Annotated in this window: 51 protein-coding genes and 2 pseudogenes (2 of these 53 cut by a window edge); 26 read left to right on the forward strand and 27 right to left on the reverse strand. The window is 65.4% G+C overall.

Annotated elements, in window-relative coordinates; translation table 11 throughout:
* Positions 1-310 carry the final stretch of a Zn-dependent alcohol dehydrogenase gene (locus G6038_RS05580; protein WP_206024321.1) on the forward strand. The gene continues 752 nt to the left of window position 1, outside the view, so only the last 310 of its 1,062 coding nucleotides appear in the window; its start codon lies off the left edge, out of view; its stop codon occupies positions 308-310.
* 345 nt (positions 311-655) lie between these two features.
* Here G6038_RS05580 and G6038_RS05585 read toward each other — a convergent pair whose 3' ends face one another.
* From G6038_RS05585 to G6038_RS05600, 4 genes are all read right to left on the reverse strand, one after another.
* The gene (locus G6038_RS05585) at positions 656-1,108 is read right to left on the reverse strand and encodes a hypothetical protein (RefSeq protein WP_165036400.1); all 453 of its coding nucleotides are present in this window, start codon (positions 1,106-1,108) and stop codon (positions 656-658) included.
* A 469-nt stretch (positions 1,109-1,577) separates the two neighbouring features.
* Positions 1,578-2,702 (reverse strand): 12-oxophytodienoate reductase, encoded by a 1,125-nt coding sequence (locus G6038_RS05590; RefSeq protein WP_165036402.1) that lies wholly within the window; start codon positions 2,700-2,702, stop codon positions 1,578-1,580.
* Between the two features lie 147 nt (positions 2,703-2,849).
* Positions 2,850-3,614 (reverse strand): NAD(P)-binding domain-containing protein, encoded by a 765-nt coding sequence (locus tag G6038_RS05595; protein WP_165036403.1) that lies wholly within the window; start codon positions 3,612-3,614, stop codon positions 2,850-2,852.
* 184 nt (positions 3,615-3,798) lie between these two features.
* Positions 3,799-5,265 carry an aldehyde dehydrogenase gene (locus G6038_RS05600; protein WP_165036404.1) on the reverse strand — a complete coding sequence of 489 codons (1,467 nt, stop codon included), beginning with the start codon at positions 5,263-5,265 and terminating at the stop codon, positions 3,799-3,801.
* A 360-nt stretch (positions 5,266-5,625) separates the two neighbouring features.
* Here G6038_RS05600 and G6038_RS05605 point away from each other — a divergent pair.
* Positions 5,626-6,266: pseudogene (locus G6038_RS05605) on the forward strand (protein kinase); the annotation flags it as partial.
* Between the two features lie 57 nt (positions 6,267-6,323).
* Positions 6,324-6,521 (forward strand): helix-turn-helix transcriptional regulator, encoded by a 198-nt coding sequence (locus G6038_RS31150; protein ID WP_346772752.1) that lies wholly within the window; start codon positions 6,324-6,326, stop codon positions 6,519-6,521.
* Between the two features lie 130 nt (positions 6,522-6,651).
* Here G6038_RS31150 and G6038_RS05610 read toward each other — a convergent pair whose 3' ends face one another.
* Genes G6038_RS05610 through G6038_RS05630 form a run of 5 tightly spaced genes read right to left on the reverse strand, consistent with a single transcriptional unit; the run spans position 6,652 to position 11,286 of the window.
* On the reverse strand, positions 6,652-8,058 hold the full coding sequence (locus G6038_RS05610) for an MmgE/PrpD family protein (RefSeq protein WP_165036405.1): 1,407 nt from the start codon (positions 8,056-8,058) through the stop codon (positions 6,652-6,654).
* Between the two features lie 58 nt (positions 8,059-8,116).
* The gene (locus G6038_RS05615) at positions 8,117-8,617 is read right to left on the reverse strand and encodes a MaoC family dehydratase (RefSeq protein WP_165036407.1); all 501 of its coding nucleotides are present in this window, start codon (positions 8,615-8,617) and stop codon (positions 8,117-8,119) included.
* Positions 8,610-9,851 carry a CoA transferase gene (locus tag G6038_RS05620; RefSeq protein ID WP_165036409.1) on the reverse strand — a complete coding sequence of 414 codons (1,242 nt, stop codon included), beginning with the start codon at positions 9,849-9,851 and terminating at the stop codon, positions 8,610-8,612. The genes G6038_RS05615 and G6038_RS05620 overlap by 8 nt, the downstream gene beginning before the upstream one ends.
* The gene (locus G6038_RS05625; protein ID WP_165036411.1) at positions 9,848-10,771 is read right to left on the reverse strand and encodes a CoA ester lyase; all 924 of its coding nucleotides are present in this window, start codon (positions 10,769-10,771) and stop codon (positions 9,848-9,850) included. The genes G6038_RS05620 and G6038_RS05625 overlap by 4 nt, the downstream gene beginning before the upstream one ends.
* A gap of 8 nt (positions 10,772-10,779) precedes the next feature.
* Positions 10,780-11,286: a MaoC family dehydratase gene (locus tag G6038_RS05630; protein WP_346772750.1), complete on the reverse strand. Its 507-nt coding sequence runs from the start codon at positions 11,284-11,286 to the stop codon at positions 10,780-10,782.
* Between the two features lie 336 nt (positions 11,287-11,622).
* Between G6038_RS05630 and G6038_RS05635 the strand changes: the two genes are divergently transcribed.
* From G6038_RS05635 to G6038_RS05655, 5 genes are read left to right on the forward strand one after another with little or no spacing between them, the layout of a single operon-like run.
* Positions 11,623-12,819: a thiolase family protein gene (locus G6038_RS05635; RefSeq protein WP_165036415.1), complete on the forward strand. Its 1,197-nt coding sequence runs from the start codon at positions 11,623-11,625 to the stop codon at positions 12,817-12,819.
* A gap of 1 nt (position 12,820) precedes the next feature.
* Complete coding sequence (locus tag G6038_RS05640; protein ID WP_165036417.1) at positions 12,821-13,327, forward strand: zinc ribbon domain-containing protein; 507 nt, start codon at positions 12,821-12,823, stop codon at positions 13,325-13,327.
* Positions 13,327-15,420, forward strand: a complete 2,094-nt coding sequence (locus tag G6038_RS05645) for a hydantoinase/oxoprolinase family protein (protein ID WP_165036419.1) — start codon at positions 13,327-13,329, stop codon at positions 15,418-15,420. Before G6038_RS05640 ends, G6038_RS05645 begins: the two co-directional genes overlap by 1 nt.
* Complete coding sequence (locus G6038_RS05650) at positions 15,410-17,494, forward strand: hydantoinase B/oxoprolinase family protein (RefSeq protein WP_165036421.1); 2,085 nt, start codon at positions 15,410-15,412, stop codon at positions 17,492-17,494. Before G6038_RS05645 ends, G6038_RS05650 begins: the two co-directional genes overlap by 11 nt.
* Position 17,495: 1 nt before the next feature.
* Positions 17,496-18,239 carry an SDR family oxidoreductase gene (locus G6038_RS05655; protein WP_165036423.1) on the forward strand — a complete coding sequence of 248 codons (744 nt, stop codon included), beginning with the start codon at positions 17,496-17,498 and terminating at the stop codon, positions 18,237-18,239.
* A 205-nt stretch (positions 18,240-18,444) separates the two neighbouring features.
* Here G6038_RS05655 and G6038_RS05660 read toward each other — a convergent pair whose 3' ends face one another.
* Both G6038_RS05660 and G6038_RS05665 read right to left on the reverse strand, forming a co-directional pair.
* On the reverse strand, positions 18,445-19,467 hold the full coding sequence (locus G6038_RS05660) for an acyl-CoA dehydrogenase family protein (RefSeq protein ID WP_165036425.1): 1,023 nt from the start codon (positions 19,465-19,467) through the stop codon (positions 18,445-18,447).
* Positions 19,468-19,473: 6 nt separating this feature from the next.
* The gene (locus G6038_RS05665) at positions 19,474-20,691 is read right to left on the reverse strand and encodes an acyl-CoA dehydrogenase family protein (protein ID WP_165036427.1); all 1,218 of its coding nucleotides are present in this window, start codon (positions 20,689-20,691) and stop codon (positions 19,474-19,476) included.
* Between the two features lie 253 nt (positions 20,692-20,944).
* On the opposite strand from G6038_RS05665, the gene G6038_RS05670 reads away from it, so the two are divergent.
* The 11 genes from G6038_RS05670 to G6038_RS05720 all read left to right on the forward strand — a co-directional run bounded on the left by G6038_RS05670 (position 20,945) and on the right by G6038_RS05720 (position 31,863).
* A complete protein-coding gene (locus G6038_RS05670; RefSeq protein ID WP_346772751.1) occupies positions 20,945-22,348 on the forward strand; it encodes an aldehyde dehydrogenase family protein in 1,404 nt (467 codons plus the stop codon).
* Positions 22,345-23,502 carry an acyl-CoA dehydrogenase family protein gene (locus tag G6038_RS05675; RefSeq protein ID WP_100055294.1) on the forward strand — a complete coding sequence of 386 codons (1,158 nt, stop codon included), beginning with the start codon at positions 22,345-22,347 and terminating at the stop codon, positions 23,500-23,502. Before G6038_RS05670 ends, G6038_RS05675 begins: the two co-directional genes overlap by 4 nt.
* Positions 23,499-24,302, forward strand: a complete 804-nt coding sequence (locus G6038_RS05680; protein ID WP_165036431.1) for an amidohydrolase family protein — start codon at positions 23,499-23,501, stop codon at positions 24,300-24,302. The genes G6038_RS05675 and G6038_RS05680 overlap by 4 nt, the downstream gene beginning before the upstream one ends.
* A 127-nt stretch (positions 24,303-24,429) precedes the next feature.
* The gene (locus tag G6038_RS05685; protein ID WP_165036538.1) at positions 24,430-25,215 is read left to right on the forward strand and encodes a crotonase/enoyl-CoA hydratase family protein; all 786 of its coding nucleotides are present in this window, start codon (positions 24,430-24,432) and stop codon (positions 25,213-25,215) included.
* A 37-nt stretch (positions 25,216-25,252) separates the two neighbouring features.
* Positions 25,253-26,008, forward strand: a complete 756-nt coding sequence (locus G6038_RS05690; RefSeq protein ID WP_165036433.1) for an SDR family oxidoreductase — start codon at positions 25,253-25,255, stop codon at positions 26,006-26,008.
* 105 nt (positions 26,009-26,113) lie between these two features.
* A complete protein-coding gene (locus G6038_RS05695) occupies positions 26,114-27,244 on the forward strand; it encodes an acetyl-CoA C-acyltransferase (protein WP_165036435.1) in 1,131 nt (376 codons plus the stop codon).
* A gap of 31 nt (positions 27,245-27,275) precedes the next feature.
* Complete coding sequence (locus G6038_RS05700; protein ID WP_165036540.1) at positions 27,276-28,040, forward strand: SDR family NAD(P)-dependent oxidoreductase; 765 nt, start codon at positions 27,276-27,278, stop codon at positions 28,038-28,040.
* Between the two features lie 8 nt (positions 28,041-28,048).
* Complete coding sequence (locus G6038_RS05705) at positions 28,049-28,831, forward strand: enoyl-CoA hydratase-related protein (RefSeq protein ID WP_165036436.1); 783 nt, start codon at positions 28,049-28,051, stop codon at positions 28,829-28,831.
* Between the two features lie 5 nt (positions 28,832-28,836).
* A complete protein-coding gene (locus tag G6038_RS05710) occupies positions 28,837-29,628 on the forward strand; it encodes an enoyl-CoA hydratase-related protein (protein WP_165036438.1) in 792 nt (263 codons plus the stop codon).
* 31 nt (positions 29,629-29,659) lie between these two features.
* On the forward strand, positions 29,660-30,811 hold the full coding sequence (locus G6038_RS05715; protein ID WP_165036440.1) for an acyl-CoA dehydrogenase family protein: 1,152 nt from the start codon (positions 29,660-29,662) through the stop codon (positions 30,809-30,811).
* Positions 30,808-31,863 carry an acyl-CoA dehydrogenase family protein gene (locus tag G6038_RS05720; RefSeq protein ID WP_165036443.1) on the forward strand — a complete coding sequence of 352 codons (1,056 nt, stop codon included), beginning with the start codon at positions 30,808-30,810 and terminating at the stop codon, positions 31,861-31,863. Before G6038_RS05715 ends, G6038_RS05720 begins: the two co-directional genes overlap by 4 nt.
* A gap of 136 nt (positions 31,864-31,999) precedes the next feature.
* Here the strand turns inward: G6038_RS05720 and G6038_RS05725 are convergent, their stop codons facing one another.
* From G6038_RS05725 to G6038_RS05735, 3 genes are all read right to left on the reverse strand, one after another.
* Complete coding sequence (locus G6038_RS05725; protein ID WP_165036445.1) at positions 32,000-33,112, reverse strand: CaiB/BaiF CoA-transferase family protein; 1,113 nt, start codon at positions 33,110-33,112, stop codon at positions 32,000-32,002.
* A 76-nt stretch (positions 33,113-33,188) separates the two neighbouring features.
* The gene (locus G6038_RS05730) at positions 33,189-33,857 is read right to left on the reverse strand and encodes a TetR/AcrR family transcriptional regulator (protein WP_165036447.1); all 669 of its coding nucleotides are present in this window, start codon (positions 33,855-33,857) and stop codon (positions 33,189-33,191) included.
* A 92-nt stretch (positions 33,858-33,949) separates the two neighbouring features.
* Positions 33,950-35,161 (reverse strand): acyl-CoA dehydrogenase family protein, encoded by a 1,212-nt coding sequence (locus G6038_RS05735; protein WP_342660133.1) that lies wholly within the window; start codon positions 35,159-35,161, stop codon positions 33,950-33,952.
* A 363-nt stretch (positions 35,162-35,524) separates the two neighbouring features.
* Here G6038_RS05735 and G6038_RS05740 point away from each other — a divergent pair, with 363 nt between their 5' ends.
* On the forward strand, positions 35,525-36,910 hold the full coding sequence (locus tag G6038_RS05740) for an MFS transporter (RefSeq protein WP_165036449.1): 1,386 nt from the start codon (positions 35,525-35,527) through the stop codon (positions 36,908-36,910).
* Positions 36,911-37,451: 541 nt separating this feature from the next.
* Positions 37,452-38,099 carry a TetR/AcrR family transcriptional regulator gene (locus tag G6038_RS05745; protein ID WP_165036451.1) on the forward strand — a complete coding sequence of 216 codons (648 nt, stop codon included), beginning with the start codon at positions 37,452-37,454 and terminating at the stop codon, positions 38,097-38,099.
* A 226-nt stretch (positions 38,100-38,325) separates the two neighbouring features.
* Here G6038_RS05745 and G6038_RS05750 read toward each other — a convergent pair whose 3' ends face one another.
* The 5 genes from G6038_RS05750 to G6038_RS05770 all read right to left on the reverse strand — a co-directional run bounded on the left by G6038_RS05750 (position 38,326) and on the right by G6038_RS05770 (position 43,689).
* A complete protein-coding gene (locus G6038_RS05750) occupies positions 38,326-38,883 on the reverse strand; it encodes a nuclear transport factor 2 family protein (protein WP_165036453.1) in 558 nt (185 codons plus the stop codon).
* Between the two features lie 75 nt (positions 38,884-38,958).
* On the reverse strand, positions 38,959-39,762 hold the full coding sequence (locus G6038_RS05755; protein ID WP_165036455.1) for an ABC transporter ATP-binding protein: 804 nt from the start codon (positions 39,760-39,762) through the stop codon (positions 38,959-38,961).
* Entirely contained in the window at positions 39,755-41,587 is a 1,833-nt protein-coding gene (locus tag G6038_RS05760; RefSeq protein ID WP_165036457.1) for a branched-chain amino acid ABC transporter ATP-binding protein/permease, read from the reverse strand. Before G6038_RS05760 ends, G6038_RS05755 begins: the two co-directional genes overlap by 8 nt.
* Positions 41,584-42,450 (reverse strand): branched-chain amino acid ABC transporter permease, encoded by an 867-nt coding sequence (locus G6038_RS05765; RefSeq protein WP_165036459.1) that lies wholly within the window; start codon positions 42,448-42,450, stop codon positions 41,584-41,586. The genes G6038_RS05760 and G6038_RS05765 overlap by 4 nt, the downstream gene beginning before the upstream one ends.
* A gap of 15 nt (positions 42,451-42,465) precedes the next feature.
* Positions 42,466-43,689 (reverse strand): ABC transporter substrate-binding protein, encoded by a 1,224-nt coding sequence (locus G6038_RS05770; protein WP_165036461.1) that lies wholly within the window; start codon positions 43,687-43,689, stop codon positions 42,466-42,468.
* A 369-nt stretch (positions 43,690-44,058) separates the two neighbouring features.
* Between G6038_RS05770 and G6038_RS05775 the strand changes: the two genes are divergently transcribed.
* From G6038_RS05775 to G6038_RS31800, 3 genes and pseudogenes are all read left to right on the forward strand, one after another.
* A complete protein-coding gene (locus G6038_RS05775) occupies positions 44,059-44,952 on the forward strand; it encodes a CoA ester lyase (protein WP_165036463.1) in 894 nt (297 codons plus the stop codon).
* Between the two features lie 167 nt (positions 44,953-45,119).
* Positions 45,120-45,335: pseudogene (locus G6038_RS31795) on the forward strand (PucR family transcriptional regulator); the annotation flags it as partial.
* Positions 45,336-45,416: 81 nt separating this feature from the next.
* The gene (locus tag G6038_RS31800) at positions 45,417-45,713 is read left to right on the forward strand and encodes a helix-turn-helix domain-containing protein (RefSeq protein WP_276613814.1); all 297 of its coding nucleotides are present in this window, start codon (positions 45,417-45,419) and stop codon (positions 45,711-45,713) included.
* A gap of 56 nt (positions 45,714-45,769) precedes the next feature.
* On the opposite strand, the gene G6038_RS05785 is transcribed toward G6038_RS31800, so the two are convergent.
* A complete protein-coding gene (locus tag G6038_RS05785; RefSeq protein WP_165036465.1) occupies positions 45,770-46,051 on the reverse strand; it encodes a type II toxin-antitoxin system RelE/ParE family toxin in 282 nt (93 codons plus the stop codon).
* Positions 46,048-46,332 (reverse strand): type II toxin-antitoxin system Phd/YefM family antitoxin, encoded by a 285-nt coding sequence (locus G6038_RS05790; RefSeq protein WP_206024322.1) that lies wholly within the window; start codon positions 46,330-46,332, stop codon positions 46,048-46,050. The genes G6038_RS05785 and G6038_RS05790 overlap by 4 nt, the downstream gene beginning before the upstream one ends.
* Before the next feature lie 408 nt (positions 46,333-46,740).
* Here G6038_RS05790 and G6038_RS05795 point away from each other — a divergent pair, with 408 nt between their 5' ends.
* On the forward strand, positions 46,741-47,895 hold the full coding sequence (locus tag G6038_RS05795; protein WP_165036467.1) for a hypothetical protein: 1,155 nt from the start codon (positions 46,741-46,743) through the stop codon (positions 47,893-47,895).
* An 84-nt stretch (positions 47,896-47,979) separates the two neighbouring features.
* Here G6038_RS05795 and G6038_RS05800 read toward each other — a convergent pair whose 3' ends face one another.
* The 4 genes from G6038_RS05800 to gabT are packed head-to-tail and all read right to left on the reverse strand — an operon-like array spanning position 47,980 to position 53,172.
* Positions 47,980-49,095: a CoA transferase gene (locus tag G6038_RS05800; RefSeq protein WP_165036469.1), complete on the reverse strand. Its 1,116-nt coding sequence runs from the start codon at positions 49,093-49,095 to the stop codon at positions 47,980-47,982.
* Positions 49,092-50,558, reverse strand: a complete 1,467-nt coding sequence (locus tag G6038_RS05805; protein WP_165036471.1) for an aldehyde dehydrogenase family protein — start codon at positions 50,556-50,558, stop codon at positions 49,092-49,094. The genes G6038_RS05800 and G6038_RS05805 overlap by 4 nt, the downstream gene beginning before the upstream one ends.
* A 32-nt stretch (positions 50,559-50,590) precedes the next feature.
* Positions 50,591-51,784 (reverse strand): acyl-CoA dehydrogenase family protein, encoded by a 1,194-nt coding sequence (locus G6038_RS05810; RefSeq protein ID WP_119700227.1) that lies wholly within the window; start codon positions 51,782-51,784, stop codon positions 50,591-50,593.
* A gap of 29 nt (positions 51,785-51,813) precedes the next feature.
* Positions 51,814-53,172: a 4-aminobutyrate--2-oxoglutarate transaminase gene (gene gabT / locus G6038_RS05815; protein ID WP_165036473.1), complete on the reverse strand. Its 1,359-nt coding sequence runs from the start codon at positions 53,170-53,172 to the stop codon at positions 51,814-51,816.
* Between the two features lie 177 nt (positions 53,173-53,349).
* Between gabT and G6038_RS05820 the strand changes: the two genes are divergently transcribed.
* A complete protein-coding gene (locus G6038_RS05820; protein ID WP_165036475.1) occupies positions 53,350-56,478 on the forward strand; it encodes an NAD-glutamate dehydrogenase domain-containing protein in 3,129 nt (1,042 codons plus the stop codon).
* A 5-nt stretch (positions 56,479-56,483) separates the two neighbouring features.
* On the opposite strand, the gene G6038_RS05825 is transcribed toward G6038_RS05820, so the two are convergent.
* Together G6038_RS05825 and groL are read right to left on the reverse strand one after the other, a co-directional pair.
* Positions 56,484-56,810, reverse strand: coding sequence for a putative quinol monooxygenase (locus G6038_RS05825; protein WP_165036476.1), 327 nt, complete (start codon positions 56,808-56,810; stop codon positions 56,484-56,486).
* A 106-nt stretch (positions 56,811-56,916) separates the two neighbouring features.
* On the reverse strand, positions 56,917-57,671 hold the final stretch of the coding sequence (gene groL, locus G6038_RS05830; RefSeq protein WP_050036196.1) for a chaperonin GroEL. Its footprint extends 895 nt past the window's final position; 755 of the gene's 1,650 nt are visible here — the last part of the coding sequence; the start codon falls outside the window, past its right edge; its stop codon occupies positions 56,917-56,919.

Raw genomic sequence — 57,671 nt, forward strand, 5'->3', positions numbered from 1 at the left:
GATCCTCGGCCAGTCCGGCACGGTCTACCTGGTCGGCGGCATGTCTCCCGGAGCCGAAGTGACGCTGCATCCGTCTCCCGGTGACAGCTTGCTGCTTCCCTTCCAGCAAGGCATCAGAGGTACCTGGCTGGGCTCGTCGAACTTCTACCACGACATTCCTATGTACGTCGATCTTTACTTGCAGGGACGGCTCAACCTCGATGACCTTGTCTCGCAGACCATCTCCCTCGACGAAATTGACAAGGCTTACGAGGAACTCGAGCGGGGCGGAATCGCGCGTAGTGTGATCACATTCCCGGCCTCGTCCTGACCTCAATGGTGCGCGGACCGCGTGTCGGCCTGGGTATCGCGGAAGGACCTCCAGACCGGCGACATTCGCCGCTCGGATCGACCCTGCCGCGAGCCCACGGTCGGTGCGGCCACTTCAGATCGAGCTGTTGCCACGACGGCCGTTCGTGGCGAGTACAGCCGGCCGCAGTCCGTCCCGATCGGTGAGCGCAGCTGGGCACCCGGATGCAGACGTTCCTATCTGATGGTCAGCCGCACCCTCGACGGTCGGCCGGACAGATCGAGAAGATCTGTGATCTCGGTGGCCCAGGTGCCATTGCTGACCTGGCCGTCGCCGACGTAGGCCGCGGTCGACGCCTGGCCCGGGTCAGGTCGATCGCCTCGCGAGGGTGTCGATCCACCCACCCCCCGGATACCAGAGTCTGCCTTTGGTTAGGTAGTCGAGCAGAGCTTGGCGGTGGCAGGTGCCGTCGATACGCTCGACGATTTCCTTCTCGACCCGATACGAGGGACCGGACGGCAGAGGGATGAGCGCATCGGCAATGACGGTGACGTGATCGGCGGCGGTCTTCGAGCCGACGTTGCCAGGTGCAGCAGCCTCGAGACGCGTTCGCTGGTACGACCTGTCCGTGGTCGCCGCATGCGCACAGTGGGTGACATCCGTAGCCGAGTTCGAATCTTCGAGCGGTGGACTCCGTGTCGGGGTGGTGGTCAAGACGGCGTTGATGTCGAGGATCAACGGGTGTTGCTCGTCGATGGCGTATTCGGACGCGTCTGCCTCGGCGACGCTCCATGCGCGGGCCCGGCCGATCGCGGACAACGCCTGCTCGGTGGGGTACGGCGAGCGTGGTAACCAGGCGGGAGACGGTCGGGTCCCAGGCGACCTGTCCGAGGAGTTCTTCGGTGGGGGGAGTTTGTTGATCTCGGCGAGGCAGTCCCCGCTGATCGCGCGAGTGGCCGCCGGGTCGAGAAGGTTCTTGCCGGATCGTGGCGGGTCGGCGATTTCGGGTATGTGGCGGGTCCTGTGGACAACACTGCGGCCCGCCGGGTGTTCTCGCGCGGTGTGAGCAGCAGAATGGTGTCGACGTGCGACAGATCCCGGCTCCGCTGCCGTGAGAGCGCAAGCCTCATCCCTGTCGCCCGGTAGCGGGCGAATGCCGGTGCAGATGCTGACCGCCGCGTTGTCGGGCGGCAAGACCCGGTCCGATGCCATCATCGTTGCGCTGATCGCAAAAGTCTCCCGGCCGTCGGAGATCGTGACTCCGACGGCCAGGAGGCTTGGCGGATTCCTACTTCTTGAAATGGACGATTTCGTCGGTCTTGCCGGTGCGAGTCTTGTTCACCCACTCGGGATCAGCGAGTAGCGGGCGACCGAGTGCAAGGAGGTCGAACTCGTTGCGTTCAAATTTTTCCACCACCAAGCGCAGCTTTTCGTCTCGGCCCTGTTCGTCGGCGGGGTCATCCCCGACGAATGGATGGTCTACTGCTACCGACCCCACCATGATCGCTGGCAGACCCGTGAGCTTCTTGGCCCAACCGGACAGTCCCAGGTGCTGGTCGGAACTTGCCGACGGGAAAGCGGGTAACCAGTGCCGACGTGTCGACAGGTGGAACATGTCGACGCCGGCATCAGCAAGCGGGCACAGTATCTGTTCGAGTTCCGCGGGAGTCGACGCCACCGCTGCGTCGTACTGTCCCACTTTCCATTGCGAGAATCGATAAATGATCGGGAAGTCGGGACCAAGTGCTTCACGCACGGCAGAAACTGTTTCCACGGGGAACCTGACGCGGTTCCGGAGCGTGGCACCGTATTTGTCGTCGCGTCGATTCGTTCGTTCCCATATGAAGGTATCGAGGATCATTCCGTGTCCACCGTGGATTTCGATTCCGTCGAATCCGAGGTCCGACGCCAGCTTCGCTGACTCGACGTACGCGTCTTTGATCGCGTCCATTTCGGCGAGGGTGAGGGCTCGTCCGATGGGCTCACCGTTGACTCCGATACCGGAGGGGCCGACGGTGGGAACATCCGGTTCGAACTCCGGTTTGTCACCGCGCATGACACCCATATGCATCAGTTGACTGACGATCGCGGTATCTTCACCATGAACAGCTTCCACGACCGAACGCCACCCCGCTGCGCTGTCCTTGCCGTACATGTGCGGCATACTCGCGCTGCTGCCGGCGGCGGGGGCTCTCACCAGTGTTCCTTCGGTGATGATCATTCCGACCCCACCGGCTGCCCGTTTACGGTAATACTCCACATTGTCGACAGTCGGAATGCCCCCCGGGGAGTTTTCTCTCGTCATGGGAGCCATCACGAAGCGATTGCGCAGCTTCAGCGATGACACCGAGAAGTCGTTGTACAGAGGCTCCAGTGCGGGGCTGTGTACCAGGTGGGTGTTCTGCTCGCCCATGGGGTTCTCGAATCCATTCTTGTCGTTGAACTTCGATACATGTGGGATCGCCTGCAACTCCAGGAGACCGCTCGAATTCTAGTTTGTCAGTTGATACACCTGGAGACGCGACGTCCGGACTAGATTACCTTCATCGAATTCGCGCGATCATCCGCAGAGTTCGTCGTCGTCAGGCGCCAAATTATATATTCGCCGACCGAGAGAAAGAATATCTTCGTCGGTGTATCGATCTCGCGCTGCGAATACCCTCTCGGCAAGCAGATCGCGCTTCTTCGTTGCTGTTGTTCGGTTCGCTCTCTGCAATGCGAGTTCGACGTCTTTGGCGGATAGGTCGGTGCAGTAGGCGGGATTACCAGGCTCCTGTCGCCACGACTCGTCGAGTGAGCCGGCGTCGATCGCATCGAAACCGGTTGCCTCCACCAGTTCCATGGCGGTTTCCCTACTTGTGACGTCGTCGCCCGACACTGGTAAGGCAATTCGGGCGACTGCCCCTTTCGGTAGACCCTTGGTAGTGAGACTGCCTGCAAGGATGCTGTTCCACGCTTTGACTACCGGATGGCCGAGTTGCGTGCTGACCCAGTGGCTTTCAGTCTCGCTATCAGCGAGCCCCTCAGGGTTGCCATCGCGGAAGGGGAAATAGTTGGAGGTATCGATCACCACCACAGAATCGTCGATTTCGGTGAAGTGGTTCTTCAGGCGCGGTATGGCGTTGAAGGGGATGGAAACGATGACAACTTGCGATCGACGAACGACCTCACCCGCGGCTGCGGCCACTGCCCCGGCCGCAGCCGCGGTCTCTTCGGTCGTCTCCGGCCCGCGCGAATTCGCGATGAGGACCTTGTGACCGGTGGCGCTCAGTTTGCGTGCCAGAGTCGCCCCGATTTTGCCGGCTCCTACAATGCCGATCTGCATGCTGCTCCATTCTCAGTATTGTGGACGCACGCCTGAAATATGTAGCGCCCGTTAGGCTCGGTGATCGGTGCTCTGTCTCTGCGGGTGGTTCGCGGATGCGGGGCACGGGTTGCTTTTCCGGGCGCTGGGCCTGGAAGGACTCAGTCCCGTTCGGGAGTGGACCGCCGCTCACACGTCCTTGTGCTCATTTGGCCGGCGGTAGGTTTACCTGCTTCGTCTCGAGGAACTCGTGGATGCCTTCGATGCCGCCCTCGCGGCCGACTCCGGACATTTTGTACCCCCCGAAGGGTGCTGTGATGTTGGGACCGAACGAGTTGATCGCTACGGCACCGCTCTCCAGTCGGGGTGCGAGTGCGAGCGCCTTGTCGGTGTCGAGCGTGAATATGCCGTTGCTGAGCCCGAATTCGGTGTCGTTGACGGCGGCGATACCGGCCTCGAGATCGTCGTACGCTTCGACCGTGATGACCGGCCCAAATACCTCTTCACGGTTGATCTGCATGTCGGGGGTCGTTCCGGTCAACAGGGTCGGTTCGTACCAATAGCCTCGCTCGAACCTGGTGCCGGACGGTCTCTTGCCGCCGGTCAGGACGGTCGCGCCGTCATTCTTCGCGGTCGTGACGAACTCTTCGACTCGATCCCGTTGTGCGCGAGAGACAAGAGGGCCGACTCCGGTGCTTGGATCCGTTGGATCGCCGACGACCAAGTTGCGGAATGCGGTCGTCAGGGCAGCCATCCACTCTTCGCGCTTGGATTCCGGGACCAGAATGCGACTTTGGGTCGTACAAACCTGCCCGGCCTGCATAGTGCATCCGTACGCCAACATTGGTGCGAACTCCGCGGGATCGGCATCCTCGAGCACGAGCGCCGCCGACTTTCCTCCGAGTTCGAGAGTTACACGAGTCATGTGCTCGATGGCTGTCGCCATCACTTTCTGGCCCGCCCCGGTGCTTCCAGTGAACGATATGTTCTTGATGCCGGGTAGGGAGATGAGGAACTGGCCCAGTTCGCGACCCCCGGGAAGGAAGGAAACCGATCCGGCCGGCAGGCCGGCTTCGGCGATCGCTTCGGCAAGGATGAAAGATACCAACGGAGTCTCCGGAGACACCTTCACCACAACGGGACATCCTGCCATCAGCGCCGGAGCGATTTTCACCGCTGCCAAGACCAACGGAGCATTCCAGGGAACGATGGCTGCAACAGGGCCGACGGCCTCCCGACTGACGTAAACCGAGCCGGTAAGCGTGTCTCGGCGCGTCGGGCCTAGGTCGAGCTGTTCGGCAAGAAGCGCTGTATCGCGGAAGATCGCCGCTGCAGTTGCCGCGGTGAAGCCGGCGAAGGAGGACACGCCGCCCTGGTCGAGCGTGTAAATTGCTTCGAAGTCCGATGCTCGACGTTCGATTGCGTCGGCGATTGTGTTGAGAGTTTTCGCCCGTTCGCTGAGCTCGGTGGCTCGCCAGTGGCCTGCTTTATGCAGCTCGACTGCAGCGGCGACAGCACGCTCCACATCGTCCTCCCGCGCCAGTGGCACGCGACCGATTGATTCTTGAGTAGCTGGATTTTCTACTTCCAACCACTCGCGATCGGTGCTCACACTCCATTCGCCCGCAATGTAGAGCGCGTCACGGAAAGTAAGGCTATTGGTAGGGTTCACTCCGACTCCTGCGGACTAGAGCTGACGTTGCCTGCCGCAGCGAAGGCACGTCGCGTTGGGGCGCGGTTGTCTCCTCGCTCACCGCTGGCATGTGAGCTCGGCGACGCTTGTAACCGGGGTCGTTGCGTGGGTTGTCTAGGTGAGACTCCGGGCGGAGCTGTTGCCCCAGTCACAATAACTACATTGTTAGATGACCAGCAATGAATGTCAAGGCGTCGGATGGTGGTCTTCGGTTCGGGACAACCGGTGCACCGCGCGTACGTGCCAGGGATTGCCGTGAGTCGAAGCGTCCGCCGAAGGTGGCGGCCCGGCTACACGGTCGGCTTTGGGGTCCCACCCCGGGCCTCGTAACCGTCGTAGCAGGTCGTCACCCAGTTTCTGCGAATCACCACGCACACGATGCCCGACCTACGTGAGCACGGGATCCCCGAGGATGTGTCCGACACGATCGCCCGCGCGATGTCCCGCAAGCTCGGTCAGTGCGCGGCGACTGCCGCGGAATTCGGCGAACAGCTGCGAGCCCTGCAACGCGGACACGGCGTTCCGGTCGACGACATGGTGCTTCGTGCGGAACCTGGAGGGCAGAGGAGCGGGGAGCTGACGTCGCGTGGTGGGCGATTGTCGCCGCCGTCGTCCCCACTGGGTGCGGCGAGCAGTCTTCCCTGGACCTGACCAGCTTCGTCGGCCGCCACCACGAGCTCACCGAGGCGAGGGACATGCTGGCCACGTCGCGGCTGGTGACCTTGACCGGGACCGGCGGTGTAGGCAAGACGCGGCTGGCGGTGCGGGTCGCGGAGGCGGTGCAGCGCGACTACGCCGACGGGGTGCGTCTGGTCGAGCTCGGTGAGTTGCGCGACGAGGCGTCACTGGTCGACGCGGTCATTGCCGCAATGGGAGTGCGGGATCATGCGGCGAGGCCGGCACGTGAGGTGCTGACCGGGTTTCTCGCCCCGCGGCAGGTGCTGGTGGTCCTCGACAACTGCGAGCACGTGGTGGATGCGGCCGTCGCCTACGCCCTCCACGAGGAACCGCCGGCCACCTCCCTGCGCGACACCGATGTGCCGGCGTGCCTGACCAAGAGGGAACGCCAGGTCGCCGACCTCATCGGTGAGGGCCTGACCAACCAGGCCATCGCCCGTGGTTTGGTGATTTCACCTCGCACGGTACGAAGCCATGTGGAGCACATCCTGGCCAAACTCGGATTCACGTCCCGGGCGCAGGTCGCGACCTGGGTCGTGGAGCGGGCGCACACCTAGAAGGCAAGAATTGACCACCTTCACGCTGTGTCCGGCTGCCCTCAACGTGCGACTGAGCGGCGTACCGAGACTGTCGGCGCCGACGAGGCCGATTTTCGCTCCAGGCCCTCTGTCTGCGACGGTAACTCATTCATACGACGGGATTCTGATGATGATCAAGGGCCTGCATGGACAGAGCGCTGAACAAGGATTCGAGGCATTCAGCCGAGGAGAGCCCGGCGACCTCCCTGACGATGCGGTCAGCAGCATCCGTACCCATCACGGGGTCAACGAGCGAGTGGAACTTGGTCACGAGGGTGTCCCAGCGCCGCGCAAAGTGACTCGCGGGCGTAGGCCGATTGACGTCTACTTCCGCGACGTGCTCGGATCCATCGTCCAGAGTTACCCGCACGATGGAGGAGCGACTATCGCTGTCGGTGCGAGCGTCGACCTGCACCCGGTTGCGAAGAGCAACGGCCTGCGGGTCCATCAGCGACGCCGGCGAGAAGGCACGTTCGCTCAGGTCGCCCGTCGCGAATGCCATGGCCGTGGTGAACCGCAGGCTGAACTTTCCCTCGAGCGGCGTGGAGGGCTCGGCAATATTGCACACCTGAAGGTGCCCCGCGGGGACGAGTACGTTGACCGATTCGATGTGCTCTGGCTCCACCCCGGACTCGCGTAGAGACAGCGCGCCCTCGATTGCTGAGTGCGTCAAGTAGCACGCGGCGTGATACTTGAACAGGACCTCGGTGATGGCGAGTTCGGTCCAGGTCCAAACCTTCGAGGTGCCGTCGGCATCGGACTGTGTGTCGCGGAAGCCTTGGGTCGTGCCCAGGACGTCGGTGTGTGCAGTGACTCCGCGCGCAGCCAAAGTGGCAGCCCTCAGACCATTTTCGGCAGCTGCACCGACCTGTAGCGGCTTCGTCATTGTCCCGAACATCGACTTGAGGCCGGCCGCGCGTGACCCGGCGATGCCGAACGCGTGCGCCCACTGAGCTTCGTCGAGCCGTAGCGCGTGTGCGACGGCTGCCGCCGCGCCGAAGGTGCCGACTGTAGCCGTCGCGTGGAAGCCGCGTGCATAGTGCGACGGCTTCATCAGCTGGCCGATCAAGGCTTCGGTCTCGAAACCGGCTACGAACGCCGCGATGAAGTCTTTTCCCTTGATCGGAGTGCCCTCGGTGGCGGCCATGAGTGCCGGAAGCAGGGGAGCCGAGGGGTGGCCGTCCATCCGTGAAACGACATCATCGAAGTCGATGGCATGTGCTGCGGTGCCGTTGACCAACGCCGCCTGGGGGCGGGAGACCTGTTCGCCGGTGCCCCACAGCGAGGCGTGCGAGTTTCCGCCCTCGGCGAGCACATCGGTTCGCACGTGCGTGGTCACCGGTTCGTGGACGCCTGCGATCGCAACTCCGAGCGTGTCGAGTATGCAGTGCTTGGCACCGGTAACGACGTTCTGGGGGAGATTATCGAGGTGCCGGACCCGGGAAATGACCTCGCTGGTGAGCGTCTGCCGGGTCGATCCGATCGTAGCGGGCTGGTCGCTGCCGGGTCCGCTCATCATAAGCCTCTTGCCATCGTGGAGATCTTCTCTGTGCTCGGCTGATGGAATTTCAGCATCAACGTGTCACTCGTGAACTGCGCCGGCGGATGAGCGTCGACCGTTCGCCCTCGAAAACGATACGGCCGTCCTGCTTGCGGCCCCAATGCCGGAAGACCACGGTCCCGGGTGATACCTCGTCGTCACCGGGCGTGACCGAGACGACCTCGGTAAAAGCCTCGATGGTGTCGCCGTGGTGTACGGGTGCGCGAAAGCGTAACCGCGACCATCCGAGCTCGGCGGAGGCGTGCTCGGCGGTGTCCTGTGAAGCCAGGCCGTAGACCAGCGATGCGGTGGCAAGACCGAACACGAGGCGCTCGTCGCCCAGAGGAGAGCCTTTCAAGAAGTGGTCGTTGAAATGCGCCTGGGCTGTATTCATCACCTGCTTTGCCGGCCCACTGCCTTCGACCTCGCCTACGGTGGCTGCTCGCGAGTGTCGCATCTTCTGCCCAGGGTGGAAATCTTCGAACCAACCCCACGATCCGAGTAGCACGTCGTGGTTGTCATGGTGATCAGCCATCGGCGCTGTTCCCCTTTGCATTCGGTGAATCCGAGACAGAATCGTGGACCGTGGACCACTCGACGAGGACGGTGTCCGCGTCATCTTCGCCAAGTTTGGGGCCGCGTCCACGGACCCGGGCCGGGGTGGAGCTGAATTTGATCGGTGAGCCGGCGATGGTCACCGGTGCATCGGACCCGGGTTGTTCAACCTCGACAAGCATGTCGCGCAGACGGACGTGTTCGTCGTTGAAGATGTCGGCGGCGTCGTTCACAGGTCCGATCGGCACGCGGCCACCGAGTGAGTCGACAACGGCCGCCGTTGTTTGGTTGGCAAGCCAGGCGCCGAGTATTTTGCGAACCTCGACGATATTGGCCAGGCGTGCAGCGTTGTTGACGAATCGTGGGTCGTCGCTGAGGTCGGGGCGGTTCATGGTCTCGGCCAGAATGCGCCAGTGGTGGTCGCTCGGTGCAGCAACGGCGATCCACCCGTCGAGCGTTTGCATGATGTCGAACGGTGCCAGCAACGGATGACCGTTACCCATGGGGCGCGGGACAATTCCGAGGTACGAGTGCTGATACACGATGCGTTCGCACAGGGCGAGCACCGCGTCATACATTGCGACGTCGACGAATTGGCCCTCGCCGGTGTGTTCGGCGTGCCGAACGGCGGCGACCACACCCAAGGCGAGCAGTGTGCCGGGGAAGATGTCGCCGATGCCGGGTCCCGACTTCAGTGGGGTGCCGTCGAGCGGGCCGGTGATCCCGGCGAAACCGCCCATGGCCTGGGCGACGATGTCGAAAGCAGGCCACGTTTCGTAGGGGCTTTTGCCGGATCGGGCGTCGCCGAAGCCGCGAAGGGCGGCGTAGACCAGCCGGGGGTTTTCCTCGGCGAGGGATTCGTAGCCCAGACCCATGCGTTCCATGACGCCGGCGGAGAAGTTTTCCACGACGACGTCGGCCACGCGGACCAGTTCGCGGAATTTGGTGGATCCTTCGTTGCTTTTCAGATCCAGGACGATGCTGCGTTTGCCGCGGTTGACAGATTGGAAGTATCCGCCGAGTGCTTGGTCGGGGTCGTCACCGACGCGGTAGGGTCCGATGCTTCGGGTCCTGTCGCCGTTAGCAGGTTCTACCTTGATGACGTCGGCCCCGAGGTCGGTCAGCAGCATGGTGGTGAAGGGTCCGGCGAGCATGGCCGTGAGGTCGAGTACCTTGATACCGCTCAGGGGGCCATCGAGGGCGGTGGTTGTCATGCGACACCGCACTGGCGTGCGCGTTCCAGGACACCGTCGAAGATGCGTGCGGTGGCGGCATCGATCATCATGCCTTCGAACGCTGCGGCGCCGAGTCCGGCTTCCTCGGCCTCCTGCACTGCACGAACGGCCGCGGTGGCACGTTCGATTTCGACATCGGTCGGCGCGAATACCTTGTTCGCGATGGCGATCTGACTGGGGTGGATAGCCCACTTGCCCACGCTGCCCAGGGTTGCCGCCCAGGATGCCTCACGCTCGTAGCCGTCCGGGTTGGAGATCGCGCCGAAAGGTCCGTCGATGGCGTCGAGTCCATTGGCGCGCGCCGCGCCGATCATACGGTTGCGCGCGTAATGCCACACGTCTCCGGGGTATCCATAATTGCCTTCTGACGCGGCACCGATGTGCCCCAATCGAATTCCCTGGCTGGCCGAGAGGTCGCCGACGCCGAGGATCAATGCCTCCAGGCGTGGGGAGCAGGACGCGATGTCCTCGACGCAGGACAGGGCTTGGGTCTCTTCGATGAGCACTTCGAGTTTGATGCGGCCGACCTCGAGGTCGAGACTCGTCTCGAGTTGTGTCAGGAGATCGTCGACGAACCACACGTCGCGGGGACCGAACACCTTGGGGACGATCACGACGTCGAGATTGTGGCCTGCTTCGGACACGATCTCGATCAGGTCGCCGTGGCACCACTGGGTGCTGACGGGATTGATGCGGCACGCGCGGGTCTTGACCCCCCAGTCGAGGTTGTTCAGGCCCTCGATGATGTTGCGTCGGGCAGCGACCTTCTGTGACGCGACGACGGAGTCTTCGAGGTCGAGGAAGACCAGGTCCGCTTCGCTGGCTGCAGCTTTGGCGATCATCTTGGGGCTGTGACCCGGGGTCGAGAGCTCGCTACGTCGGAGTCGGTTGGTGGGCATGATTTTCCTTACGTAGTGCGTTGGCGATCGCGTGCGGCGACCAGATTGGTTCGGACGAATTCGACGACTGTTTCGCTGTGCTGGTTGGTTGCAGTGGTGTGCCAGGTGACGATGCCGACGCCGGGTTTGCTGGCCGAGGGACGCATCTCCAGGACTCGTGAGGTGGCCACGATGGTGTCGCCTGGGTAGGCCGGACGCACGAAGACGCAGTCGTCGATGCCGAGGAAGGGGCCACCACTTTCGCTCAGGTCTTCGACGGATAGCCCCACGGCGGTGCACAGCACCAGCATGGGGTTGAGCACGGTGTCCGGGTGGCCCTGCGAGCGAGCGTATTCGACGTTCAGATGCAGCGGCAGCCAGGCGCAGGTCGCGGTGGAAAATGACACATTGTCAGCTTCCGTCAGTGTCCGGCCCCAGTGGTGGGTCATCGTTTGGCCGAGCTCGAAGTCCTCGTATTTGTTGCCTTTCGGGACGAGAGGGAAGGAGTCGAGGTCGGGTTCACCGACCTCGCGCACGCCCTGTGATGTTCGTGGTCCGGCAGAGGCATCAGGTGCAGCTTCGTGCGGAGCTGGGGCCCGGACGGGGTTCGAGTTCATGTGTTACATGATGACGGCAATTCAAAGTTTGTCAACGAACAAGTTTTTTGCCAGTGGCGAAGGTGCAGCTCAAGTGGATTTTCTGGGCGTGTTAGCGGAGGGTTCCAGGCCTGCGGCTGCGTTCGGGGGCCAAATAATAGTTGGTTGATCACTTATTATACTGCTATGGTCCAGATCACCTTGGCGTAATGACGAGCGCCGCGAGGGGTGGATTGCGGGAGCGGCAACGGTCCTGCCAGAGAGGAGCTCCACGTCGTGAAACTGAATGCCTGTGTAGTGGGCTTGGGCACGAGTGACGTTATCGGCGCCCCAGGGCGCAGTCCCCTGCGGCTGCAATTCGAGTCGTTCCGCGCCGCTTTGCGTGATGCCAACCTGGACAAGAGCGACGTCAACGGGATGGTGACTGCATGGGGCGCCCCGAGGGGGGTGGACTATGACGAGTTCGCCGTCGCGGCCGGCCTCGATCTGAAATGGGTCACCCAACTGTGGACCCACGGTCGCTGGACAGCGACAACCGTGCAGCAGGCAGCCATGGCGGTCACTATGGGTCTGGCCGACATCGTCGCGGTCATCAACAGCTCCGTATCCGCCACGGGGTACGCCCGCGAGCTGGCTCCCATGAGCTCTCCACTCGGCGGAATGGACGAGGCGTTGCGCGACGGGGGAGGCCCCTATGCAAACTGGACTCTGCACGGTTCGCCGGGCGCCGGAGCCGGAGCCGCGCTTGCTACGCAGCAATATATGGACCGCTATGGTGCCACCGCAGAAGATCTTGCCGTGATCCCGGTGACCCTGCGTCAGTTCGCCCACCAGAATCCGATGGCGGTGCTGCGCGACGAGAAGCTCACCGTCGAGCAATACCTGGATCAGCCCGAGTTGCTCGGACCCCTTCGGGAAGCAGACATCTGCCAGATGGTGGACAGCTCGACCTGCCTGCTCGTGACGACCGAAGAACGCGCTGCCGACCTGGGCAGGCCGATCGTACGCATCGCAGGGATGCAGGGTATCCCGTCCACCCGTGACAGCTATACCTTCTTCTCTCGTCCGGGAATGGGAGCGGGAGTGAGCCCGAGCTACGACTACGTGGCTCCGAAGACGTTCCCCGTTCTCGACATGGCCGGCATCACCCGGGATGACCTGGACGGCTTCTATACCTACGACCCCTTCTCGCATCAGATCTGGATGGCGCTGGAGCGGTGGGGGTTTTGCGCTGCCGGCGAAGCCGCCGCCTACTGCCGCGAGAAGGGCATCGGCCTGGACTCCCCCCTTCCGATGAACACCTCTGGCGGAAGCCTGGCCGAAGGTCACCTGTACGGCTACGGGCACATGCTCGAAATGGTCCGGCAGCTGCGGGGAGAAGCAGGGACACGTCAGATCGCGGGCGCGAAATCGTTGCAGTGGGGCACCCCATGGGGTGACTCCCTGGTCTTTACGAACGAGAAGGTGAATTGACATGACACCGAACGACAGGGGCGATTCTGCGGTCAGGTTGCAGAGAATCGACGCTGCACCGGGCCCGGGACAGCACGTGCACCCGGACGTCGCCGGCTTCTGGGAGTCGCTGAATGACGGATATCTGTCACTGCAACGGTGTGGTAACTGCCAGACCATCCGGTTTCCCCTCTCGACCAACTGCCCACACTGTCTGAGCGACGAGTACAAGTGGGAACCCATCGACCCGCACGGCACGGTGAACGTTGCAATCCGTGTTCACGAGGCCGTGACGAATCTTCCTGCCAGTGGTGCCAGTCTGCCCAAACCTTGGTACAGCATGGCGCCCTATCTGACAGGTGCAGTCGACATGGACGCCGGGGTCCGACTTCCCGGCCGGATCCTGTGCACCTGCAATCAAGGATCGACGCCGGGCACACCGGTGCGAGCGATATTGCTCGACACCATGGACGGGGCCACGGTCTACGGATTTGCGCACGGTTGTATTGAAAGCGACAAGGAGATTTGATGAGTGTCAACGAGATGTCGACGTCGGCATCACAGGGATTCTCGATCGGCATCGACGTTGGCGGGACGTTCACGGACCTCGCCTGCGGCGACGGTGTGTCGTTGTGGCGCGCCAAATCCCCGACGGACCCGCAGAATTTCGGTCGTGGAGTGCTGGGCGCGTGCCGACTCGTGGCCGAGCAGATCGGCATGGATCTGGGCACCTTCCTCAACAAGGTCGATCGGTTCGGGTTGGGAACCACGGCGGTGACCAATGCGCTCGTGGAGAAGCAGGGCGTCAAGGCCGGGCTTCTCACCACCGCGGGATTCGAGGACACCATCGCCATGGCACGGTCCCGCCGTGTCTCGAGTGAGGGTTACCTGATCCCGCCGTGGAGCCCCATCGAACGTTCGGGTGTCGTCGGCATTCGGGAGCGCGTGGATCGCAACGGAAAGGTGCTGCAGCACGTCGATCTCGACGAGGTTCGTGCAGCCGTCGACGAGCTCATCGAAAAGCATCGGATCGAAGCGCTCGCGGTGTCGTTCCTGTGGTCGTTCAAGAACTCGGAGAACGAGGCCTCGGTGGTCGAGTTCCTGCGTGAGGAATTTCCCGGCATCCCGGTCTTCAGCGGCGTCGAACTGCACCCGAGTATCCGTGAGTACGAGCGAACTCTGGTCGCTGCGGTCAACGCTGTCATGTGCAAGGCTCTCGACGGAATCGAGGCGCTCGCCCAGGAACTGGCCGACAGTGGTCTGCGTGTTCCGCTCCTTCTGTTGCAGACCAGTGGTGGGACCGTCACTCTCGCCGAGGCACGCCGCTCCCCCGTCATCCTGGTTGCCTCCGGACCTGCGGCCGGGGTCATGGCAGCGGCGGAAGTATGTGCCGACGAAGGCATCACCGACGCCATCTGCGGCGATATGGGGGGAACGAGCTTCGACCTTGCGGTCATCGCCGGGGCGCTTCCGCAGCGTTCCGAGCGCGGAGAGCTGCACGGGATGATTCTTGCTCAACCCAGAATCGACACCTTGTCGATCGGCTCGGGGGGAGGGTCCATTGCGTGGGTCGACGGACGCGGATTGCTGCGGGTCGGACCACGCTCTGCGCGGGCATGGCCGGGGCCGGCCTGCTACGGCAACGGTGGACAGGACGCCACCATCACAGACGCACTCGTGGTGCTCGGGTACATCGATCCGAGCAGCTTCGTCGGTGGCACGATGACCCTCGATCGCGACGCTGCCCTGAAAGTATGTGGGGCACTCGGTGAATCTCTCGGTCTGTCTGCAGAGGCGACGGCGTGGGGCATCCGTGAGATCGCGCTCGCGGAGATGACCAAGGCGACTCGTCTGCATGCGGGTGCAAGTGGTCTCGACCCGCGTACCCTCACGCTCATCTCCTACGGCGGCAGCGGGGGACTCTTCACGGCCAGCATCGCCGCGGCAACGAACATTCCTCGGGTGATCGTGCCTCCGGCGGCCTCGGTCCTCTCGGCATTCGGCGCTGCGTCCGCTGATGTGCGACGGCAACGGATCAAGTCGGCGGACGTGCTGCTCGACCGGGCGGATGCGGAGGAGATCGGCGCCGAACTCGACAAACTCGGCCGTGCTGTCGCCAAGGATGTCGGTGACGATGGTGTCCCCGAGCAGGATTGCGTCGTGACCTACGACGTCGGCATTCGCTTCTTCCGGCAGACCTCCGAAGTATCGGTTCCGCTCGAAACCCCAGTGTTCGACCGGGACGCCGTCCGCGCGGCATTCCTCGAGAAGTACGCCGCGCGTTACGGAGCCGGTGCAATCGGCAGGAACGCCCAACTGGAGGTGACGTTCCTGCGGGCCGTCGCTACCGGACGACTGCCGCGAGCAACATTCCCGGTGGACGGTACGAAGCGAACCGGTGGATCCGTGGAGCCGACTTCCTACCGCACGGTCTTCCTCGACCGTGACGGCAGTGAGCAGGTTCCCTGCTACCGAACCCCGGACCTGATCCCCGGAGACCGCATCGACGGGCCGGCCCTTGCCGACGATGTCGACACCACTGTCTTCGTACCTCGCGGCGCCACTCTCGTGGTCGGTGAGCGACGCTCTCTTCGATTGGACGTGAATTCCGATGCAGCTTGACAACATTGCGGTTGAGGTCCTGCGCCACCAGCTCGAGGCGTTCTGCGGCGAAGGCGCCGCGACGATCAAACGCACCGCAGTGAGCCCACTGGTGGTCGAAGGGGGTGACTATTCGTGTACCCTGCTCGACGCCCGCGGACGGCTGGTGACCGGTGGTGGCCACATCGCGTACCACTTCTATGCGGCCACCAACGCCATCGCCGGTGTGTTCACCGAACACGGCGACAATATCCAGGACGGGGATGTCTTCCTGGCCAACGACCCTCACCGTGGCGGCGGACTCCACGCCCAGGACGTGTTCATCATGAAGCCGGTGTTCGCAGAAGAGCGACTGGTTGCCTGGATGGCGAACTCGTCGCACCTGGTGGACGTCGGCGGCATGGTTCCCGGCTCGTTCGCGCCGAACGCCACCGATTGCTTCCAGGAAGCCATTCGGCTTCCCGCGGTCAAGGTCACCGCAGCGGGCGTGGAACAACGAGACACCTGGAACATCCTTCTCAACAATGTCCGCATGCCCCATCTCGTGGAGATGGACATTCGGGGACTGATGGCCGGCGTCGATGTGGGAGCCGCGAAGGTGAAGGAGTTGGCCGAGCGTATCGGTGCCGACGCCCTCCAGAACGGCTTCGACGAGCTCAACCGCCGTACCGAAGAGGCCGTACGACGGGAGATCGCGCTCATCGAAGACGGCGTCTACCGGTCGACCAGTTGGACGGAGTGGAACGAGGAGAAGTTCCGTATCCCCTGCACCACCACTGTCGACGGTGAGTCCATCCGATTCGATTTCACCGGCACAGCGCCTCAGACCACACACTTCTTCAACTCGAAGGAGTACATCATCAAGGGCAAGATCGGCGTCGAACTCCAGCGCCTGATCGGACAGGAACTTCCGCTCAACCAGGGGTACTACGACGCGATCAGCGTCCACTGCCCCGTGGGCAGCATGCTCAACTGCACCCATCCGGCGCCGGTGGGGGCCGCGCACCTCGCGGCGTCGCACGACGCCAGTGAGGCGGCGATGCGTACCTTCCATCAGGCCGTCGCCGCATCACCGGACAGCCCGAGCCGACCGTATTTGTCCAGTTCGCAGACGATGTCGGCGAATGCCGTCGTCACGTTCTCCGGCAAGGGACTCACGGGCGCCACCGATTCGTGGATCATGATCGACGGCACTGCCGTCGGGTCGCCGGCGGGCAACGACCGGGACGGTACCGACTTCAACTTCTATCTGGTGGGTAAGCAGGCTGCCATCCAGACCAACGATGTCGAGGTCACCGAGTCCTGGTATCCGCTGCGGTTCGAGTACCGGCGTCGCTCCTGTGATGCATCCGGTGCCGGCCGATACCGCGGCGGCCGGGGCGTGGATTTCGCATTCACTGTCGACGGTTCTCCGGACCTGACCGGGGCCAGCATCGGTGGGCACGGACTGATCCCCATGCCGGGCAGTGCCGGTGGGTCGCCCGGCCGCCCCGCCTCGATCGAACTGATCGATCCGGAGTCCGGCGCCACCCCCATCGGGACGCTCACGCAGGGATTCCACTTGCCGGAAGGACACAGCTACGCCGTCAAGGCCGCCGGCGGCGGTGGTTGGGGAGATCCCCTGGACCGTGACGTTTCCGCTGTCCTGGCGGATGTCGAGGCCGGACTGATCACCGCACGACAAGCGAGCGACGTCTACGGCGTCGATGTCTCGGACGGCACCACCACCCACCGTGCCGAGATCCTCCGACAGCGCCTGGCCGCAGCCCTCCCTCCCGTGACCGCGCCGTCCCAACGATGTGTCGACGGGCTCGAGGCGTATCCGGCCCTGCCGATCGCGCCGGGCGTCGAGCAGCGTGGCGGTTTCGCTGTCAGCATTCGGTCGGGTGCGATCCTCGCCCAGGCTCCGACGCACTGGAGCGATGGATGTCCGGTCCTGGTGGAGACGGTGAACGAAGGCGTCGAGACACGGAAGTACCTCGATCCCGAGACCGGGCACATCCTCCACACCGAGGTCGCGACGACCGAGGAGCCGAGGAGCTTCGAATCCAGCCCGGCGCGCTGGCTCGAGTGGGCCGACGGACAGGAGAGCTGAGATGGACAAGAGGGTCATCGTCGTCGGTGGCGCCAGTGGGGTGGGCGCGGCATGCGTGCGCTCCCTGGCACAGGCCGGCGCGTCGGTGGTCTCACTCGACCGAGCGGAGGAGATGGGCCGTGAGGTAGCCGAGCGGGCCGGCCAGCGCTTCCTGCTGTGCGACGTCACCGACCGCGACCAGGTCTTCGGTGCCGTCGAGCAGGCGGCCACCGATCTGGGCGGCCTCGATGCGTTGGTGCACGTGGCAGGAATTCTGGTGCAGGGCCCGGCCGAGGACGTCACGGACGACGACTGGGCGCGCGCTATGGACGTCAACGGGCGTGGCCCGATGCTGACGAACCAGGCGGCCCTGCCGTATCTCAAGCAGGGGGAGCGAAGCAGCATCACGAATTTCGCCTCGTCGGCGGCCTTGACCGCCTATCCGAACGGTGCGGTCTACGCGGCGTCGAAGGGCGCGGTGACGGCATGGACCCGAACCATCGCGGTCGAGTGGGCCAAGTTCGGCGTCCGTGCGAACGTGGTTCACCCGTCCGCCTCGACGTCGATGCTCGAGCAGCATCTCAGCAAGATGACGGATGAAGAGAAGGCTGCGTACGCCGAGATGATGCGACAGAAGGTGCCGCTGGGTGGAGAGTTCGGAGACCCGGATCGCGACATCGCACCGGTCATCACGTTCCTGGTCGGCGACGGCGCACGGTTCATGACCGGACAGAACATCGCCGTGAACGGCGGTTATTACATCTGACGGTCGAGTCGGCAGAGGCAAGGGCGGTGGCACCCGGGTGCCACCGCCCTTGTTCGTTCGAGACCGCGTGCTCGATGGGCGGGTGTGGCGCGTGCTTGCATGGAAAAGGGACCTGACCCGGTCCGTAGAACAATGTCTCGGACCGGGACAGGTCCCGATGTCGATCCGGCTCGTGCCGTTCGGCGATTCCGATCGTGCCCGTCGATCAGACGGGTACGATTTCGGCCATTTCGCTTGCAGAGTGCGTGGCCGCGAGGCTGCGCAGGGCTACCTCGGCGAAATGCTCGCTCTCGTCTCCCAGCAGCAGACGGTCGACCTTGGCCCGCCGCCAGTACAGGTGTGCGTCGTGTTCCCAGGTGAATCCGACGGCCCCGAGTACATGGATGAGCGTCTCGCATGCAGTCTGGAATGTGCCGGCGGAGTATGCCTTCGCCGCCGAAGCCGCGATCGGAAGTTGGTCCGGCGCGTTGTCGGCTGCCCAGGCGGCCCACCACACGAGGGAGCGCAGTTGATCGACGGCGACCCAATCATCCACCAGCCGATGCTTGACCGCCTGGAATCCGCCGATCCCCCGGCCGAAGGCCTTGCGCACCTTGGCATGCTCGATGCCTAGTTCGACGACGCGTTCGGCGCCGCCGAGACCCTCGGCGGCGAGAACGACGCAGGCCACCTGCTTGGCTCTTTCCCAACGGCTGCGGGCGCCCTGGTGAACGGTCTCGAACGACGTCAGTTCGACGTAGCCGAGTCCACGCGTGGCGTCGATGTGCTCACCGGGGGTCACTCGTCCTTCTCCCAGGACGAGATCCTCTCCGTGGAGGGCGAGGAAATGGGTGGCTCCGATGACATCCATGGAGGGAGCCTGACGGCTGGGGGAGCCGTCGAGAACTGCGACGGACATGGTGCCCGCGCTGATGGCGCGCAGACGTTCGGTGTCCCCTTCGAGGAGGACAGCGGCCCGCGCGGCGGAGGCGAGAGACGGGCCGGCCAGTTGACGGCCTGCCTGCTCGGCAACCAACGCAAGGTCGAGCAGCGCCGCGCCGATGCCTCCGGCTTCTTCGGGAATCGTCAGTGACGAAAATCCCAATTCTGCCAGCAACTTCCGGCCCGGTGCGATCTCGCAGCTCCCGTCGAGAAGTGCCCGTGCGCGCTCCGGTCCGGCGTGCTCGGTGAAGAACTCGCGCGAGTGTTCGGCGAAGCTTCGCTGTTCTTCGCTGATATCGAAATCCATCGTTCGTTACCTACTCTCGGCTTGCTTGCTCGGTGTGGCGGGACTGCGGTCCGGTGCGAGTCCCAGTACGCGTTCACCGAGAATGTTTCGGAGAATCTCGTCGGCGCCGCCGGCAAGGGCGATGCCCGGGGTGGAGGCCTGAGACGTAGCCCAGCGCCAGTCGCCTTCACTCGAGCGTGCCAGCACGGCTTCGTCGCCGAGCAACCGCTGGCCGAGATCGGCGGTCGCATGGGCTACACGGACGGCGGTCAGCTTCCCGGCGCTGGCTTCGGGCCCCGGCCGACCACCCTTTTCCAGGCTCGTCTGGAGTCGGTAGCCGGTGTAGCGTGCAGCCAGGGATTCCACCAGCACCCTGCCCAGTGACTGGACGGCCAGAACGCGGCGATCCTCGTCGAGGTGGGGGAGCCGTTCCGCCGCGTGTGCCACGAGGGCATCGCTCCGGATTCCGATCTCGCCGCCGCCTCCGCCCACGGCCATCCGCTCGTTCATCAGGGTGGTGAGCGCGACGCGCCATCCGTCGTCGACGTCGCCGAGACGCTCGGAGTCGTCGATCACGACGTCGTCCAGGAACACCTCGTTGAAGCTCTGGTGACCGTTCATCTGTCGTAGCGGGCGGACGGTGACCCCGGGCGCGTGCATGTCGAGGACGAACATGGTCAGCCCCCGGTGTCTGGGCGCGTCCGGGTTGGTGCGGCAGAGCAGGATGCCGTAGCGGGAATGCTGGGCGAGCGTGGTCCATACCTTCTGTCCCTGGATGTGCCAGCCGTCGTCCTGAAGCACCGCTTTCGTTCGCAGTGCTGCCAGATCGCTACCGCTTCCTGGTTCGCTGAAGAGCTGGCACCACAGATCGTCGGCCCGCAGCAGCCGGCGAATATAGCGTTGCTTCTGGTCCTCGCTGCCGTGGCGCAACACCGTGGGGCCACACATACCCAGCCCGACGTGTCCGATCGGGCCGGCGATCCGCGCGCGATGCAACTCCTCGTTGACCACGGCCTGCTGCGCGTTCGTACCGCCTCCGCCGCCGTATTCCGACGGCCATGTCAGACCGATGAGGCCGCCGTCGAACAGGACGGCCTGCGTTCGCCGAAGCGCCTCGACCCTGTCTGTGCCGGGCTCCTCGAGGTATGCGCCGTCGCCGTGGGCGAGTTCGTGGTCGTGTTCGGTGAGGAATGTGCGTACCGAAGCGCGTAAGCGGGCTTGGTCAGGGGTGTCGTCGAAGTCCATGAAGTGTCTCTCTGATGCGTAGCGCAGCCGACGAGAGCGGCTCACGCGCGGTACGGCAATCGTGACCCGAGGGGTGGGTGTCGGGCCTCGCCGGGATGTGCAGGGGAATGAATTCGGTTGACTGTAAACAGTCATAGCGCACTCGGGCGGCGAAGTGAAGAACAATCTTTGTTGGTTGACAAATTAAAACTTTCCGTCATGCTGAGTGCATGAGCAGCGGACGGTCGGCGTCGACCGAGCAGGAGGTGATCTCGTGAAGAAGTACGGCCACTGGATCGGCGGTGCCGAACGCATCCCCGAGAGCGACGAACGGATCTCGTCGACGTCACCGTGGACGGGTTCGACCGTCGCCGAGATCACGGCCGGGGACCGGTCCGACGTCGAGGCGGCCGTCGAATCGGCCACGGCGGCGTTCGAAGCCTGGAAGACCCTCAAGTCGAGTGTGCGCGGACGATTCATGGCCGCCGTCGCCGACGGTCTGCGCGCCGAGCGAGACCTGCTTGCCCAACTCGAAGGCGAGGAGGCCGGCAAGCCGGCTGCGCAAGCACTACGGGAGATCGAGGCAGCCGCCAGCTATTTCGATTTCTATGCCGGGCTGGCCAACATCCCCTCGGGCGAAGTGATCGACCTCGGCCCGGACAGGCACGGATACTCCACCTACGAGCCCTACGGCGTCATCGGCGTCATCACCCCGTGGAATGCGCCGCTCAATCAGGCCGCCCGGGCAGTGGCGCCCGCTCTGTTGGCCGGTAATGTGGCGGTGGTCAAACCCTCGGAGTTCACCTCTGCGACCACACTCGAGCTCGCGCGTATCGCAACGACGGTAGGTCTTCCGGACGGCGTGCTCAACGTCGTGACAGGTACCGGCCAGGGAGCCGGACAGCCACTGGTCGAGCATCCTGACGTGCGCAAGGTGGCCTTCACGGGTTCACTGCGGGCGGGTCGCGAGATCGGGCGTATCGCCGCAGACCGCGTACTGCCCCTGACCCTCGAACTGGGTGGCAAGTCCGCCAACATCGTCTTCGCCGACGCGAACCTGCCGGAAGCTGCGGCAGGTGCGGTGCGTGCCTTCACGGCGAACGCCGGCCAGATCTGCAGTGCGGGGACCCGACTGCTCGTGGCCGAGGAAATCCACGACGAATTCGTCACGCTGCTGCTCGAGGAAGTGAGAAAGGTACAGCCGGGGAAGTCCTACGGCCACATGACCACGCAGGACCAGTTCGAGAAGGTGCAGTCGTACTTCGAGGTCGCCCGCAAGGACGGTGCGACCCTTGCGGCCGGTGGCTCTCCGGCGGGTGACGGGTGGCTCGTCGAGCCGACCGTCTACACCGACGTAACGAACACCATGACGATTGCGCGCGAGGAAGTCTTCGGACCGGTACTCGCGGTTCTTCGGTTCGGTTCGGAGGACGAAGCCGTTGCGATCGCGAACGATTCCGACTTCGGACTCGCCGCGGGTGTCTGGACCGGTGATGTCGGGCGGGCCCACCGCGTTGCATCTCGCCTCGAAGCCGGCCAAGTCTATGTCAACGACTGGATGGCGGGTTTGGTCGAGGGTCCGTTCGGCGGCGTCAAGAACAGCGGATACGGAAGAGAGAAGGGTATGGAGGCATTGCGCCACTACACGCAGACCAGGTTCGTGGTGGTGAAGCTGTGAGCACACAGTTCCATCCCCTCGAGGCGGACTATCTCGCCCTGCAGAAGCGCGCCCGCGCCCTCGCCGACGACGCTCTCCCGCACGCCGACCGCGCCGACGAGAGTGACTCGGTCGATCCCGAGATTCTCCGGCTTCTGAAGGAGAGCGGCCTCGCGGCCGTGCAAGTGCCGGCTGCATACGGGGGACATTTCGACAACCCCGACTCACTCGCCGTGACGATCGTGCGTGAACAGCTCGCCGCGTCCTCGAGTCACCTGGATTCGCTCTTCGCGATGCAAGGTATCGGAAGTTATGCGATCTCCGTGGGCGGCTCCGACGAGATGAAGGAACGTTGGCTCCCTCGCGTTGCCGATATGGACGCCATTGCCGCTCTGGCACTGACCGAACCCGAGGTGGGATCGGACCTCAAGGCGCTGAGCACCACGATCACGGCCGACGGTGACACGCTCGTCGTCAACGGCGCCAAGAGCTTCATCACCAACGCGGGCGACGCCAGCTACTACTGCGTTCTCGGCAAGGAGGATGTCGCAGGCGGAGGAGTGGGGTACTCCCTCGTGCTGGTACCCGCGGAGACCCCGGGCGTCACGACGAGCCGACCCCATCAGATCATCGCTCCTCACGTACTGGGCGACATCGTGTTCGACAACGTCCGCGTGCCGATCTCGCACCGGCTCGGCGCTCCCGGCAAGGGTTTCGCCCTCGTGCTCGCCACGCTCGCCACGTTCCGCGTGTCGGTAGCCGGTGCAGCCATCGGTACGGCTCAGGCAGCACTCGACGATGCGCTCGGCCACACCACCACCCGTGAGCAGTTCGGCACACCGCTGGCACGTCTCGGCCCGGTACCACAGATGCTGGCGATGTCGTGGACCGAGATCGAGATGGCGCGCACCTTCACCTATCAGGTGGCTCGCGCCGCAGCTTCCGACCCGACCGGCAGTCTCCACCTGTCGTCGATGGCCAAGATCGGTGCGACGGAAGTCGCCGGCCGTGCCGTCGATCGCAGTGTCCAGGTCATGGGCCGATTCGGTCTGGTCCGCGGTTCCCGGATCGAGCGTCTCTACCGGGCGGCACGTCCGATGCGTGTCTACGAAGGTGCAACAGAGGTTCTGCTCGATTCACTGTCGAAAAAGCTCATCAAGGAGTACTCCCAGTGATCATCGATGCTCATTGCCACGTATGGCCCGACGAGATCGCCCGCAAGGTGCTCGCTGACCGTCCTGTCGGCTTGGATCCGGTCCACGACGGCACGCTCGACGGGTTGCGCCGCACGATGGATGCCGCCGGTATCGACCTGGCGATGACCCTCGCCGTTGCCAATGTCGGCAAGAACGTCTGGCGCACCAACCAGTTCATCGGCAAGGTAGACCGCTCACGCTTCATCCCGTTCGGTACCGTCCATCCCGACCTGTCCGTCGACGAAAACCTGCGAGCTCTGTGGGACAACGGCGTCGTCGGGGTCAAACTGCATCCGCTCTTCCAATCGGTCGCCTTCGCCGACGTCCGCACACGTGAAATTCTCATCGCCCTGGCGGAGAACGACATCCCGGTGATCGCGCACGTGGGTTCCGGTGGGGACGCACACCAGAACGAACGCGGCGCACCGAAGCACTTCCACGCCATGCTGGCCGAGGTCGAAGGTCTGCGTCTCGTCGCCGCCCACTACGGCGGCTACCAGGTCCTCGACGAAGCCGAGCAATGGTCGGTCGGAACGGACGTCCACCTCGAGACATCGTGGCCGCCGAGCATGGGGACGCTACCCCAGGAACGAATCCGGAACATCATCCGACGCCACGGTGCCGACCGCGTCGTCTACGGATCGGACTGGCCGATGACCGATCCCGCAACCGAGATCGCCGCCATCAAGGCACTCGGCCTCACCGCGGAGGAAGAGCGCGGAATCCTGGGCGGAAATCTTGCCCGACTTCTCCGGATCGATCCGGCGGCAACCGTATAGATCCACCGGGTTCGTCATCTCGCTCTTCTCGAGCGAGATCACTCCGTCGACCGAATTTTCAACCGGGACAGGGTTCGAGCTGCACATCCACGCCTCGATCCCACCCACGACCTTCCTGGAGCCGACCGTGACTTCAACGGACACCGATGTCGAGCAACCGTTGCTCGTTTCCGACAATGATGGCGTGCGTACCCTCACGCTCAATCGGCCTGCAGCGCGCAACGCGGTCAACTTGGATATGTCCAAGGCCATCGACGCGGCGTTGACCGAGTTCGACGACCGTCGCGATCTCACCGTTGCGGTGCTGGCAGCGAACGGTCCCACGTTCTGTGCCGGCATGGACCTCAAAGCATTCCTGCGCGGTGAGCGACCGCTGACCCCACGCCGTGGGTTCGCCGGTATCGCACAGGAACCCCCGCGAAAGCCCATCATCGCAGCGGTCGACGGTCCCGCTGTCGCGGGCGGTTTCGAGATCGTCCTCGCCTGCGACATGATCGTTGCCGCGGAGAACGCCTTCTTCGCGCTGCCCGAGGTGAAGCGTGGTCTCGTCGCTGCGGGCGGTGGATTGCTGCGGCTTCCGGGGCGTCTGCCCTACCACGTGGCGATGGAGCTGTCGCTCACCGGAAAGCAGATCTCCGCGCGGGACGCCGAGCGTCTCGGACTGGTCAACAAGGTGGTCGCGCCGGGTACGGCGGTCGCCACCGCACTCGAACTCGCCGCCGAAATCGCTGCCTGTGGCCCCCTGGCTGTCGCAGCGACGAAGCAGATTCTGCAGGACAGCCCCGGTTGGCCGGCGGAGGAGGCGTTCGAGCGGCAGGCCGAGCTGACCACACCGGTGCGGTCGTCGGCGGATGCGAAGGAAGGCGCGCTCGCCTTCACAGAGAAGCGTGCACCGGTATGGACCGGCTCGTGACCTGCGGTCGCGAATTCGAACAGGAGAGGTACACGATATGGATCTGAATCTGGCCGGCCGCGGAGTCATCGTCACCGGTGCGAGCAAGGGCCTGGGACGAGCTGCCGCACGGGCGCTCGCCGCCGAGGGTGCGAACGTTCTGGCTGTGGCGAGGACGGAAGCCAGCCTCCGCGAGCTGGCAGCGGAGGACTTTGCCGGCACCATCCACCCTCATGTGTGCGATATGCGCGATCGGGAGCAGGTCGGCGCGCTCGCTGCGGTCGCCGTGGAGACCCTCGGAAGCCTCGACGCCGTGGTGAACAACGCGGGTGTCGCCCTTGCCGCAGACTTCCTCGAGATGGACATGTCGCTGTTCGACGAGACCATGGAGGTCAACGTCGCCTCGATCGCCGTACTCTCGCAGGCTGCCGCCCGGCATTTCGTCGAGGCGGGCAAGGGCGGGCGCATCATCAACGTCGTGTCCACCTCGGGCATCCTCGGTAAGGCGACGCTGGCCGCGTATTCCGCGTCCAAAGGTGCGGCGATCCAGCTGACCAAGGCGCTCGCAGCAGAGTGGGCCCGACACGACATCCAGGTCAATGCCATTGCCCCCGGGGCGTTTTCCACCGAGGCGCAGTCGTATGTCACCGGAAACCCGGACATTCTCGCCAAGCGGGTGCGGAAGATTCCGGCGAGGCGGATGGCCGAACCGGACGAGATCGGTCCTCTGGTCTGCTACCTCTCGTCGACGGCGTCGAGATTCGTCTCCGGGGCCGTATATGTCATCGACGGAGGCGAGACGGCCAAGCAGTAACGCTGCGTACCGGGACACGGACAGCCTGCGCCACCGGGTTCCGGTGAGTGTTGCCGTCCTCAAATACTTGTTAGTTGACACGCAAGAAACCTTAGGAGCAAGAAGATGAGAGATGCGGTCATCGTCGATGCCGTCCGCACACCGATCGGCAAGCGGAACGGAGCGCTGGCAGACATCCATCCCGCCGTCATCTCCGCCACCGTGCTGCAGGCCCTGGCCGATCGCACCGGCCTCGATCCCGCCTCGGTGGACGACGTGATCTGGGGGTGTGTGAGCCAGGTATCCGAGCAGGCCAGCAACATCGGCAGAAACGCCGTCCTGACGGCCGGGTGGCCGGAGTCCGTTCCTGCGACATCGGTGAACCGCGCATGCGGGTCGAGCCAGCAGGCCGTCAGTTTCGCGGCGGCCGGTGTTATCGCAGGGCACTACGACTTCGTCGTGGCCGGCGGCGTGGAGTCGATGACGCGGGTTCCGATGGGGAGCGCGGCCCAGGGCGGCCAGCCCGCACCCGATGTCCTGCTCGAGCGCTACGGTGTCGAGGGGTTCAATCAGGGTATCGGTGCCGAAATGATCGCCGAGCGGTGGGGGATGTCTCGCACTGCGCTCGACGAGTACTCGCTGCGGTCCCACCAGCTGGCTGCCGAGGCCATCGATGCCGGCGCGTTCGACTCGCAACTGGTGTCGATCGGCGGCTTGGAATCCGACGAAGGCGTTCGTCGGGGTGGCACCCTGGAAAAGCTCGCCACCCTCCCCACCCCATTCAAGAGCGACGGGGTCGTGTCGGCAGGAAATGCCTCGCAGATCTCGGACGGTTCCGGCGCACTGCTGCTGACTTCCTCCGAAGTCGCCCGAGAACACGGATTCAAGCCCCTGGCGCGGATCCACACTGCTGTCGTGGCAGGTGACGATCCGGTGATCATGCTCACGGCTCCGGTCCGCGCCACCGAACTGGCGTTGAAGAAGTCCGGACTCTCGATCGACGAGATCGGCGCCTTCGAGGTCAACGAGGCGTTTGCATCCGTCCCGCTGGCTTGGCTGGCCGAGACCGGCGCAAAGGAAGACCGTATGAATCCCCTCGGCGGCGCCATCGCCGTCGGTCACCCGCTCGGTGGATCCGGGGCGATTCTGATGACTCGACTGGTCCATCACATGCGCGACAACGGTATTCGATACGGACTGCAGACCATGTGTGAAGCAGGCGGTCTCGCGAACGCGACGATTCTCGAACTGCTCTGACACCCCACTGAAGACCGAACAGGAGAACAGCATGCAGGTAAACGGATCCGTCATCGCGGTGACGGGCGGAGCATCCGGACTGGGTCTGGCCACAGCCCAGCGACTGGTCGACGCAGGTGCCAAGGTCGCCCTGGTGGACCTTCCCGGCTCGAACGGCGAGACGGCGGCAAAAGAACTCGGCGAGAACGCGATCTTCACGCCGGGCGACGTCACGGACGAGAATTCCTTCGGGGACGCTCTGGACGCTGCCGAACAGATGGGACCCCTCGAGGGCCTCATCCATTGCGCAGGCTCCGGTCGTAGGCTCCGTCTGCTCGACAAGGACGGTAACCCGGGTTCGCTCGCGGACTTCGAGTTCGTCATCAGGCTCAACCTGGTCGGCAGCTTCAACGCGCTGCGACTCGGCGCCGCCCGCATGGCCAAACACGAGCCGATCGGCGGGGAACGCGGCGCGATCGTCATGACCGCCTCGGTGGCCGCATTCGAGGGCCAGATCGGACAGATTCCGTATACCGCATCGAAGGCGGGAATCGTGGGTATGACGCTCACTGCCGCACGCGATCTGGCAAGCAAGGGGATTCGCGTCTGCTCGATCGCACCCGGCATCATGGACACGCCTCTGCTCGGCCGCCTGCGCGAGGATGTGCGGCAGAGCCTCGCAGTCAGCGTTCCGAATCCGCAGCGACTCGGTACGCCCGACGAGTTCGCTCAGCTCGCGACGCAGATCCTGGAGAACGCCTATCTCAACGGCGAGACGATCCGGCTCGACGGCGCGCTCCGCATGGCGCCTCGTTAGACCGGCCGATGGCTGACCTGGAGTACACGGTTCAAGACGGTGTGGGGACGATCCTGTTGAATCGTCCCCACGCCAAGAACGCATTCACACTCGAGATGGTCGAGGCCTGGGCGAACGCACTCAGATCCGCGCGCACCGACCCTCGGGTACGGGTCGTAGTCGTCACCGGCAGCGGCGACGCATTCTGCTCCGGTATCGATCTTTCGGTGCTCGAGGCTGTCGGTGACGAACCCTTCGCACTGAAGTCCATGCTCACCGAGGGCATCCACGAAGTGGCGCGAGCCGTGGACGCGCTGTCCAAGCCGGTGATCGCCGCTGTCAACGGCGCAGCGGTGGGCGCCGGGATGGATATGGCGCTCATGTGCGACATCCGTCTGCTGGCCCAGTCGGCTCGGATGTCCGAGGCGTATATCCGTGTCGGCCTGGTTCCGGGAGACGGAGGATGCTATTACCTTCCGCGCCTGGTCGGCATGTCCAAAGCCCTGGAGTTGCTCTGGACGGGGGACTTCGTGGACGCAGACGAGGCGCTGCGGATCGGTTTGGCCACCAGAGTTCTTCCGGACAGCGACTTCGACGACAACTACCGCGCTTTCGTGCGTAGGATTGCTGCGCAACCGCCGATCAACGTCGCAATGATCAAGCGGGCCGCCCAGCAGTCGGTCCATTCCGACCTGCGCACCGCGCTCGACTTGATCTCCTCCCACCTGGCCGTAGTGCACGGCACCAGGGATTCCGTCGAAGCGCGCGCCGCACTCAGCGAGCGGCGCGCGCCGTCATTCGAAGGCAGGTAAACCCGATGGACTCAGCGGAACCGGTTGTCCTCACGTCGGCTCGCGGCGTCACGACCATCACGTTGAACCGACCCGAGCGCAAGAACGCGATCGACACGTCGATGTGGCGCACGCTCACCGAGATATTGCAGGGTATTCGCAACGACTCCGACACCCGGGTCGTGGTCCTGCAGGGAGCAGGCGGCGCTTTCTGTGCGGGTGCCGATGTCGCCAAGAGCAAACACGAGGAGCACCCGATCCCACGGCTGCGCCGCATCGGCGACGTCGCGCTGGCGCTGTTCGAACTGCCCATGCCCGTGATCGCCAAGGTGGACGGGGTTGCGGCCGGTGCCGGGTGCAACATGGCGCTGGCGTGCGACTTCGTTGTCGCATCGAGTCGCGCCCGGTTCAGTGAGATCTTCGTGCGCCGAGGCCTGTCCGTCGACTTCGGCGGTTCCTGGCTGCTTCCGAAGATCGTCGGTATGCAGCGGGCGAAACAGCTGGCGCTGCTCGCCGAGGTGATCGACGCGGCTGAGGCACACCGCCTCGGGATGGTGGGCTGGGTACGGCCTCCCGATGAGCTGGACGACTTCGTCGACGACCTTGCCGAGCGGCTGTCCGCACTGCCCCCGATCGCGGTGGCGCAGACCAAGGCTCTGATCAACGAGGGCGTCGGTATCGACCTTCCCGCCGCAATTCGCAACGAGGCCGCTGCACAGGCGGTCAACTTCGCTACCGAGGACGCGCCCGCGGCGTTCCGGGCGTTCTTGGACAAGTCCGATCCCCCTCCGTACACGGGCCGTTGGGCCGTACGTTGACCGGGCGTAGTCCCACTACGGAAGGGCTTCGATGGAGTTTCTGAATCTGTCACCCGTGAGGCTGCCGGATCGGCTGGTGGAGCTGCGGCACCGAGTACGGGCATTCCTGCACGAGGAGATCTCGGAGGGGCGCATTACCCCGCACTGCGATCAGTGGCTGGCAGGCTGGGACCCGGACTTCAGTCGCCGGCTCGCCGAGCGTGGCTGGATCGGGATGGCCTTCCCCGCGGAGTACGGAGGCTCGGCCGAAGGTGCGTTGGCGCGTTTCGTGGTCACCGAGGAACTACTTGCCGCCGGTGCTCCTGTGGCCGCGCACTGGATCGCAGACCGACAGTCCGGACAATCGCTGCTCGAGTTCGGAACCGAGGAGCAACGGAAGACCTTCCTGCCTCGCATCGCGAGCGGGGAATGTTATTTCGCCATCGGGATGAGCGAGCCGGACACCGGATCCGACCTCGCCTCGGTCCGTACCCGAGGAGTCAGGGTGGACGGTGGCTGGAAGGTCACCGGCACCAAGATCTGGACCAGCGGTGCCCACCATGCTCACGCGATGATCGCGTTGATTCGAACCGAGCCTCTCGGCGAGTCCCGGCACGCGGGCCTGACCCAGGTCATCATCGAACTCCCGGACCCGGCTGTCGAGGTCCGCCCGATCAAGTTGCTGACCGGCGAGCATCATTTCAACGAAGTCGTCTTCCACGACACTTTCGTGCCGGACTCGCGGGTGCTGGGTGAGCCGGGCGCCGGGTGGAAACAAGTCACCGGCGAACTTGCCTTCGAGCGGAGTGGGCCGGAGAGAATCCTGTCGACCTTCCCACTGCTCGTGGAGGCACTTCGTGAAATGAACCGAAGCCGTCTCGATATCGATCGGGTTCGCTTGGGCGAACTCGTGTCGCGCTTGTGGGCTCTCCGACAGATGTCCCTCGCTGTAGCCGGCCGGCTCGACGACGGAGCAGACCCTGCGACTGCTGCGGCGATCGTCAAGGATCTCGGTACGCGCTTCGAGGGGGATCTCATCGACAGCGTCCGGCTGATGGTCGGTGTCGAACCGGACCTGGATTCGCTGCAGCGATTACCTCGGATGATCGCCGAAGCGGTCCTGCACAGCCCCGGATTCACTCTTCGCGGGGGCACAAACGAAATATTGCGCGGAGTCGTGGCGAAGGCGGTGAAGGTGGCATGAGCGAGATTGCCGAGGCTCTCGCCGAAGCGGTGTCCGATGCGTGTGAGCGCTATCCGTCCCCGACGGGACTTGCCGACGGTTCGGAGTGGAACGCGCAGCTGTGGTCCGCGCTCGACCAGATCGGCATCACCCTTCTGTCCGTTCCCGAAGAGCAGGGTGGATCCGGCGGGGATGTCCACGCTGCAGCAACAGTGCTGAGGGTTCTCGGACAGCATTGGGCTTCAGTTCCTCTCGCCGAGACGGCATTGCAGGCGGCATGGCTGCTCGGCGCCTGTCACGCCACGATCCCGGAAGGTCCGATGGCTGCGGCCGCCGCAGGGGGGCACTTCGCGCTCGTCCGGGAGTCGGACGGCTGGGTGGCCGACGGCGAATTGATCCGTGTTCCGTGGGCTCGAATCGCCGATCACCTCGTGGTCCTGACCGCCTCCCACGTCGCGGTATTCCGGCGTGATGAGCTCGAGATCGATCCGGGAACCAATGTCGCGGGGGAACCACGCGATCGCGTGGTGGTCCGCCGGGTCTCGCTGCCAGCGGACAGGGTCCACATCGTTCCGGAAGACTCCGGGATCGACGAGGGTCTGTTCATCGCCCGCGGTGCGCTGGCGCGTATGGCGATGCTGGCCGGGGCAGCGCAACGGTCCCTCGAGATGTCACTCACCTACGCGTCCGAGCGAGAGCAGTTCGGTCGGTCGCTCGACAAGTTCCAATCCGTTCAGCACCAGATCGCGGAGATGGCCGGTGAAGTACTGCTGTGCAAGACGGTGGCCGAGTCGGCGGCGATGGCACTCGACGACAGTGAGGGATGGCAACTCGCGATCTCTGCAGGAAAGGTGACTGCTGCAGAAGCAGCGGGGAACGTCGCCAGGATCGCGCACCAGATCCACGGCGCGATCGGATTCACCGAGGAGCACGATCTGCGACAGTGCACCACTCGGATCTGGAGCTGGCGCGACGAGTGTGGTGCTGCACGGAACTGGGCCGAGGAAGTCGGCGCGCTCACGGTCGCAGCCGGTGCAGACGGTGTGTGGTCGTTGCTGTCGGGGGGCGCGTAGAACGGGATAGGGGACGGTCGACGACAGGCCTGATGCCGGCGCCCGCTCGTGAACAAGGAGAACCGCCGCTCGGATGATCCGGGCGGCGGTTCTCCTCGTTCGGTGGGGGCCCACTGCGTCGAGCCGTCGGGACAGGTCAGCTCCGGTCTTTTCCTGACGTGCTCCAGTCCGAGAGAATCACGTGGGCGGCGACCGGACGGCTCGGCGGCCGTTGCGGGATATCCGTTGCGGTGCGGGAGAACCGGGGGGCGGGAGCGGGTTGCACGATGCCCCCCATGTTCTCGACGATGCCGCGGGCGACAACGTGTTCGTGGCGGGCGGCCTCATCGAAGGAAAGGACCGGTGTCACACACGCATCGACCGAACCGAAGACGTCTTCCCAGTGTCGCCGAGGTTCTGCGAGGAATGCGTCGGTCAACCGGGCACGAATCACAGGCCATCCGGCTCGGTCGTGCTGATCGGGCAGGTCTTCTTCTGTCAGGCCCGTGCCCTCGAGCAGTCGTCGGTAGAACTGGGGCTCGACCGCACCGACCGCCATGTACCCGCCGTCCGCGCATTCGTAGGTGTCGTAGAAGGGCGCGCCGCCGTCGAGGAAGTTCTCGCCACGATGGATGCTCCACGCACCCCCGCCGTACATCGCCCACAGCATATGGGCGAGGTTGCTGGCACCGTCGATCATCGCGGCGTCGATGACCTGGCCGCTGCCGGATCGTTCGCGCTCCCACAGCGCAGCCAGGACACCGATCAGGAGGTACGTCGAGCCCCCGCCGTAATCACCGATGAGATTCAGCGGAGGTACCGGTCGTTGTCCGGCTCGACCCACGGCATTGAGGATGCCTGCGATCGAAAGGTAGTTGATGTCGTGCCCGGCCCGGTTCGCGAGCGGACCCTCCTGTCCCCAGCCGGTCATTCGGCCGTAGACGAGACGAGGATTCATCGCATGACATGCCTCGGGTCCGAGACCGAGGCGCTCGGCAACACCGGGCCGGTACCCCTCGATCAGTACATCGGCATGTCTCACCAGCTCCAGTACGGTTGCCCTGTCCGTGTCGGACTTGAGGTCGGCGGTAATGACACGCCGACCACGCAACTGTTCGTTACGGCCTTGCGGCCCCAGTCCGAACGGGGTGTCCCGCCGTTCGACGCGCACCACATCGGCTCCCAGATCCGCGAGGATCATGCCGGCATGTGGGCCGGGCCCGATTCCGGCCAGTTCGACAACTTTGATACCTGTCAAGGGTCCTGGCATGGCATACCTCTATCCACCTGTAGGTGTCGACCTCACAGGCTCGGGTGGGGTGGAAGATCTTTTCGTCGAACGGCTCTCAGACGCGCAGGTGTTCGACGTGAAGGTCGTTCTCGACCTGTCGCGGTGCAGCGGCAAGGTCACGGACGACCTGGTCGATGAAGGCGGCAAGGACTGCGCCGGAGTCGATGCCGTCCGGGTCCAGCTTCCACAGGTATCCGACGCCGCGCAGCTGACCGACGATCATCGCAGCCTGCTCGTCGGGGTCTATTCCGGTTCGGATCGAACCGTCCCGCAAACCGCTCCTGATATAGGTGGCGACGCGAGTCCGCTGGTTCCTGTGAAAGGCGACGAAACGGTCCCGTAGCTCGGGAATCGGGCCCACCGCCTCGAAAATCAGCGCGTAGAGAGTACTCAGCGACCGAGGGCTCTTCTCGTACGAAGCCTTGATCTCGGTCAACATCACTCGTAACGCATCGAGCCCGGACAGATCCTGCAGTTCCGGCTCGACGGTCTCCACACTCCAGCGCACGACGATCTCTTCGACGAGAGCCTCGAGTAGTTTCGCCTTGGAACCGAAACGGGCAGTGGCGAGACTGCGACTGTACCCGGCGCGTTCACCGACCGTTGCAAGTGTCATGAGCTGATAGCCGCCTTCGGCGACGAGTTCCGCTGCGGCGCGAAGCAGCAGACGGGTAGAACGTTCGGAACGGATCTGGTGTCCGTTGAGCGGGTGTTGAGCTTCCATCTCTCATCCTCGTTCGTCGACCGAAAGGAGTCCGACTGTCGGATCGGATCCGGCTCAGCCGGCTTCACCGGGCGTGCCCCGAGATGTGCTTGTCATCGGAAGGGAGTGGGGGGCAGGAGTCGATCCGAGACGAGACGCTGCATGATCTCGGAGGTGCCCTCGAAGATCTTCGTCAGACGTGCATCGCGCCAGTAGCGCTCGATGGGGAAGTCGGTGGTGTATCCGGCGCCGCCGTGAATCTGCAGGGCCTCCGATGTCACTCGTTCGGACATCTCTGCCGCTGCGTATTTCACCATCGCGGCCTTCATATCGGATGCTTCGCCTCGGTCGATGTCGGACGCGACCTCGTACATCAGAGCCCGGCACATCTCGATTTCCGTTGCCATCCTTGCAATCTTGAATCGGGTCGCCTGGAAGTCACCGATGGAGTGCCCGAACTGTTCTCGCTCTTGGACGTACTTGATCGAGTCCTCGAGTGCGCCCCGAGCCAGTCCGATCGAGCGGGCGGCAGTATGGACGCGAGGCGTCAGCATGCCGGCAGCTACACGCTTGAATCCTTGATCGGGGCTTTTCGGGTCCTGCTCGTACCCCAGAAGGGCGTCATCGGGTACGAAGCAGTCGTCGAAGGACAGTTCGAACGTGTGCCAACCGTGGTAGCCGATCTTTCGGACGGGTGTCCCCGTGCAGCCCTCGGGGAACTCGCCCCGGTTCTTGTAGGCGATGAAGCGGCGAATGCCCTTGTGTCGATTCTGGGGGTCGTAGGGCTCGGTCCGCGCGACCACGATGATCCCGTCGGACTGGTCGGCAAATGTACACCACATCTTCTGTCCGTTGATCACCCAGCCGCCGTCGACCTTGTCGGCCCGCGTACGGATGGCCGCGATATCGGATCCCGCTCCGGGCTCACTCATAGCGAACGCACCAAGCCATTCGCCGCGTGCGGCGCGAGGCAGAATTTCGGCCCGCTGGGTCGGGTCCAGGGCGGAGGCGACACTGGAGCGCGTAATGATGCTGGCGACGCTCATCCACGCGCGTGCGAGTTCTTCGGTGATCAGTGCGTACTCGAAAACACCCAGGCCCAAGCCGCCGTGTTCCTCAGGGATCAGGACCCCGAAGAAGCCGAGTTCCGCCATCTTGGCGCGAAGGGCATCGGGGATGAGGCCGTGTTGCGGGTCGAGTTCGTTCGCTACCGGAAGGACTTCACGCATGGCGAAGTCGCGGGCCATCTCCTGAATGGCTTCTCGTTCCTCGGTCCGGTAGGCGAGTGGGATTCTGGGTCGCGGATCGGCCAGTGTACGGTTCACGAATAGCCCCAATCATAGTTGGTCGACTAGCAATTTAATGTAGGGTAGCTGCTGGTACCGACCCCAGCAAGTACCGACGTTGTCGCCGGGAGCGTAGGTCGCTTACCCGGACGACCGACCTCGCGCGTCGGAATCCGAGACACAAGGGGTCCCGCGCTGCAGCGGGGTGCGCCGAGGGCGCCGCAGGGCAGCACGGGGCCGGAGAGTCATGCCGTCGAAAATGTTTGTAGGTTGACAACCAAAGTTTCTTGGTTGACTATAGCTGTGACGCGCAACACGAACAGGCGGAATCCCGAACGACTCGGTCGTGACCAAGCGATTGCGTCACCTCGAATCTCATCGATCTGACCCGAGGACCATCACGTGCCTACACCACCCACGTTCGATATCCAGCGCATCATCGACAACGCGTCGTTGTCTTCTCTGCAGCGCAAAGCGATTGCGTCGGTCATGGCAGTGTCCTTCTTCGACGGATTCGATGCTCTGATCATGGCGATCACTGCGCCGGCCATCGCCGAGGAATGGGGGACGACCACCGCGAGCCTGACCCCCGCAATCGTCGCCTCGTTACTCGGAATGATAGTCGGCGCAGTGATCTTGGCTCCGCGAGCGGATCGTTACGGTCGACGGCCGGTGTTGATCGCTGGTGTCGTCATCTTCGGATCGATGACCCTCTGCGTCGTTGCCTCACAGGACATCGGACAGATCATTCCGCTGCGTTTCCTCGCAGGGATCGGACTCGGCGCGGTCATTCCGAACAGTTACGCCTACGGTGCGGAGTTCGCCCCCAAACGGATCCGGGCCACGGTCGTCACGATTGTCGGCGCCAGCAGCGCCGCGGGAGGATTCCTCGGCGGGTTGTTGGCCAGCGCAATCATGCCCACCCTCGGATGGCGGTCTGTCTTCGTCGTCGGAGGCCTGTTTCCGCTTCTGCTGGTTCCGGCGCTCGTTCGGTGGCTCCCGGAGACCGTGCAGTTCTTGACGATCAAGGGACGGCACGACGAGGCACGATCGATCCTGCGAGCCGTGAACGCGCAGGCCGTGGCTCCTTCCGGTGTACCGCTGACTGTGCAGAACGACCGCGGGGGAAACAAGCCATCGATCAAGTTGCTGTTCGCTCGGCGCCATGCGCCGGTTACGTTGGTGCTCTGCGTAGTGTTCTTCAGCGCAGTACTTCTGATTCTCTTCCTGATGTCGTGGATACCGTCGGTCCTCACTGATGCCGGCTTCTCGACCCAGCAGGCCGTCCTCGCCTCCGCGATCTGCAACCTCGGGGCGATGATCGGTGGAGTTGCCATTGGCACTCGAGTGGACCGAAGCGCGAATCCCTACAGGCTCTTGAGTGCGGCCTTCCTGGTTGCCGCACTCGCAACTGTCGTGACGGCTGTGTCGCTGGGCTCCCTGGCCGTCCTGTCGATCTCCCTGTTCGTAGTCGGCGCCTGTGCGATCGGCACTCAGATGTCCGTCAATGCAGTCGCCACCGACGTCTATCCGAGCTGGCTGCGAGCCACAGGCCTCGGCTTCCTTTCCGGAGTCGGGCGGGTCGGGTCGGTGGTCGGCCCTACCATCGGTGGAGCGCTTCTGGCGGCGCACGTGCCGGCCAAGACCATCTTCCTGCTGGCTGTCATACCCGCGACGGTTGCCGCTGTCGGGATGATCGTCGTAGGGGTCCTGGTAGCGAACCGCGGCCAGGATCGAGCAATGGAGGAGCCGGACTTGGCAGACGCTCACGACGGCTCGCGCCGGTGAGTTCTCACCGTCCAGGATGACGAGGGCTCGCCAGGCAGTATCTCGGCACGAGTACCGATTCAAGACCGGACAGGAATACCGGGCGAACAGTCCTGGACAGCAACCGCAAGAATGTAGTTTCCGGATCGAAGCAACTGGACTCCGAGTCTCGGCGTCTTCTCGAGTTCGCCGCTGTGTGGACCCCGCGCGGAGGCGCCTCCGAGGAGGACATACTCGTGCACTTCGGCCTCACGACCGGCGGATTCGCGGAGCGGTTGCGTCGGATCATGTCCGGAATCAACTACTGGACCGGGGGTATCGGGGCCGTGCGGCGACCTCCCATCCGGAATAGAGGCGCTTCCACACGGTGCCGATACACCAAGGACGCCGGAGGCCATGCGGTGCGGAAGCCGTCATCCCCGCCCCACGTGACCAGCGAGCATCCGCAGGGCGGGGGACGGGGCCGGGTACGCTCGGGCCCGTCCGAGCAGTGATGCGGTGCGCGGGCGGTGGAACCCGCCGAGGGGCAGACTCGTGTTGGCTGGTCAACTATAATCGTCATGTGGCAACTTCACGTGAGCCGAACGGCCATCAGATTCGTTCCGAGCGTTCGACGCGCCTTCTTCTCAAGGCGGCGGGCGATCTCGTAATCGAGGGTGGTTACCAGGTGATGACTCTGGCGACGATCGGTGAACGGGCCGGATACAGCCGGAGCCTCGCGACAGCGAGGTTCGGCTCCAAGGGCAAGCTCCTCGAAGCGCTCGTCGACGAAATCGTCGAGCACTGGTCTGTTCAGATCGAGACGGTGCAGCCGGAGCATGACAGTCTGACGGGGCTCGCACTTCTGCGGGCCTTCATCGCCAGGATCCGTGATGCCTATGTGAGCGATGCATGGTCGCTGGCAGTGATGTACGCCCTGTCCTTCGAGGCGCTCAGACCGGTTCCAGACTTACGACCGAGAATGGTGGACTTTCACCGCGACGTGCAGTCACAGCTTGCATCAATCCTGCAGAAGGGGATGGAGGACGGTTCGATCGACCCGAACTTGGACCCGGAACAGCAGGCGGCAGGGATCGTGGCGCAGCTTCGTGGAGTCGGCTATCTCTGGATGCTCGATCCTGAGGGAATCGATCCTGTATCCGTACTCACTGCGTATATGGAGCAGTGCACGCAGTATCTCTCCAAGAGTCCTGTCCCGGAAGGACTGTGACGGACTCCACCGAGTAGGCGCGGACGAGTAGGCGAGAGGTCAGCTCTATCGGTACGACTGGTTCAACGCCATCTGAGGGGGCCGGCTTCGGTGGATGCGCAGGGGAAGGCATCCGAATTGCCATCCGGAGCCGGCGTCGACCGAGGTCATCGACTCGCCGTTGCAACGTCTCCAGAGCTGCCCTGTGCCACAGGGTCGTCGACAGCCTTCCTGATCTGTCCGGAAATCACCACTCGGACTCGTACACAGGATCATTCGGAAACAGGCCGCCGAAGTGGGCGCTCGGAGGTATGCCGCCGAAGACGTCGCCGAAGTCTGCGATCGGTGAGAGCTGTTGGGCGAAATCGAAGATCACGACCCGCCTGAGAACTCTCCATTCCCCCCTTCTCTTCTCGCAGACGTCACGGTACCGCCCACCCATGACCTCGATCCGGTCCTCCTCGGGGCGAACCATGACATAGACCACCGCCGTCTCTCGTCGGGCGGTGTCTTCGTCCACGTCGATCAATACGTTCGTGATGTAGTGATGCGAACGATGCTGTCCCTTCTTCTGGTTCTCGTAAGCCCATTCACAGAAGTCGTATGCCGATCCCACGAACGCGCCGTGATCGTCGGTGGCCTCGGGCCAGAAGGTCGACTGCATCGTCGCGAGGTCTTTGCGGTCCATTCCGCGGCAGTAGAGAGCAATATTCTCGTACAGCGATTGTTTGTCCAGCAGGTCTGCGATCCGTGACCGGAGCGCCTCCGCGCCGAGAGCGGGTTCGTTCGCCGAAGCCTGTGTCATGCGTTGAAGCCTTTCCAGAAGCCCGGGTGTGGGTCCCCACAGCGTGAGATACGACCCACACCCGGTGACGGGTTGTCAGATTCTCGACGTATCCGACCTGATCGCGCCGGATTCCACGTACATCGCATCTGCTGCGTCGACTCGGTGAGCTACCTCTTCATCGCTCGCTCCCAGATAGGCGGCGCGCAACTTCTCGTCGTCCACTGAGGCGGCGTCGGAATCGATCACCACTCGGCCATGTTGTAGCGCTACCACGTGGTCGGCGATCGAAAGCGCTTGACCGACGAGCTGCTCGACGAGAACGACTGCCATGCCCTCGGTCTTCATGCGGGCAATACTGTGGAGCAGGTCGTTGACGATGATGGGTGCCAGCCCTGCAGAGGGCTCGTCCAGAAGAAGAACTTTCGGACCTGGCATCAACGCTTGCGCAATGGCGAGCATCTGCTGTTGTCCACCGGAAAGAGATCCGGCCTTGTCGTTGCTCTTGTCCCTCAGGACCGGAAAGCGGTCGTATGCGGTGGTCAGAGCTCTATGGCGCTCCGAACGCCCGAGGGCGTGTCCACCGAGTACGAGGTTTTCGTGCACCGTGCGCTTGTGGAAGACGCGCTTGTTCTCTTGCACCAGGGCGACGCCGGCCGCCGAGCGCTTGTGAGCGGGTTTGTCGGAGATGTCGACGCCGTCGAGTTCGATGCGGCCACTGCTGGTACGAATCAGGCCGGTAATGGCAGACATCAGGGTGGTCTTGCCGGCACCGTTGGATCCGAATACTGCGGTGACCGAACCTTTCCAGGCGGTGAGACCGACGTCGAACAGGACACCGATGTCTCCGTAGCCCGCGGAAAGGCCCGAAACCTCCAGAACCGTGTCGCGGTCAGTCATGGTTACTCCCCACGGTGTCGAGGGAGGCGAGTTCGTCCTCCGACGAGAGCTCGTCGCCCAGATAGCTGCGCGCGACAGCCGGATCACGTTGGATCGCGTCGGGGTCTCCCTGAGCGATCAGCTCCCCACGTTCGAGAACGTAGATCGAGTCGGCGAGGTCGCAGACCAGACGAAAGTTGTGTTCGACCAGAACAACGGTGCCACCTGCATCCCGTACTGCACGCAGCAGAACGCTCAATCGGTCCAGGTCGACCGGGTCCAACCCGGAGGCGACTTCGTCGAGAAGCAGGACGGAGGCGCCGGTCGCCAGTGCACGTGCAACCTCGAGCATTCGTCGATCGCCCAGTGACAACCCCCTTGCGAGTGAGGTGGATTCGTGAGCGAGCCCTGTTGCACGCAACCAGGTGCCGGCCTCGTCCTCGTCTCTGCGGGCCACATCCCGATGTTTCGGTAAGCGGAGCATCGAACTCGGGATCCCGCAGTAGTCACGTACGTAACGGGCGACCTCGACGGCCTCCTCTGTCGTCATCGAGGACGGCACGATGGGGGTCTGGAATGTGCGGGCGATGCCTCGACGGGCGGTCTGCGACGCTTTGCCCAAGGGCAGCGGTTCGCCCTCGAGAGAGACCGTGCCCGAGTCCGCTGGGTAGAAGCCGGAGATCACGTTGAGCATTGTGGTCTTTCCCGATCCGTTGGCGCCGATCAGAGCTGTGATCTGCCCGGGTTGCGCTTCGATCGTCACACCGTTGAGAGCAGTATTGCCGCCGAACGTCTTGGTTATCGAATCGACCTTCAGCGCACGCGGTGCCAGTTCGGGTACGCGAGCGGCCTCCGTGGAGGCCCGGGCGGTCGGTGTGCTTCCCCAATTGCGGATTCGTAGCTTCAGGCTGTCGAGGCCGTTCCTGAGTCGCGTGTTGGTCAGGAGGATGCCTCCGACGAGGAGGAAAGCACCGAATACGATCTCGGCGTAATGATCGAACGATCCGAAGCGTTGCGGAAGGATCGTCAGAATCGCTGCTCCGACGATCGCGCCGTAGACGGTCTCGGCTCCGCCCAGGACAGCAGCGGCGACGATGAGAATAGCGGCGGCGAAATCGAAGTAGTCCGGAGCGATGAATCGGTCGACGAAGACGAAGAGGCTGCCGGCGAGTCCCGCCGGAATCGCCGCCATGACGTAGATCGTGAGCTTCAGGCGCCGTACATCGAGTCCTAGACTCGCAGTCAGAACAGGACTTTCACGCATCACGCGCAGAGCGGATCCGTGGCGGGATGTAACCAGGTTGCGCATGAGGACGAGCCACACGATCAGACAGAGCATGACGAGTCCGTAGAACTGATCGTCCGAGAGCTCCTGCCCGAAGAGAACCGGACCCGGGATCCCGATCATGCCGATCTGGCCCCCGGTCTGATCTTCGAAGAGCTTGATGATGTCGGGAATCAGGATGATCAAGAAGAACGAGGCCATGGCGACACCCCAGCCACGCACACGCAATGCGGGTAGACCTGTGAGCAGGCCGAGGGCGGCCGCCGCGATACACGAGGCCAGCATGGCGAAGGCCAGGTCGTACCCCTCCATCACCATCCAGCCGGTGACGTACGCACCGAGGGCATACATGGCCAACTGACCGATCGCGAGTTCTCCCCCGTAGCCCCACGCCAAGTTGAGCCCGCTGACCGTGAGGGCGAGAACTGCCACCAGGATGAACTGGCGTTGATTCACCGCGCTCAGACCGAACAGTGGTGCCAGCAGCACCAGCACCCCCAGCGACAAGGGGAGAAGCCAAAGACGGCGTCCGTCTATTTTCAGGCGAGGAAAGAGGTTCATACGACTCTGTTGACTTTCTGTCCGAAGAGGCCCTCGGGTTTCACCAGGAGGACGGCGAGAAGAAGCGCGAACAGCGCGAGAGTGACATATTCGCTGCCCAGGTACCTTCCGGTCAGCGCTTCGAGAGTGCCGACCACCAGTCCACCGATCAGAAGTCCGGGGAAGGAGCCCATCCCGCCGATGATGAGCACCAAGAACGAATTCAGTGTGAGAACTGCGGCGATGGTCGGGACCGCCAACGTCTGCGTGCCGACGAATACGCCGGCGGCACCACCGATGGCTCCGGCAGCCGCGGTGGCGAGTATCGACAGGTAATTGACATTGATTCCGCGCAGTGTCGCCGCTTCACGATTCTCGGACACGGCGAGAGACGCCAATCCGCCCAATGTGAAGCGGGACCAGCCCCACAGGGCAACGCAGCTGAGGACCGCGGCGGCGATCAGAACGAGGCCGTCCACTGTGACACGACCACCCAGGACACTGACGGTGTCCGCCGAGACCAGCGGATTGATCGGCCGAGTATCGACGCCCCAGATCACGACGACGAGACCCGTCAGAATCGTCGATACCCCGACGGTGGTCACGAGTTCCCCGTGCAATCCCTTGCCTATGACCGGACGGATTGCGGCGATTTCGGTGGCAATTCCGACGACAGCACCGATCAGTGCAGCCAAGGCGAGGACTCCGATCGTCGGGACGCCACGTTCGACACCGAACGTGGAGGCGACGAAGGCACCGAGCATGACCACGGCGGCCTGAGCGAAGTTGAATGCTCCCGATGCAAGGAAGACGATGTTGTATCCGACGGCGACGAGAATGTAGATCGATCCGAGGACCAACCCGGTGAGAATTGCTGTCGACACTGCGTGCTGCCTTTCTCAGGAGCCGAGCTGGAACTGGCCGTCGACCAGCGGAGAGACGGGGATGAAGGTGAAATAGTTGGGCGCATCTCCGCTACCCAGATGAACTTCCTCGGTCCATCCCTGATCATCGGTCAGCGACAGCGGATAGGTATCCCCGTCACCGGATTCCATTGCTGCTCGGACCTTGCCCACGTCGGTGGAGCCGACGGCGTCGACCGCGTTGGCGTAGGACAGGACCACGTCGTAGGCAATCCCGTAGAGACTCAGCGACGACTTCATGTTCACGCCTGCTGAGTGCAGAGAGTCCAGCAGATTCTTGGCACCCGGGCGGTCGCTCTGAGTAGTTGCGAGCGTGTAGGCAGCCAGAGTGACGCCTTCCTTCTCCTGCGGGCTCACCGCTCCGGCGAAGTCGACATTGGTGGTCGAGAGGTCGCCGACGAACGGTACGTCCTCCAGACCGACCTTGACTCGGCTCTTGAGGACGTAAGCGGAATTGGCCACGGCATTGAAGACGACCACGTCGGGATTCTTGTCGGCCAGACGCGCCAACGGTCCGTCCATCTCCACAGCGTCGGTCTCGTAGCGATCGGTCACCACGGTGAGGCCCTCCTCTTCGAAGGCAGCCTTGTACCGCTCTGCCGCCGAGTTTCCGAGGGCGTCGTTGGGTGTCAGGATTCCGATGGTCTTGTACCCGCCGTCCACCAGGTAGTCGGTGAGTGTGTCGGCGATGGCGCTGCCGACAGGCGAGGATCCGAAGAGGTACGGGAACTTCGACGCGTCGCCGAGTTCCTGATTGTTGCCCGGAGTGAACGCCATGACCTTCGACCTCGTGGTGACCCCCATGAGCGCAAGGGTTTCAGAGCTCGATGTTCCCGCCCAGACGAGATCAGGGGGAGTGGAGCCGTTCATCTCTGCTTGTAGCAGCGAGACCGCCTTGGTGGGGTCACTTTCGTTGTTCTGGAGTTCTACCTCGATGGGACGACCCAGCAGTCCTCCGTTGTCGTTGATCGTCGAGACGGCAGCGCGCAACCCGGCCTCGACGGCAGGCTGGATCGCCGCTCCGGTCCCGGAAACACCCATGCTTGCGTAGAGAGTGATCGGGCCCGAATCCGATGTCTCCGCGTCACCGTTGCCGTCTGTGCTCGCGCAGCCGGCCGTGAGGAGAGCGATCGCTGCCAGGCAGCCGGTCGCAGTCCGAAGCCTGCCACGCAAGCCGAACATCGATTTTGTCATGATCATTGACCCTCCGGTTTTCCTGGTCTGTCGGCCGAGTTGTCGAAGTTGCTGGTATGGAAGATCGTCAGGAGTGCGCAGTCGCTGCTTGGGTCGTCCACGACAGCTCGTCGTCGGATCCGCTCGAGGATGAGGCCGAGGCCGGTCCACCCGCCCGGACGTCGGGATGGATGAAGTGGAGCACAGTGCGCGATCGGGTGTGACGGAGACCTCGTGCTCGAAAGAACACCACCAAATTGCTAGTTTGTCAACGAACAATATTTAAGTGTCGGTCCCGATGGGCTTCGGCGTAGGTGCATCAGGGTTGACAAAGCTTGTTAGCGGACTAACAATCTCATGAGCGGATGTCCCGCCAAGCGAAAGAAGGCCCAGTCCATGACCGATGCAGCGCGTCCCCGCCGTTCCGCTCTCTACGTTCCCGGGAACAACTCACGCGCCCTGGAGAAGGCTGGAAATCTGCCCGCCGACGTAGTGATTCTCGACCTCGAAGACGCCGTCGGCGACGGTGCCAAATCGGACTCGAGGGACCGTGTGTGCGAGATCGTGCGCACCGGCGTCCTGAAGCCCCGCGAGGTGGTGATTCGGGTCAACGGAATCGGTACCGATTGGCACGCAGGCGATATGGCGGCTGCTGCCCGGTCCGGTGCCGACGGCGTTCTGGTGCCGAAGATCGAGTCCGGCGACGATGTCCGCACCCTGGTGAACGAACTGGACGCTGCAGGGGCAGGGGAGCGGACGACTCTCTGGCTCATGATCGAGACGCCGGCCGCCTTCCTGCATGTCGAAGAGCTCGCTTCTGCCAGCGATCGCGTGTCTGTGCTGGTCGTCGGAACCAACGACCTGATCAACGATCTTCATGCTCTTCCGCGTCCCGGACGGGCTCCGGTCCTGACAAGCTTGTCACTCGGCGTTCTGGGTGCTCGGGCGGCGGGAAAGGTGATCTTGGACGGAGTGTTCAACGACATCCGTGACAGCGACGGCTACCTGGCCGAAGCTCGCCAAGGGCGCGAAATGGGCTTCGATGGCAAGACCGTCGTCCACCCTTCGCAGATCGGTCCGGCCAATGCGGTCTTCGGGCCCTCTTCGGAGGAGATCGAATATGCACGGCGGGTCGTTGTAGCGTACGAGGACGCCGAAGCCGCAGGAAGCAGTGTAATCACGCTGGACGGGAAGATGATCGAGAGTCTGCACGTGCGCGATGCGCACCGAATCCTGGATCTCGCAGCGCGCATCGACAAGCTGGCTGATTCGAACCTCGCTCGCGCCTGACTGCGCTGCGAAACGGGCGAATATCGGGTTCGCAGATCAGGCGAGCACGTTCTGCGGCCGCCTCGGTCACAGGCGCAACTGTCGTGCGGGCATCGGATCGCACCCTCTACGCCCTCGTCGATCGGGTACAGCACCGGTAGGAGCCGCGACGGGAGGAGGCGGCCGGGACCGAGGTCGGCGCCGCCCTCGCCGCCGAGGGGATCCCCCACCTGACGGCCTCGGTCGGTGCGGATGTCGCCGTGGTCCTGCCGGCCGACCGGGCCCGCGAGACCGCGACCCGGGTCCAGGACCGGGTCCGCGCGCAGCTCGGCCGCCCGGTCCGGTGCGGGCTGGGCGGTCCGTGCTCCGTGACGGACGCGAACACCAGTGTGCAGCAGGACCTCTCGGCGGCCCGGGCAGCGCGGGACGGGGGCCGGACACCAGTGGCGTTCGCCGAGCTCGGCACCTTCTCCGTGTTGCTGGGCATGCAGGATCCGGACGCGCTGCAGGCCATCGCCCGCACCGGCCTCGAGGCGCTCGATGCCTACGACGAGAAGCACGGGGCGAGCGGACGACTGGTCGAGACTCTTGCGGCGTACCTCGAGCACAACGGACAGGCCGAGAGCACCGCCGTCGCGCTCGGCATCCACCGGCACACCCTGCGCAACCGGCTCGCCCGCATCACCGAACTCACCGGCCGCGACCTCGACTCGATCCACACCCGGGTGGAGTGGTGGCTGGCCGTCAAGGCACGGGAGATGCTGGACGGCAGTGGCGGATAGGTGCCGGCGTCCGGTCGCAGCGCCTCGACGAGATCCTCCGGTCGCGCCCGGACGATTCACGTGCGGTACGCGTCGGCGTGATGGGAGATCGCGGTGACGCGGACCTGGCGGGTGCTGTCGTCGATCAGGTACAGCACCCGGTAGGAGCCGCGGCGGGCGGAGTAGGCCGGTGCCAACGGTGGGGCGAGTTGCTTGCCGACCCGGTGCGGGTTTTCGAGGAGGGGTCCGGTCATGAACTCGTACACCGCGGCGGCGACCTTCTCGGGCAGGGTCCGCTCGAGCGCACGGGCAGCGGTACGGGCCACGATCAGGGTGTAGGGCTCGCCGGGAACGCTCACTCGTCGTCGGGCTTGCCCGCGGACATGATCTCGGCGAGGGATGCGGCATCGAGGCTGTCCCCGGTCTCGATCTCGGCCATTCCCGTGAGGTGGTCGGCAAGCAGGGACTTCTCGGCCAGCACGGCAATGGTCTCGCGCAGCGCGTCGTAGTCGTCGGCACCGAGCAGCACCGCGGCCCGGTGCCCGTTTCGGGTGATCTCGAACCGCTCGTGGGTGCGCTCGGCCTCGTCGACCAGGCGGGAGAACTGCGCCCGCGCCTCGGCCACCGGAAGAGCCGTCATGTACACAATTGTAGCCAACTTTTCGGGTGACCGCCGCGACCTCGACTCGATCCACACCCGGGCGGAGTGGTGAGCGGCCGTCAAGGCCCGGGAGATGCCGGACGGCCGTGGCGGACGATCCGGACCCGGGCGGGGGATGCAACGCGGCGCAACGGTTGTGACGCGTGATCGTTTCGAGTGTGCTCCGAGTCACATTCTCACGAGTCGCATTCTCACGGGAAGGACACTCCGATGCCCACGCTCCCACGGCCGGTCCCGAACTGCGCCGCCGGAGCTGACGAAGAACCCTCGAGGACACGGTCTGCGATCCGGCAGCCGACTCCGGCCACCACACCACTCACCGATCTCCTCGGCCGATATTCCCCTCGCCCCTCGTTTCGAGGGCAACACAGAAGGTTTCGGTACCCCATGCCCGAACGCTCGCACGCCGACACGTCCCCGGGGTGGCTCGGATTCGGTGTCGCCAACACCGCCGTGATCACCACCGTCTCCGTCGCGGCGTGGTATCTGCTCGCCGACCCGCGGCTCAGCCCGTTCGACCTCTATCCGTTGCCGTTCAACGCCGCCCTGTTCTGGGCCCTCCTGTTCGTCGTGTGGGCCGGATTCAACCTCGAACTCTGGGGATTCGACCGGCTACGGCAACCCTGGCGCGGCATTGTGTTCCTCGGCGCCACGTCGGCTTTCGCCGTCGTCGTCACGTATGTCCTGGCGAACGGGATCGGCCACCTGTATCCCGACTACGCGGCCGACCGTCCCGACGGCCTGGGCTACTTCACGGGCGCGTTGTTCGTCCTGTTCGGCTTCTCCACGTGGGTCCTGGTGGTGCTCAACTGGGGACACTGGCCGTGGACCGATCTGGGCCTGAAACAGCCGTGGGTCGGCGCCTGCGAAATCGTCTCCCTTCTCGTCCCCACCGCACTGCTCTATCTCGTGTTGGGCGTACCCGCGGTCTCGGAGACGGTTCGGGAGGGCACAGCACTGCTCGGCATCGACACACTGCTCGGCTGGTACTACTCGATCATCGTCGCGATCGTGCTCACCGGGCAGACCTTGGAGAACTGGCCGTGGCGGCTCGCCGGCAGCCGCATGCGGGTCGCGCTCGTCTCGACGATCGGCAACATCGCGCTCGGCACCGTGTTGTTCGTGGCGCTGCGTGCCGTGTGTGCGGTGCTCGTCGGCACCGGCACGGCCACCGACCCGGGCTTCCCGCTCGAACAGTTCCCGGCCCAGCTGGGCGTGTGCTGGGTGGCATGGATGATCCTGTGGGCCAACGCCTTCGGGAACAAGCCGACGGGCGGCGGGGTCGTGGCGAATCTGCTGTCGCGCGTGGCGATCACGTTCGCCCTCGCCGTGACCACGTTCGTGCTGTACTACTACGTGGTCGCCGAGATCGTGCTGCACGAACCGGCCGTCGCCGACGGCCTGCACGGCAACGCCCTCGGGTTCATGGACCTGTTCGCGTTGGTGACGCTGCTGTACGTCGTCGGCTTCGAGTCCTTCGGGATTCGACGGCCCGCAGCCACCGTTCTCGCGCCCGAGGATCGCGCCGTCGCGCATCCCTGATCCGACGGAGGCCCCGCCACCGTGCGACGCCCGTCCCGCCGCGGCCGGACGCGACGGGACGGGCACTCCTCCAGGCTGCTCCGGTCAGTCCGCGGCTCCACCCAGGGGTGGCGGAGCCGACCGGTACCGGACCGGAGTCCTGGAGAAGGTCAACGGGTTTCCGACCTGCGATGTGGCACTTCCGGGCACCGACACGACGGCGTCGAGACCGAGGCGACGGGCGAACTCGAAGGCCTCGGCGACGTCGTTGATGGGTCCGGCCGGAACACCCACGCGGGCGAGTTCGTCGTACCAGTGGTCGGCCCCGGCCGTCGCGAGGATCGAGGTGATCTCCTCGCACAGTTCCTCGCGGTGCGCGACGCGCAGCGGATTGCTGCGGAACCGCGGATCGGTGGCCAGTTCCGGCGCGCCGATCGTCTCGGCGAGCCGGGTGAACTGCTTGTCGTTGCCCACCGCCAGCGCCAGCGGCCGGTCCTTGGTCGGGAACACCTCGTACGGGGCGATGCTGGGGTGCCGGTTGCCGAGGATGCCGGGCACCACCCCGGCCCCGAGGTACGCCGAGCCCTGATTGACGAGCGACGACAGCAGCGCGGCAAGAAGATTGGTTTCGACGCGCTGCCCCTCGCCGGTGCGCTCCCGGTGGTGCAGCGCAGCGAGGATCCCGGCGAGGGCGTGCAGGCCCGTGAGCACGTCGACGACCGCGACGCCCACCTTCGTCGGCGTGCCCGCCTCGGGTCCGGTGATGCTCATGAGCCCGCCGACGGCCTGCACGAGCAGGTCGTAGCCCGGCAGGGCCGCTCCGTCGCCGCTCCCGAACCCGGTGACGGAGCAGTAGATCAGCCCCGGGTTGACGTCGAGCAGGTCGTCGTAGCCCAGGCCGAGCCGCTCCATTGTGCCCGCGCGGAAGTTCTCGACCACGATGTCCGCGCGCGCCACGAGCCGGCGGGCCTCGGCCCGGCCCTCCTCCGACGCGAGGTCGAGGACCACGGAGGTCTTGTTGCGGTTCACCGAGTTGAAGTACGTGGCCGAGCCCGCGTCGTCGTAGGGCGGTCCCCACGCGCGGGTGTCGTCGCCGGTGCCGGGACGTTCGATCTTGACGACCTCGGCGCCCATGTCCGCGAGCATCATCGTGGCGTAGGGGCCGGCGAGGACCCGGGTGAAATCGGCGACGACGATGCCGTCGAGTGCGCCCTGGCTCATGCGATCGGCCTCCCGCCGCGGAGGTAGACGGTCGTGGTGTGGGTGAAGAACTCCCGTGCGGCCCGGCCCTGTTCCTTCGGTCCGTACCCGCTCTTCTTGGCGCCACCGAACGGAACGTGCGGATCGGCGCCGGCGGATTCGGAGTTGATGTGCAGGATGCCCACGTCCAGGTCCTCGAGCGCCCCGAGGGCGCGGGTGAGGTCCTGGGTGAACACCGCCGCCGACAAGCCGTACTCGCTGTCGTCGGCAAGCGCGAAGGCCGCCTCGGCGTCGGCCGCCCGGCACACGGCCAGGACGGGTCCGAACAACTCCTCCCGCCACACGTCGAGCCCGGTGCCGGGCAATTCGAGCACGATGGGCGGCACGTAGAACCCGGCCGCCAGCTCACCGTCCTCGTACGGCCGGCCGCCGCACAGCACGCGGGCGCCCTGCCGGACCGCCTCGTCGACACCTGCCCGGATCGACGTCCGCGCCGCGGCGTCGACCACCGGGCCCATGTGGACGTGCTCGTCCAGGGGATTGCCGACGGTCCACTTGCCGATCCGGGCGACGAGTTCACCGACGAACTCGTCGGCGACGTCGTCGGTGACGATCAGCCGCGAGGTCGCCGTGCACTTCTGCCCCGACGACCGGAACGCGCCGAGCAGCACCTGTTCGGCGGCGAGATCGAGGTCCGCGTCGCCGAGCACCACCGCCGCGTTCTTGCCGCCCATCTCCGCCTGCACCGGCACCCCCCGCGCGGCTCCCGCCGCCGCCAGGCTCCGGCCCACCGCCGTCGAACCGGTGAAGGTCAGCGCGTCGATCCCCGGATGGTCGGCGATGCCGGCGCCGACCGCCCGGCCGCCGATGACGAGGTTGAGCACCCCCGGCGGCAGGCCGGCGTCGGCGAGGGCCTGCATGAGCCGCATGGCCAGCAGCGGCACGGTGCCCGCCGGCTTCCACACCACGGTGTTGCCGTAGGTCAGTGCCGGGGCGATCTTCCAGGCGGGGATGGCGATGGGGAAGTTGAAGGGGGTGATGACCCCGACCACGCCGACGGGCTTGCGCGCGACCAGGATCTGCTCCCCCCGGCGGGGGGAGGCGAACACCTCGCCGGCCTCCCGGTCGCCCTCGCCGCCGTAGAAGCGCAGGATCTGGGCTGCGCGGAGCACCTCGGCGACGCCCTCGCCCCGCGTCTTGCCTTCCTCCCGGGCGAGTTCCGCACCCCACTGTGACGCGGACGATTCGACGACGGCGGCCGCCCGGGCGAGGACGGCACCGCGCTCGTGCGCCGGGGTTCTCGCCCAGTGCCGGGCGGCGGCGCGCGCGGCGGCAACGGCCCGGTCGACGTCGTCGCCCGTGGCCGCCCGGCCGCGGGCCACGGTGACGTCCGGCTCGGCGGGGCTGATGCTCGCCAGGGCATCGGCCTCGCCGTCGAACCACTCACCGTCGATGTAGTGCTGCAGCAGAACGGGTGTCGTCATCGTGTGTCCCTTCGACGCGTCGACGGTGCGGGTCAGCGGAATGCGGCGTGACCGGTCAGGGCGCGGCCGATCGAGAGCAGGTGCATCTCGCTGGTGCCCTCGTAGGTCAGCACCGACTCGAGGTTGTTGGCGTGCCGCAGCGGCGAGTACTCGAGGGTGATTCCGCTGGCGCCGAGAATGGTTCGGCATTCGCGGGCGATGGCCAATGCCTCGCGCACGTTGTTGAGCTTGCCGAGGCTGATCTGTTCGGGGGTGACACCGGACTCGTCCTTGAGGCGGCCGAGGTGCAGCGCGAGCAGGAAACCCTTGCCGAGCTCGAGCGTCATGTCGGCCAGCTTCTCCTGGGTGAGCTGGTAGGCGGCGAGCGGACGATCGAAGACCTCCCGGGAGGCGGCGTAGTCCAACGCGGTCTCGAGGCTGTTGCGGGCCGCGCCGAGCGCGCCGAACACGATGCCGAACCGGGCCTCGTTGAGGCAGGACAGGGGGGCGCCGAGTCCGCGGGCGAGCGGCAGCTCGGCCGATGCCGGCAGGCGCACGTTGTCGAGCACCAGCTCGGAGGTCACCGAGGCCCGCAGCGACAGCTTCCGGTGGATCGGGTTGGCGGTGAAGCCGGGGGTGTCGGTGGGAACGACGAACCCGCGCACGCCCTCGTCGGTCTGGGCCCACACCGTGGCGACGTCCGCGAGATTGCCGTTGGTGATCCACATCTTGGTGCCGGTGAGGATCCAGTCCGAGCCGTCCCGGCGGGCGCGGGTGCGCATTCCCCCGGGGTTGGAACCGAAGTCGGGTTCCGTCAGGCCGAAGCACCCGATGGCGTCGCCGGAGGCGAGCCGGGGCAGCCAGTGCTCCTTCTGTTCGTCGGAGCCGTAGCGGTGGATCGAGAACATCGACAGCGAGCCCTGCACCGAGACGAAGCTGCGGAATCCGCTGTCGCCGGCCTCGAGTTCCAGGCAGGCCAGGCCGTAGCTGACGGCGTTGGTGCCGGCGCACCCGTATCCGTCCAGGTGCATGCCGAGGACGCCGAGGGCGCCGAATTCCTTCGCCAGTTCCTTGGGCAGCGTGGCGGATTCGAACCAGTTGCCGACCTCGGGGGCGAGCCGGGTCTCGACGAAGCGCCGGACGGTGGCGGCGATGTCGCGTTCGTCGGCGTCGAGCAGGGTGTCGGCGCCGAGGAGTTCGAGCGGCCGCAGGGGGCCGGTCGTGCGTGCGGGTGCGGTGGTGGTCATGTGCTGGTCCTCGGGGGAAGTAGGGGTGGTCAGAGGGCGGCGAACGCGTCGCGCAGCACCGAGAACGCTTCGGTGAGCAGTTCGTCGGAGATCGACAGCGGCGGCAGGAACCGGAGCACGTTCCCGAACGTGCCGGCCGTCAGGGTGAGGACTCCGTGGGCCTGGCAGTACCGGGCGATCTCCGCGACGGCCTCGCGGTTGGGGGTGGTCGTACCCGGCTCGACGAGTTCGACGGCGATCATGGCGCCGCGGCCACGGACGTCGCCGACGACGGGGTGGCGGGTGCCGATGTCGCGCAGTTCCCGCAGCATCAGTGCGCCGATCTCCTGGGCGCGGTCGAGCAGATGCTCGGCCTCGATCGTCTCGAAGACGCCGAGCGCCGCGGCACACGCGGCTGGGTTGCCGCTGTAGGTGCCGCCGATGCCGCCCGGATGGGCGCGGTCCATGATCTCGGCCCGACCGGTGACGGCCGCGAGCGGAAGTCCGCCGGCGAGTCCCTTCGCCGTGACGATCAGGTCCGGCACGAGACCCTCGTGCTCGCACGCGAACCACGCTCCCGTGCGGGCGATTCCGGTCTGGACCTCGTCGGCGACGACGAGGATGCCACGGTCCCGGCAGAAGTCGGCGACGCGTCGGAGGAAGCCGTCGGCGGGGACGATGAACCCACCCTCGCCCTGGATGGGTTCGACGACGACGCACGCCACCTGGTCCGCGCCGATCTGGGCGTCGACGAGCAGCCGGAACTGCTCGAACGCCTCGTCCGCGGCGCGGTCGGGCCCGCTCGGCCACCGGTAGGGGTAGGCCATCGGCGCGCGGTAGACCTCCGGGGCGAACGGGCCGAAGGAGTGCTTGTAGGGCTGGTTCTTCGCCGTCATCGTCATCGTCATCAGCGTCCGGCCGTGGAAGGCGTGGTCGAACGTGACCACGGCGGACCGACCGGTCGCCGCGCGGGCGTACTTCACGGCGTTCTCGACGGCCTCGCTGCCGGTGTTGAACAGCGCCGTGCGCTTGGCGTGCGTGCCCGGGGTCAGCCGGTTGAGGACCTCGGCAACCTCGATGTACGGCTCGTAGGGCGTGGCGAGGAAGCAGGTGTGGGTGAACTGCTGCAGCTGCGCGGTGGCGCGTTCGACGACCCGCGGCGCGGAGTTGCCGACGGTGGTGACGGCGATGCCGGAACCGAGGTCGATGAAGGAGTTCCCGTCCACGTCGACGAGCACGCCCCCGCCGCCGGCCGCCGCGTAGATCTCGGCGCCACTGGCCAGGCCCGCCGGCAGCGCGGCGGCGCGGCGCTGCGCCAGCTCGCGGGACCGGGGCCCCGGGATTTCCGTCACGATGCGACGGGCCTGCTCGAGCCCGGGCCCACCCCGTACGAGTTCCACTGCGGTCATGTCCTTCTCCCTCCGTCGGTTTCCTCGAACTGTAGGGGCGCGGATGCGAGTCGTTGATGGACTGGAAGTACAAGTTGTGCGGTTTACATGGACATCACGTACATGTCCGCCCTTGCCGGCCGCCCGCAGACTGGCGGCACACCACGGCCCACACCGGGTGATCGAAAGGACGTGCAGATGACCACCGACACCGCCCCCACGCACCCGTACGAACCGGCGCCCACCGATGTCGCCGGGGCCGCGCGGCGTCTCGCGCGCTCACAGGGTGCCGGACCGGCCCTGCTGTTCGTGGAGGACTCGACCTCCGACGGCACCGCCTGCGCCGTCATGAGATGGCCGGGCCGGGATCCACTGCTGGCCGACTCCGTCCACACGTTCGAACACTTCGGACTGCGGATCGACGATCACGAACTCCTGACGGCCGGCGACGAGGACCGCCGGGTGCATCGGTTCGCGCTGGTCACGCCCGCGGAGTGGGAGCCGGGTTCGCCGCGCCGGGTGGCGGCGGTCTTCGACGCCCATGCGCAGGGCCGCACCGTTGTCGACGGGTACTCCCGCCTCGCCGTCGTCGCCGAGGTGGGCGTGCGGGACATCGCCCTGATCCGGGCCGCCGCCCGCTTCGCCCGCCAGGCGGGACTGATCATGTCGGAACGGTACGTCGTCGACACGCTCTGCCGGCATCCCGGATTCGTCGAGGCACTCGTCGCCTGCTTCGACGCGCGCTTCGACCCGGATCGGCACGCCCGGGACGTCGCCGCCGAACAGGCACTCGCCGAGCGGCGCGGCGCGGCGGAAAGCCTCGACGAGGACCGCATCCTGCGCAGCCTGGAATCGTTCGTCACCGCCATCGTGCGCACCAACTGGTACCAGTGCGACGAACACGGCGCACCGAAACCGTACGGCGCATTCATGCTCGATTCGGTTCGTCTCGCCGATCCCGGACCTGTGGTTCCGCACCGCGAGATCTTCGTCCACTCGGACGACATGGAGGGCATCCACGTGCGGAGCGGCACCGTCGCCCGCGGTGGGCTACGGTTCTCGGACCGCCCGGAGGACTACCGCACCGAGGTCCTCGGTCTGATGAAGACGCAGGTGGTCAAGAACGCTCCCATCGTCCCCGTCGGTGCCAAGGGCGCGTTCGTCCGCAGAAGCCCGGATATTTCTCCTGCCCAGGCATATTCGACGTTCGTCCGGGGAATGCTCGACCTCGCCGACAACATCGTCGACGGGCAGATCGTGCACCCGGACCGCACCGTCGTCCACGGCGGGGACGACGCCTATCTGGTGGTGGCCGCGGACAAGGGCACGGCCCGGTTCTCCGACCTGGCGAACTCCATCGCCGCGGAGTACGACTACTGGCTCGGCGACGCCTTCGCCTCGGGCGGATCGAGCGGATACGACCACAAGGCGATGGGCATCACCGCACGCGGCGCGTGGGTCGCGGTCCGCGAGCACTTCGCCGACCTCGGCATCGACGTGGACACCACCGAGGTGACGGCGGTGGGGATCGGGGACATGTCCGGCGACGTCTTCGGCAACGGGATGCTGCTCTCGCCGCACCTGCGCCTCGTCGGCGCCTTCGACCACCGGCACATCTTCCTCGACCCGGACCCGGACACCGTCCGGGCCTATGCGGAGCGCCGCCGGCTGTTCGAGCTTCCCGGATCGAGCTGGGACGACTTCGACCGCGACATCCTCTCCCCCGGGGGAGGCGTGTGGCCGCGCTCCGCGAAGTCCGTCACCGTCCCGGAACCGGCACGGCGCCTGCTCGGACTGTCCCACCCGACCACCACCCCGGACGAGTTGATCAAGGCGCTGCTGACAGCGCCGGTGGATCTGCTCTGGAACGGCGGCGTCGGCACCTACGTCAAGGCATCCGCCGAAAGCCACACGGATGCGGCCGATCCGGCAAACGACCCCGTCCGTGTCGACGCCTCGCAGCTGCGGTGTCGCGTCGTCGGCGAGGGCGGCAACCTCGGCTTCACGCAGCGGGCCCGCATCGAGTTCGCGGCCGCGGGCGGGCGCGTCAATGCGGACTTCATCGACAACGCGGCCGGCGTCGCCACCTCCGACGCCGAGGTGAACCTGAAGATCGCCCTCGAATCCGCGCGGCGCAGAGGAGGTCTGACCCTCGAGGACCGCAACCGGCTGCTCGACGACGCCCGCGACGAGGTGGCCCGGACGGTGCTGCGCACGAACCGGGACCAGTCGGTGGCGCTCGGACTCGCCGTCTCGCGCGCAGCCCGGCTGCTCGGCAGGCACGAGCGGCTCATCATCCACCTCGAGACCGGCGGCGGGCTCCGGCGCAGCACCGAGGTGCTGCCCACCGTCCAGGAACTGGCCGCGCGAGCCGGCGCCGGCCGCGGGTTGACCAGGCCGGAGATCGCGGTGCTGCTCGCGCGGTCGAAGAACGTCGTGTGCCGGGATCTGCTCGAGTCGGACGTGCCCGACGACCCCGTCTTCGCCGACGTCGCCCTCGAGTACTTCCCCGAGCGCATGCGGGACGTGCTGCAGGACGAGATCCGGCACCATCCCCTGCGCCGCGAGATCGTCGCGACCCGGATCGCCTCCGATCTCGTCGATCACGTCGGTCCGGGGATGATCTATCAGCTCGAGGAACGGCTCGGGGTGCGCACGCCGGCGGTCGCCCGGGCGTACGCGGTGATCCGGGCGGTGTTCGACACCGACCGGTTGTGGGCCCAGGCACGCGACGGCGCCGACCGCTGGGAGCGTCTCGGCGCCGTGCAGGGGTTCGTCGAGCATGCGGCCTCGTGGATCCTGCGGCTGCGGCCGTCGCCGCTCGACGTGACCGCCGAGATCACCCGGCTGCGTGCCGGAGTCGGGGATCTGCTCGGGGACGCCGTGACGGGCGCCGAACCGGACTTCCGGTTTCTCGGCGAGTGCCCGGCCCTGGTCGACACCGCGTACACGCTGGACTGTCCGGCCCGCATCGTCGCCCGGGTGCACGCCGCCACGGGATCGCTGCTCGGAATCGACGGGATGTCACCGGACCTGGCCGCCGGATCCCACACCTGGTGGGACAGCACGGCGATCGCCACCGTGCGGGACGAACTCGCCGAACGCCGCCACGACCTCGTGGCCGCGATCCTGCGCCGGGACGGCGCGCCGACCGATCCGGCCGACGTCGACGAGGTCCTGGCGCGGTGGCAGGCGCGGGTCCCGGACTCGATCGCCCGGGTCACGCGCCTGACCACCGAACTGCGTGAGAACGGGCTCGTCGATCTGCCGCGGGCGTGCACGCTCGGCGCGGAACTGCGCCTGCTCGTGCGCGCGACGGAGCGGTGACCGCCTCAGCCGGCCATCTCGAGTTCACCCATGCGGGCCCACTCGACGCCGGGGATCTCGGTGTTGAGGATCCTCGGCGTCTCGCTCAGCGCGGGGCGCATGGCGTCGAGTCCCTTGCGGAAGTGGTCGGCACCGACGTGGGCGGCGCCGGCCTCGCCGTCGCGGAACGCCTCGACGAGCACGTACTCGGACGGGTCGTCCACGCTGCGGGACCACTCGAACCACAGGTTGCCGGGTTCGGCCCGGGTCGCCGCGGTGAATTCTCTTGTGAGCGAGAGCCAGTCGTCCTGATGTTCGGGACGAACCCGGAACTTGACCACGATGAAGATCATTGCGTACTCCGATCCTGTCGGGCAGTGGTGGGCACGGCGGCGGCCGGTCGCCCCGGAGGGAAGCGACCGACGAGGCCCGGCCGCCGCCGAGACCGTCCCCCGGCGATCAGTAGATGTTGGACGGGCGGACCATGCCCTCGGCCAGGTCCCCGAAGCCGGGCGCGTGGATCGCCCCGGGGTTGCCGAAGACCTCCTCCACGATCGCGGTCTCGGTGGTGATGAGCAGCGCCGCGATGGACGCGGCGCTCTCGAGTGCGGCGCGGGTGACCTTGAACGGGTCGACGACGCCCTCGTCGAACATGTCGCCGTACTTGCCGGAGAGGGCATTGAACCCGTGTCCCGACGGCAGCCCCGCGACGACCTCCACGACCTCGTCGCCGTCGAAGCCGGCGTTGACCGCGATCCACCGGAGCGGCTCGGGCAGGGCACGCCGCACCACGTCGCGGCCGATGCCTTCGTCGCCGGGCAGGTCGAGGTCGGCCAGCGCCCGGTGCGCCTGCCCCAGTGCGGTGCCGCCCCCGGCGACGATGCCGTCCTCGAGGGCGGCCCGGGTGGCGGCCAGGGCATCCTCGACGCGCAGCATGCGTTCCTTGAGTTCGACGCTGGTGGCGCCGCCGACGCGGATGACGGCGACCCGGCCGGTGAGCCGGGCGATGCGCAGCTGGAGGCTGTCCTGGTCGGCGTCGATCCGGGCCCGTCCGAGCTGCGCCTCGAGCTGCGCGATCCGCGCATCGAGGAGACTCTGATCGCCGTGGCCGCCGACGATCGTCGTCTCGTTCTCGGTGACGGTGATCCGGTCGCAGGAACCGAGGTGCTCGGCCGTCACCTCGGACAGTTCGACGCCGGTGTCCTTGGCGACGA

Source organism: Rhodococcus sp. 14C212, assembly GCF_011058195.1.
Taxonomy (GTDB): domain Bacteria; phylum Actinomycetota; class Actinomycetes; order Mycobacteriales; family Mycobacteriaceae; genus Rhodococcus; species Rhodococcus aetherivorans.

Bases quoted from the DNA above. Each gene is read 5' to 3' on its own strand.
- G6038_RS05610 (WP_165036405.1), bottom strand. From the start codon at position 8,058: ATGAGCGGACCCGGCAGCGACCAGCCCGCTACGATCGGATCGACCCGG.
- G6038_RS05730 (WP_165036447.1), bottom strand. From the start codon at position 33,857: ATGGAAGCTCAACACCCGCTCAACGGACACCAGATCCGTTCCGAACGT.
- G6038_RS05660 (WP_165036425.1), bottom strand. From the start codon at position 19,467: ATGGATTTCGATATCAGCGAAGAACAGCGAAGCTTCGCCGAACACTCG.
- G6038_RS05755 (WP_165036455.1), bottom strand. From the start codon at position 39,762: ATGACTGACCGCGACACGGTTCTGGAGGTTTCGGGCCTTTCCGCGGGC.
- G6038_RS05825 (WP_165036476.1), bottom strand. From the start codon at position 56,810: ATGATCTTCATCGTGGTCAAGTTCCGGGTTCGTCCCGAACATCAGGAC.
- G6038_RS05645 (WP_165036419.1), top strand. From the start codon at position 13,327: ATGAGTGTCAACGAGATGTCGACGTCGGCATCACAGGGATTCTCGATC.
- G6038_RS05640 (WP_165036417.1), top strand. From the start codon at position 12,821: ATGACACCGAACGACAGGGGCGATTCTGCGGTCAGGTTGCAGAGAATC.
- G6038_RS05650 (WP_165036421.1), top strand. From the start codon at position 15,410: ATGCAGCTTGACAACATTGCGGTTGAGGTCCTGCGCCACCAGCTCGAG.
- G6038_RS05705 (WP_165036436.1), top strand. From the start codon at position 28,049: ATGGCTGACCTGGAGTACACGGTTCAAGACGGTGTGGGGACGATCCTG.
- G6038_RS05750 (WP_165036453.1), bottom strand. From the start codon at position 38,883: ATGACACAGGCTTCGGCGAACGAACCCGCTCTCGGCGCGGAGGCGCTC.
- G6038_RS31800 (WP_276613814.1), top strand. From the start codon at position 45,417: ATGCAGGATCCGGACGCGCTGCAGGCCATCGCCCGCACCGGCCTCGAG.
- G6038_RS05615 (WP_165036407.1), bottom strand. From the start codon at position 8,617: ATGGCTGATCACCATGACAACCACGACGTGCTACTCGGATCGTGGGGT.
- G6038_RS05790 (WP_206024322.1), bottom strand. From the start codon at position 46,332: ATGACGGCTCTTCCGGTGGCCGAGGCGCGGGCGCAGTTCTCCCGCCTG.
- G6038_RS05595 (WP_165036403.1), bottom strand. From the start codon at position 3,614: ATGCAGATCGGCATTGTAGGAGCCGGCAAAATCGGGGCGACTCTGGCA.
- G6038_RS05800 (WP_165036469.1), bottom strand. From the start codon at position 49,095: ATGAGCCAGGGCGCACTCGACGGCATCGTCGTCGCCGATTTCACCCGG.
- G6038_RS05725 (WP_165036445.1), bottom strand. From the start codon at position 33,112: ATGCCAGGACCCTTGACAGGTATCAAAGTTGTCGAACTGGCCGGAATC.
- G6038_RS05715 (WP_165036440.1), top strand. From the start codon at position 29,660: ATGGAGTTTCTGAATCTGTCACCCGTGAGGCTGCCGGATCGGCTGGTG.
- G6038_RS05695 (WP_165036435.1), top strand. From the start codon at position 26,114: ATGAGAGATGCGGTCATCGTCGATGCCGTCCGCACACCGATCGGCAAG.
- G6038_RS05625 (WP_165036411.1), bottom strand. From the start codon at position 10,771: ATGCCCACCAACCGACTCCGACGTAGCGAGCTCTCGACCCCGGGTCAC.
- G6038_RS05590 (WP_165036402.1), bottom strand. From the start codon at position 2,702: ATGGGCGAGCAGAACACCCACCTGGTACACAGCCCCGCACTGGAGCCT.
- G6038_RS05720 (WP_165036443.1), top strand. From the start codon at position 30,808: ATGAGCGAGATTGCCGAGGCTCTCGCCGAAGCGGTGTCCGATGCGTGT.
- G6038_RS05665 (WP_165036427.1), bottom strand. From the start codon at position 20,691: ATGGACTTCGACGACACCCCTGACCAAGCCCGCTTACGCGCTTCGGTA.
- G6038_RS05690 (WP_165036433.1), top strand. From the start codon at position 25,253: ATGGATCTGAATCTGGCCGGCCGCGGAGTCATCGTCACCGGTGCGAGC.
- G6038_RS05700 (WP_165036540.1), top strand. From the start codon at position 27,276: ATGCAGGTAAACGGATCCGTCATCGCGGTGACGGGCGGAGCATCCGGA.
- G6038_RS05620 (WP_165036409.1), bottom strand. From the start codon at position 9,851: ATGACAACCACCGCCCTCGATGGCCCCCTGAGCGGTATCAAGGTACTC.
- gabT (WP_165036473.1), bottom strand. From the start codon at position 53,172: ATGACCGCAGTGGAACTCGTACGGGGTGGGCCCGGGCTCGAGCAGGCC.
- G6038_RS05820 (WP_165036475.1), top strand. From the start codon at position 53,350: ATGACCACCGACACCGCCCCCACGCACCCGTACGAACCGGCGCCCACC.
- G6038_RS05810 (WP_119700227.1), bottom strand. From the start codon at position 51,784: ATGACCACCACCGCACCCGCACGCACGACCGGCCCCCTGCGGCCGCTC.
- G6038_RS05710 (WP_165036438.1), top strand. From the start codon at position 28,837: ATGGACTCAGCGGAACCGGTTGTCCTCACGTCGGCTCGCGGCGTCACG.
- G6038_RS05760 (WP_165036457.1), bottom strand. From the start codon at position 41,587: ATGAACCTCTTTCCTCGCCTGAAAATAGACGGACGCCGTCTTTGGCTT.
- G6038_RS05795 (WP_165036467.1), top strand. From the start codon at position 46,741: ATGCCCGAACGCTCGCACGCCGACACGTCCCCGGGGTGGCTCGGATTC.
- G6038_RS05805 (WP_165036471.1), bottom strand. From the start codon at position 50,558: ATGACGACACCCGTTCTGCTGCAGCACTACATCGACGGTGAGTGGTTC.
- G6038_RS05655 (WP_165036423.1), top strand. From the start codon at position 17,496: ATGGACAAGAGGGTCATCGTCGTCGGTGGCGCCAGTGGGGTGGGCGCG.
- G6038_RS05770 (WP_165036461.1), bottom strand. From the start codon at position 43,689: ATGATCATGACAAAATCGATGTTCGGCTTGCGTGGCAGGCTTCGGACT.
- G6038_RS05775 (WP_165036463.1), top strand. From the start codon at position 44,059: ATGACCGATGCAGCGCGTCCCCGCCGTTCCGCTCTCTACGTTCCCGGG.